Here is a 55630-nt window from a genome sequence, read left to right on the forward strand (position 1 = left end):
GCTGGCACCGTTCCCGCGTGAGGGTTCGCACTGACCCAGGGAGTTGCATCAGGTGTTGTTCCAGCGGCCCGTCGACCAGCCCGGATCGGGGCGGTACGGGGGCGGGTGGGGAGCGGCCGGGCGTCGCTTCCGCTTGAAGGCTTGCGGCGGCCCGGGGTGAAAACAAACGTATGCTCCGGCCGCTCTCCAACTGACCCGCCGATCATGTGCGAAACATCGCGGCTTCGTCGTAGGACTGGTCCGTGCGTAGGCAGTGGTGCAGGCCGCTCAGAAGCCGGTTGGAGACATGGCGCAGCGCGGCCGCGTACCCGTCGCCTCGCTCGCGGCGCGCGTCGTACAGGGCGCGGCAGCCAGGGGAGCGGGTCAGGGAGCCGAAAGCCCACTGGTGCGCGGCCCGCTTCAGCGCGCGGTTACACACCGACCGGTGCACGACAGCGTGGCTGCGGCCCGAGGACCAGGTGATGGGGGCGGTGCCGGCGTACGCGCGCAGCCCCTTCGCGGTGAGGAACCGCGCAGGGTCGTCGCCGATCTCGCCGAACAGACGGGCGGCGATGAGCGGCCCGCACGCGGGGAACGAGCGGTAGATCGCGTAGTGCGGGTGGCGGGAGAACGCGGCATCGGTCTGGGCGGCCATCTGCTCGGCACGGAGGCACGCGGCATCCAGTTCGGCGATGTAGTGCCGGGTGCGTTCGCCCATCGCCGCTTCGGTCTGCGGCTGCTGACGAAGCTGGGGTTCGGCGAACAAGGCGCGAAGCCGCGCGGCCTCCTGGTCCAGGAGCCGTGTGCGGCCAGCCGCGGCCAGGACGTCGTACAACTTGCGCTTGGTCAGGGCGGCGGCGTGGCGCGGCGTGGGGGCGAGCGCTATCACGGCCCGAGCCTCAGCGCGGCGCAGCCCGTGCTGCATCCCGCTCCAGGCGTGGGCGGCGGCCGGGAAGTACATGCCCAAGTGGGAGCGCAACCGGACCATCGCTCTGCGCACCGTGTCGGCGTGGAACTCCTGGGCGCGGGCCAGGACGGCTATGGCCTGGGCGCGGTCGGAAGTCTCGGGGAGGGGACGGCGACGGGCAGGGTTCTGCCGGATGATGTCGGCCAGCAACTCGGCGTCGGTCCGGTCGGACTTCGAGACAGCGGCCGTGTGCCGCCCCCGGTAGCGGGCGGTGACCGCGGGCGGAACGACGATGACTGGCTGCCGGTGGCGTCGCAGCTCGGCGACCAGGAGCCGGTTCCCGTCCTCGATCGCGACGGGAACCTGACGGCGGGAGAACCGGTGCGAGGTCGGGTTGAGCCCGCGAAGCGCATTCAGGATCTGGGTGACCCCTTCGTGGCTCTCCTCCACGCGCAAGTGCAGCACGGTCGCGCCGCCCCGGTCGATGACGACGAAGTCCTGGAGCCCCCAAGACCAGTCGATCCCCGCCCACCAGTGGCCGCTCACTGCCACGCCCCCTCCACGGTCGTTGTGATGCATATATACATCACCCTGGTGAGAGGCCCCGGCTCGGGGCGGGATGCGGGATCATACGGAGGACACAGTGACCGGACGGCTTGCAGGGGACGAGATGCGCGGCGACCGAGCGCCCCTGACCTACACCACGGGCGAATGGCCGCACGCGGCTGCGCCGGACACATCGGCACCCCCGGGCGTGCACTACAGCCTCGCCCTGGCCCGCGCTCTCGACGACGCGACGAAGACCCAGAACCTTTCCCACCGCGGAGCCTCCCTGCGGGCTGGACTCAACGCCACGGCAGTCGGTCGGATCGTGCGCGGCGAGGTCTACCCGGACCTGGCGACCCTGGCCCGCCTGGAAGTGGCACTGCGCACAGACCTCCTTGCGCGCGGTCTGTTCCGTGAAGTTCTCGCCGAGCCCGAGCGAGATGTCTGACCGTCGCTCGGCGAGCAGTCAGCGCGTCTTCACCAGAGACGGCGCCTTCACGGCCGGGGCCGGAGCCTTCACGAGGGGTGCCTTCGGCAGGGCCGGAGCCTTGGGCTTCACCGGAGTCCTGTTCGAGCGGTCGGCGCCCGCGGGGCCGGCAGGCCGACCCGCGGCGCCGCCCTCGGACTGCTGGTCAGGGCCGTAGACGATGCAAGGGCGCGCCGCGCCACGAGGGACAAGGTCCCCGGCCTTGGAGCGCACGGTGGGGCACGTGCGCGTGGAGCCGTCGGAGCCGGAGCAACCGGTCAGCAGCAGCGCGACGGCGATGACGGCGGCGGTGGCCGCCGCGCGAGGGCGCAGCGAACGGAGTCGGGTGGTGAAGCTGGGCACGAGCGTGGCCTTCCCAGTTGAGGGGCAGAGGTCACGTACCGTGCGGGCCCGCCGCGCCTTGCGTCGCATGCTCCCGCAGAAGTGCCGGTGGCGAACCCCGTGGTGCGGACGCGGGCGGTGCGCACTGCACCGCGAACGCAGCCGGATACCCGGCGCGTCACACCCCCGGGTGAGTCCTAGAGTCGAAGGCATGAGCAGTATTCCCGAGCCAGAACCGGCCCGCCCTTGGCGCCCGCAGGACGGGCCACAGCCCGAGGTCTGGACGTGGTCGAACAACGACTGTCCTGCGCTTGAGGTCTTCTCCGCCGGGCGGTGGCGGTACGCGCGGGTCCTGGCTCGGCAGGACTGGGCGGACGGGTCGGTGTACTACCAGGTGGAGGTCGACCTCCGCGGTCAGCGGTCGATGACCGTCTGCCTGTACCAGTGGCCGCAACCCGGCTTGCGGCAGGTGCACGGCAGCAGTGTCGCGCCATCCAGGGGCACCGACGAGTCGCGGCAGGGAGAGATGCCGACGCCCGGCCGCGCCGCACGGGGAGGGACCTGAGCGGCTTCCGCTGCTTCGCGAGTCGGCGGGCACTGCTACGGCAGCGTTACCGCGACGCCAAGGAAGAAGACGCCCAACGCGATCTCGAAGTTCAGCCCGGCCCGCCCGGTGAGCCACACCATCGGCTTCCGCCAACGGGCGCGGTCCTCCTCCCAGCGGGCGCGCTTCGCCCAAGTCAGGTAGCTCTGCGCGAAGAAGGAGATGCCGAGCACGGTGTAGATCACACTGAATGCGTCAAGCTCACTGGCGGACACCCGCTGTCACTCCTTGCAGTCGATCGGACCAGAGCGAGTGTTGCAGAGGCGGCGCGTCCGAGCGGGCGTATCCGGGAGAAGTCAGTCGAGCGATGGTCCATGCAGAGGCAGCTGGCGCCCTGTGCTGCTCATCAGAGGCCCCGACTCGACGAGTCGGTCGATCGGGTCCCGGCCCCGCACAGGGGCCGGGGCGCCGGCCAGACCGCCAAGTCGTACCCCTCGGGCCAGGATTCCTCGGCCCATAGATCGTCGTAGTGGTACAACCCCGTGAGGTAGTCGCGGACCCGTGGCTCCCAGTCGATGCCGTGGATCGCGGCGAAGACGTACGCGGCAACGGCGGGGCAGACGACGTCCCCAGCCTGTTGGAAGGCGGATGAGCGGGAGCCCTGCCACGGGTAGGTGGCGCGGAAGGAGACGAGGGTCCCGGCCTCGGCGGGGGTCAGGCGCAGCCCGTCGCGTTCACGGACCCAGGTGCGGGTCTTGCCGGTGAGACACCAGGACGGCTTGTCGGCGGAGAAGCAGTTCCCGCCTTTGGCACGGCCCGTGGCCGGGTCGACGGGGCGCTGCCCGCGGGTATTGATCCGCTCGCCCTTCTCCCAGCCGAGAGCTTCGGCCATCGTCGTGACCGGCAGGGCCTCCACCGGCGGGGCGAGGTCGACCCACTTGTGCCGCGTGGCGATCATGAAGGTGCGCTTGCGACGGGAGGCGACGCCGAAGTCCGCGGCCTCCAGGACCGCCCAGGAGGTGCGGAACCAGTCGGCGCATCCGAACTCGATCGAGAGGTCGCCCAAGACGCGCTCCGGCAGGTTGCTGGACTGCTCCATGGCCATCCACTCGATCGGTGCGCCTGCTGCCTGGAGGCCCAGCGGCCAGATGGCGACTTCGGCCATGAGGCCGATGCGCGGGTCGGTCAGGCCGTCGAGCATGGCGCGGACCTCGTCCCAGGTGGCGCCCGAGCGGGGAGCGTAGCCCTCGTGGTAGCCGAGATCGGCGCACAGCGGGCAGTCGCCTACGAGATCGGGGAACAGCTCGTCACAGCAGACCTCGTCGAGCCGGATGAACCCGGCGGCTTCGCCGACGTACGCGATCGTCTCGCACAGAATGTCCAGGTTGGCTTTCAGGAGACCGGCGCGCTTGCCCGCCGTGGAGAAGCTGGGGCACGGAGGGCTGATGATGACGCCGTGCGTGCAGCGCAGAGCCGGATGCTCGGGGTCGAGCTTGGTGATGTCGGCGCAGATGCGGGCGTGGCCGGCGGCGCGGCCGGTTGCGCAGGCGTCCTTGTCGATGTCGACGCCGACGACGTCGAAGCGGGTGACGCCCAGGACCGTCTTCAGCCCTTCACCCCAGCCGCCCGGTCCGGCGCACAACTCGACGACGCGCTCGGGCTCCCCTTCCTCCCACGGGAGGAGCCAGCGGCCGGGCCATGGCGCGGCTATCTCGTCGAGCTGAGCCATGACGTGCGCGGGTATGGGGGCGCCGGTGGACTTGTAGGAGAGAGCGGTGGTGACGACGCTCTGTTCGGCTGCTGACAGCTCGGGCATGTGTGGGCTCATTCGCTTCGGGTCTGATTGGCGGTTGCTCTCCACCAACACCTAAATAGTACAGCACACGTCATTCGGATTGTGTCTGCGCAGCCCAAAGCGTCACGCGTGACGCCAGCCTGGGTACCGGGGTCACGATGAGTGAGGTGCCTGGCAGGGCCGCGACCGACAGTCCTGCGGCGTAGCCCTCGGGCGAGGTGCGCCCTACAGGGCCGCTACCTCGTGCGGAGTCAGATCGTCACGGACGCGGAGGTAGCGCACAGGGTGCCGGTGCCTGCCCTGATCCACTGCCGAGTCAGTGCGAACCTCCACGACCAACTCGGGCCGGACGGTGAGGAAACGCAGATACTCCCGCGACCCCCACCCCGCGCTGATCCGTACGTCCGCCCACGGATGCTCGGGCCCACCCGGCACCAGGAGCGCCCCGAGTTCTCGACGCGCGGCGGCGGTCAGCGGCGTGGTGCGGGCGACGAACCGCAACCGCCCGGCCGAGTCGTAGCGGCCCAGGAGAAGAGAGTGCGGCGCGGATACGGGGCCGGTGACCCCGACGACCACCGCTTCGGCCGACTGGAACGAGCGAACCTTCCACCAACCGCGCTGCCCCGGCCGGTACAGGCCGGATGCGGGCTTGATCACCACGCCCTCCACACCCACACGGCCATAGGCCGGGTCGAGCCATTCCGCCGCGACCTCACGGTCCCGCGTGCAGGCCACCAGCGACCACGGGGGGCGCAGCACCCCATTGGCGAACGCCGCTTCCAAGCGGGCCCAGCGCTCGCCGTACGGGCGGGAGAGCCAGGCTTCACCGTCGGCCTCCAAGAGATCGAACGCCACGAAGTGAGCCGGGGCGCCGCGAGCCGCCTCAGCCGCACTGCGCCCGGTACGGCGGGCCCGCTGCTGGAGCGCCGCGAAATCCAAGCGACCACCGGCGAACACCACCAGTTCGCCATCTACGACCAGGTCCTCGCGCACGCCGCGGGCGGCAGCGACCAGGTCAGGGAAGGCCGTTGCGAGGTTCGCGCCGCCGCGGCTCTGAAGGTGAAGGGCGCCGGAGCGGATGAACGCGAGCGCCCGGTACCCGTCGACCTTCTGCTGCCACAAGGCATCCGGCATCTGGCCCGCGGGCGGCAGCGTGTCCCGCGGACGCGCCAGCATCGGCGTGATCGGCGGAGTCAGCACCCTCCCAGCCTCGCGGGCGGACGCGAGCGGCGCCTGACAGAGGAACCAGATGGCCGACGCGGCGCCTGGCCGCAAGGCTAAGGCGCCGTGCGGCCAGGCCGCCGTCAGAGGATGGCTTCCGGCTGGGCCAAGTCGACGACGAGCCGCGCACCCTCCTCGGGGCGCAGCAGCTCGGCGAACGCGCCCAGCGCCGTCGACAACACCGCGTCGTCCAGGTCCACCACCTCGGTCGGATCGTCCTGACCGTCGGCGTACAACTCCACGCCCTGCTCGCTGAAGTCCGCGTGCCCCATGCACAGCTTCGAGTCCCTGGCCTCGAACACGACGACCGCGTACCGGTGGCCTTCGCCCGGTATGAGGAGCTGCACCCGGCGGGCCAGAGCGCGGCGCAGCTCGGCTGCCTCGGCCGCAACGGCGGCTTCCCGCAGCTCGGCGAGCAGCGTCATGCCGACACCGTCGAGGAGGCGCTGGAGCGCCGCGGTGCGCTGTTCACGGCGCTCCGCGTCGACAGCCCTCTGGGCGCAGCACTCCGCGCGCCAGCACACGCACCGACCGCAGTCCTGGCAGTCGTCAACGCGAGCGCAGCCGCACTGGCAGGCGAAGGCCCGGCAGCGGGCCTTGTGCTCCGGCTTCGGGGCCTTCGGGGTCGCGGCCAGGGAACGGGACAGCTCCATCCAGGCTCCCTCGTCTTCTACGAGGTTGGCCGCCAGCGTCTGTCCGTCGCTGTGCAACATCGCGGCCAGTTCGTCGCAGGTCTGCCGCCGCACGACAAGGCCGTACGCCTCGACCTGGGCGCCAATGAGCAAGGGGAAGGTGGACGGGTCGGCGGGGGCGTTCTCGGACATGGGCATGTTCTCCAGTTCAGGCGGTGCGCCCGACGACGTACGGGCCGGGCGCACCACGGGGTGCGTGAGGGTCAGCGGGTGAGGGCGGCGGCGAGGTGGACCAGGTGGTCGACGCCGACGGCGTGCAGCTCGGCGACCACGGGCGTGGTGTCGCGGACGCGGGCGACGGGGTCGGCGGGCGGGGCGACGTACCCGAAGGGGCCGGTCGCGGCACCGAAGCTGAGTCCTCCGTCGTCGAGCTGGTCGACGTCGGTGTACTGCACCAGGTGCGCGGCCAGTCGGCGTCCCAGCCGGGTGGTGATGGAGCGCATCGGGAACCTGGGGGTGGCGGCTGGGGGCTCGGGCAGGAACAGCGGCAGCACGCGTTCCACGGACGCGACGGGACCTGTGACGGTCAGGTCGCACGCAGGGTTCGCGCCGACGAGCGTCACCGCGTACCGCACTCCGGCATTCCCCCACACCACGACGTGACTGTTCGGCTGGTCACCGGCGCGGTACAGCGTTGCCGGGCCCTGGGCGCGCACCGCGCTGCCGACGAGGTCCAGGTGCCGCAGCCGGGCGTTCTCGGCCTCCATGGGCCGGTCGGAGTACGCGAGGGCAGCGGCGTCGTCCAGGCGCGGCAGAACAAGCCGCAGGGTCTCGCGGACCACGGGCTCCGGGGCCATCCGGTCGAGGGTCAGGTCAGGCTCGTACGGCTCGCGGTCGTCGAGCTGCCACGCGATGTCGGTGCGCCAGGGGTGCACGGCGAGGATGAGCGCGCCGGGCCGCCCGGCCTGGGTGAGGCGCGCGGCGGGGCGGGTCGTCCACCACGCCGCGTACGGGACGACCTTCCAGGCGTTGCCGTCGCGGTGCGGCAGGCGCTTGGCAACGCTGTGGGCGAGTGCCGGCGAGGCGGTCGCGGGGACGGTGGCAGTGGCCATCAGGTGGTTCCTTCGGGTCTTCCGGCGTTGCTCTCGCCGGGGAGTGGACCGGCAGGGGGCGGCTTGCGTCGCCCCCTGCCTGAGATGAGGTGTCGGCTCCGGTTGTTCTCCGGGCCGCGCGCCCCGGTCCGGTGACCGGGGCGCACGGGTGGGGTCATCAGCCCCCGTACGGCGGCGTCACGTCGTGCGCCCGCTCGAACGCGAGGATCGCGCTCAAGGTGATCGTGACGGCGACCTGGTGCTCGGCCTTGCGGTCCTTGCGCGGTGCGGCCTGGGCCGACGCGACGGCTCGGGTGGCGCGGTCGAGGTGTTGGGCGGCCAGCTCCCAGACGGGGGAGGCGGTGCGCTTCGACGCGTACTCGTGCATCGCCTTGAGGAGGTTGGTCAACTCGTCGGCGTGGGACTGGCGGCGGAGGGTGGCGTACGCGCCGTAGGCGGCGCGGGCGGCGGGGGCGAGCGGGGGGATGGTGCTGCTCATCAGGTGGAGCCTTTCGGGTCTGGGCCGGTTGCTCTCCGGCCGGAGGGATGGGGCGCACCGCGTGGTGCGCCCCGTCTCGGGGTGGTCAGTTCGTGGTGTCGCGCGGGATGGCGGGGCAGTCGTATCCGAAGCAGTCGCAGGCCATGACGTCGCCCCAGGTCTGCGTCTTGCCGCACGCGCAGACTGCCGCCTCGCGGACGGTGAAGCGGATGGTGGAGCCGCCGCACGTGATGCACTTCAGGTGCCGCTCGGCGACGCGAGTCCGGTTGCAGGGGCGGGAGTTGTCGACGCGGACGGTGCCTTCGAGCCGTTTCCACTTCGCGAGGGTGTTGAGCACCGCGCGGAACCAGCGCTCTGGGTCGGCGTCGGCCGCTGCTGTGTCGGCGTGGAGGCGGGCGAGTTCGGCGCGGAGTGCGGTCTCCTCGGCGGCGTGCTGCTCGCTCACCGGGAGAAGCCGGGGGAGGGTCGGCAACGGGACGGTGGTGAGTGGGGCGGTGATGTATTCGACCACCGTGTCCGGGAAGCGGCAGGCGGGGTGTGCGGTGATCAGGTCCAGTGCGGCGGCGAGGGAGCGCCACATCTGAACGAAGGGCTCGTTGGTGGTGCCGTCGTAGGCATCGCAGGCGGTGGCGGCGGCGTCGAAGTGCGCGGCGATCGACTGGAGTGCGCGGATCGTTCCCGGGCCTGCGAAGCGGTCGCGGGCGACGTTGGCGGCGGTACGGGCGCGGGTGGCGGCGGCGATCTGGGCCGGGTGGGCGATGGTGGTCACTGGGGTTTCCGTTCGGGTCTGGGCCGGTTGCTCTCCGGCTGGGGTGGGCGCACCGAAGTGGTGCGCCCCGGGGGGTGGTTCAGGAGCGGCAGGCGGCCGATGAGGGTGCGGTGCAGTCGGGTGGGCAGGTGGAGCGGGGAACGTTGTTCAGGAGGGCGCGGACGGCGTTGGTGCCCTTGGCTTTGCGGGCTTCTCGGGCGTCGTTGCCGTGGACGACTTCGGCGCGCAGGACCTTGCCGCTGGTCCGGCCGATGGTGATGACGCCGAATGCGCCGTGCGGGCCGTCGGCGTTGAGGTAGAGGCGGCGGGCGTTGCCGCGCGGCGGGCCCCAGGTGGGGCGCAGCTCTTTCGCTTCGGCGAGTCGGATGATGCCGATCGTGTACGCAGTGAGTCCGGTGACGTCGATGCTGGTCTCGGCGGCGCCGGGGAGGGGTTCGGGGGCGGGGGTGACGGTGGTGTTCATGCTTGTGGGCTCCAAGTCGGGGGCGGGGCCGGGGCGCGGTGGAGAACCGCGCCCCGGAGTGGGGTTACTGGGGGTTGCGGACTCGGCCGTCGCGGTAGACGAACAGCAGGGGTGTGCCCTCGTCGGTCCGTACGGCGGCGGTGTGGGCCGGGTAGCGGGATGTGTCCATGGCCTCGTGGGACCGCTTCACGATCTCCTCGCGGGGCAGATCGTCGGGCAGTTCGGTGATGGTGGCCTGGCGGACGTTGGACCAGTTCGCGTAGAGGTCGATGCGCATGGTGGTGCTCCTGTTCGGGGTGGGGCCGGGGCGCGGAGTGTGCGCCCCGGCGGGGGTGTGTGTCCGTCAGGCGGCGGCGAGGGCGGCGCGGATGGCCTTGTACTCGGCCTTGCGCGGCTTGTAGTTCGCGACGATCTGGGCGACCTGTTCGGCGGTGTAGCGGTAGACGGTTACGACGCGGCGGGCGCGGCCCCGGAGTGTGCGGCGGATGCGGGCGGCGCGGCCCCGGATGCCCGCCTTGCGGGCCTGAGTGCGAAGCGCGTCGGCGGCTCCGGCCACGACGTCGAGCGGGGCACCGGTGGCGATGATGTGGGTGGCCAGTGAGCGGGGGCCGGTACGGACGCGGCGGGCGGCGGTGATGACGGCGCGGCGGACGCGCCCCTGTTCGCGGTTGGCGCGGGCGCGGATGCGGATGAGGGCGGCGGCGCGGCGGGAGTTGGCGGAAGCCATGGGAGGCACCTTTCGGTTCGGGTCTGTGTCGGCGGTTGCTCTCCGCCAACAAGAAAAATAGTACAGCATGCGTCGCGAGAGGTCCAATCCGGAATGCTGCGCAGACGGCCAGACTGTGACCCCACTTGGCCAAATGAGCGATGTGTGCTGGGCGCGCTGTAGCGCTCGCGCCTCGACATGACGCGCGCTGTACTTGATAGCGGCCTTAGAACAGGGCGTCGGCCTGAGGTGGTTCCGCCGGTACCCGGCGGCGGGGGGCGGCCTGCTGGGCGGGCAGCTCGTCACCGAACAGTGCGGCCGTGCCGTACCGGTCCGGTACGGCTGGCACCCGGGCCCCCGCCCGTACGGCGCGCTCGTCGACGAGGGAGCGCGAAGCCCGCCGGTCGAAGTCGGCGCGCTTCATCTGCCCCCAGTCCCTCACTGCCCCTGCTCCATCCGCTCCGGGGCGTTCAGGTCGATGACGGTCAGGTGCCCGTCCTCGTCGGTGATCTCCAGCACCGGCGGCCACGCATCGGTGGCGACGTAGCTCTTCAACTGCTCGTACGCCAGGCGCGCAGCCTCCTCTGGGCTCGACGCCTCGAAGTCGGCGGACCACATCACGCCGTAGGTGCGCACCGGCGGCTCGGCCTCCTTGGCGCGCGCCACGACGTCAGCCGGTATCACGGCCACGGGCCGGTTCCGCAGGACGAGTACGCACGCCTCGCCGTCCTCGGCGGGGGTCAGGCACACGAACCTCCAGTCGACGTCTGCGACGCGGCTGTGCTCCGCGAGCGTCCAGGCGTCCATGTCGTCGCACTCCTCGCATCCCTCACATGGGCAGGCGGAGGGGGTGTGCGGGTCGGCCGGGAACGGTTCGGGGACGTGCGCGGTCGGGCGGACGCCGGTCCCGTCGGAGAACTGGGCGACCACGAGGTCACCGGCCTTCACCTTGTGGGCGCGGACGGCCACGGCATCGTCAAGGGTCAGCCCGTACGGCAGGGGCGGGAAGTCGTCGCCGTTCGGCCGGTCGGTGAGGCAGAGGGATTCGGAGTCGAGAGTCAGTGTGTGCACGGCAGGGCCTTTCGGTCAGGGGGGCGGGGGTGACGACAAGGAGTTCGTCGGCGTTGTTGAGCTGGCACGCCGGGGCCAAGCCATCGCGCGGCCAGACGGTGAGCGCGATGGGTAGGTGAGCGGGTCGGCGCCGCGCTGGCTGCACAGCTCGCCCGGACATGCCACGTCGACGGGGCACGGCCGGGCGGCGTACGGGGACACGGCCGGGCGGCAGGTAGCTGATCCCGGCGGCGTGCGCCGGGCCGTAGCCGTGTACCTCCCCGAGCGCCACGTCCCCGGGCTCCACGCAGTCCGCACGGACGATGCGAACAGTGGCGGGATCGAAGTCGTGCGGGGGGGGGTTGCCGGCCGGGCGGGCGCTCGGGCGCACCGGGCGCACCGACGGGTCAAGGTCGAAGAATGCGGGCACAGGGGCAGCAGTGCGGCTGCGCCCCGGCGACTGGTGTTCAGTGGTGGGCGGTCCACTCGGCGTCAAGGGCGCGAAGCGCGGCCGTGAATTCCGGGGTGCCGGGCTTCTCGTCCAGGCCGCGGATCTGCGCATGCCCGTCGGGAATGCCGACGCGGGAGCCGTCCGGGTTCTCCCAGTCGTACGCAGGGCGGCGAGCTACCGTCACGCACAGCTCGACAGCGACCACGCCCGCGCCCTTGCACTCGCCAGGGACGATGCGGTTGCCGCACGCGCGGTTGCCCATGGGGCGGCAGTCCCAGCCGCTCCCGGACTCACCGATCCGCCCGTTGTCGCTCCCGCGCGGGCCGGTCCCGTCGTCGTGGGCGGTGACGCTCTTCGTGCTGCTCGCTGCCTGCTCGGCCCCGCTCTCGCCGGAAAGGGCGGCGGCGAGCCCGAGGGTGGCGGTGGCCAGTCCGGCGGCCAGGAACGCCGCGAGCCGAGTGGGCCGGGCGTGGGTGTGCAGCTTGCGCATGGCGAAGTCCCTTTCTGAGCGGGTCTGTTGCCCGGTTGCTCTCCGGGCCGGTGGTGCGGTCCGAACGTTACACACGCCCAAACGAAAAGTACAGCTCACGTCGTGCGGGCGATGCGTCACTCGTTCTTTTGTGGGCCTGGCCTGCCTTTTTTGCTCTTGAGTTGCGCCGCGGTGACGTGAGCCCTACTATTTAGGTGTCGGCGGGACACCGCCACGCAGCCCGGAGAGCAACCGGGCGCAGACCCAAACCGAAAGGGACACCCATGTCCGTCACCCTGGCCAAGGCCCCGCGCTCCTTCACCGTCCTCATGCAGGGCGGCACCGTGCACGCCGTGCTCATCACGCCCGCCACCCAGGAAGACCGCGATCTCCTCTACTTCGAGGCGTACTGGGGTGAATGCCTGGACGTCTGCGAGGTGACGGCCGTCGACCGCTACGCCGCCCACATCACGGCACTCGCCAGGCAGGCCCGAGACAACGCCTTCGTCGAGTACGCCGCGTACATCGGCTGCGGCGAGGACCTGATCCGCCACATCTACACCGGATACCTGGATTGGGCGGCCGCGCTCACCCCCGAAACCCGCGCGGCCTGGCACGCCGACCTGCGCCTCCACGCCACAGCCCTCCGGCGTCACGCACTCGTCGAAGTCATGTGCGCCAACCGCGAACTCTGACCCGCCGCACCGCCCGCTATCCGGCGGGCGGTGCGCCCCGCCCTCCGTACCGGAACGCCGGTACCCGCGCAGGACACCCCGCCCGCCCCACCACGAGGAGCACTGCCATGCCCGCACAGCCATTCCCCATCAGCGCCCGCTTCGACGTACACCGCCACCCCGACGGTGAAGGCGACGGCTGGAACGAGTTCATGCGCCTCATCGGTGGCCGCCTCTACTACTTCGAACACGGCTACACCGCACAGGGCTACCAGACCTTCCGCGCCTACGTGCGCACCCCCCGCACTGACATCCCCATCGAGCCGGGCCCCGTCGTGAACTGGCGACTCGTGCACGAGCTGCACACCGACTAACGGCACCGCTCACCCGCACCCCGTCACGCCAGCCACGACAAGCTCAACGGTCTGAAACACCGACGCCCTACGCGTGCGCGCGCGTAGAGGACTCTCAAAACTCGCGAAATCCCGCCCGTTCACCCCCGGAAGGACCCCGCACACATGCATGCCTCCACGACCGCGGCCCCGCTGTCCCCGGCGCAGATCACCATCACGCTCGACCAGTGGGACCGGCCCGTCGTCGTACTGCCCGACGACGTCGCGGCCCGGTTGTCCACCTCCAGTGCAGGCATGAAGAACTACGGCTACGGCCAGTTCGAGTCCCGCCGCTTCGGTGCCGAGACGTACGAGACGCGCGCGATCCGAACCATCTTCGATGCGGTTCTTGCCACCCACCCCGACGCGCTGGGCCTTGGCCAGTACGAGCGGTACGGCACCGGCTACTTCTGCGGCTCGACCGTCGGGGCGTCCGGCTGGGACATGGACGCGCGGACCTGGAAGAACTACGCGGCGACCAAGCACCTGCGCGTGTACGACCTCCACCTGAACCACGACGGCAGCAGCCACTTCGGTCTGTGATCACCCCGGGCGCCCGCTCCCCGGCGGGCGCCCCGCCCTCCTTGCCTCCTTCTGAAAGGACCTTCGCCATGCCCATATCCCCGGACAAGGCCGTCCGCCCCTTCACCGTCATCCACCAGCGCGGGGAGGTCTTCCACGTCGTCCCGGCCCACCCCACGTTCGAGCCGGGTTATGCGCCGGGCCAGATCCCCCGCTGACTCGCCGAAGGGCGGCCCGACTCCCTGCTGGAAGTCGCGGTGCCAGCCGTCTTCCCCATTGCCCCGCACGCGGCCAGGGCCCGCCCATAGGGTCTGTGCTCTGCGTGAGGGGCCCACCCGACCGGCCTGACCACGTTTCAGGCCCGCCCATGTTGAGGTCCCCTGTGAGTACACCTGCCAGCACTCTCGCCCACCGCTCCGTGTTCGCCATCCCAGAGGCGGAGACACTGCTCGACACCGTCCGATGGGTGTCCGGGGCGTGGCTGAAGAAGAAGTACCCCCGCACCACGGTGCAACTCGGCACCGGCCACCATGCGCTCGACGAGTCGTCCCAACTCCTGTCTCAGGCCGCCTATGACGACGGAGGCACCGAGTACGCCACCCGCCTCCAGCTCCGCGAGGACAGGGTCGAGGCGACGTGGCGCACCACTGTGACGGCCGCCCGCTCCATCACCGCCCGCAGCGGCACGGTGAGCGTCGACCTGGAATGCTTCCCGAACACTGCGCAGCCCCTCCGCACCGGTAAGCCCGCCATCGTCCGCGAACTCGTGGCGGAGCTGGAGCCGTGCGACGGCATGTCGAGACTCAGCGTCAACGCGTTGCGCGTCACCCGCGACCGTGTCCACTCCCTCGTCGACGTGCTGTGTGACCCAGAGCGGCAGATGCCCACCCTCGTTGCCGCGCGGCCCACCCAGCACGATCCGCTGTGGTCGAAGCGCGTGGCCGGCACGATGCAGGACGTTGCGGGGGACGCGTCCACTTACCTGCTGTGGGACCTGGACGCGGTCGACGCGTTCCGAGAGGTGATCGGCCACGAACACCGAGTCGGCCCCGGCTGCGTCCGCACCTTCCTCCCGCTCGTCGACCCGGCGTGGCCAGCGGACGCGGCCCGGCACCGGCTCCTGGGGTCCACACGATGGACCGATGCGGCCGACCAGGCGTGGCGCGGCATCGCCCGGCGCGTCCACACCCTTGCCCTGGAGCGTCCATTGCCCCGGCAGCTCGCGGCTGTCGCGTTCCCCGACCGGATTGCCGAGCAGCACCGGCAGGAACGCCGCGAGACCCTGGACAAGGCCCGGCTCCTCACCGCGGTCCCCGCGCAGGGGGCGGGGGAGCGCGACGAGGAGCTGCGCGCCGAGGTGGTCTTGCTGAACGGCTTGCTGGAGCAAGCCGACAAGGAGCTGTCGGAACTCGGCCGGACCGTGCACCTGGCCGAGCGGACGAACACGTCCATGCGGGAGCAGTTTCAGGCCGTCATCACCGACCGGGACGGCGAGGTCGAGGACCACCTGATGACGCTGGACGCGTTGCAGCAGGCGCGGGCCGAGGCCGACCGACTCCGCCTGCTGCTGCTGCGCCAAGGACGCTCACAGGACGTCGTGGAGGCGGCCGAGAACCTGCCAGGCGTCCCCTCGTCGTTCGAGGCGCTGTGGGAGCGCTTGGGCGAGCTGGAGTATCTGGAGGTGACCGCGGACCGGCGGACTGCCTTGGGGCTCGACGAACACGCCATGTCTCGTACGTGGGCAGCAAAGGGCTGGACGGCGCTCGTGTCGCTCGACTCGTATGCCGGTGCGGCGAAGGCCGGTTTCAACGGCAACTTCTTCCAGTTCTGCAAGACCCCGCCCGCGGGCGCGAAGCCGTACCCGGTCAAGCAGGTCGCGATGACGGAAAGCGCGCCGACGATGAGTCAGTACGGGCACGAGCGGCTGTTCCCGGTGCCTGGAGGGGGGCGAGTGGAGATGCAGGCCCACCTGAAGCTCGCCGGGCGCGGCCGGATCGCCCCGCGGATGTACTTCCTGGACGACGTGAAGGGGACGCGTGACGCGAGCGCAGGTCGTCTGATCGTCGGGTACATCGGTCCCCACCTGACCAACATGATGACTAACTAAACGCGAACCCTCACTTCGTCGCAGCGCGCGGTACGCAGCATGTGGAGAGGCTGTTGTCCCAGGGCGCACCATGCCCGTCTTGACGTGTGCTGTACTATTTCTGGTGTTGGTGGAGAGCAACCGCCACAGACCCGAACCGAAAGGGGACCATCATGTCCTTGACCCTGACCCTGCCCACCGTGGAAGACCTCACGGCCATGTGCGGGCCGCTGCGTACCGTCATTGCCGACTCCGGGCCCGTCGACACCCAGCCCGAGCACCACGAGGTGTACTCCTTCGAGATCCTGGGCGGCAAGGCGCTGCGGGAATCCGTCATCAACGGAGAGGCCGGACCCCTCCTCATCATCCGGCTCGTCGAGTACATCGACCCGGTCGCCCACTCCACGCGGTACGGCGTGGAGAAGTGGAGCGTCACCGGTTACCGCACTGTCGACCACACCGTGCGGCTGGTCTCCGACGCCGAGTACGAGAGGCAGGTCCGCACCGAGTTCGCCGCGCCCACGCTCACCCTGGGCCGGTCGATGAGCAGCCCGGCGACGTTCTTCGACGCCACTGACGTCCTCTAACCAACCGCCCGCACAGGGGCGCAGGTCGAGCAGCGTCCTGCGCCCCGCCCGCCCCATACCGAAGGACGACACCATGACCACCACCCGCAAAGCCCCGGCCACCCCGACTCCCGCTCACCGCCGCGCCCTGCTCGGTGCACTCGCCCACCCCAAGGGACGCGTACAGGAGACGAACACCCGCGTCCTGGACGCCCTCTACCTCGCCCGCTGGGTGACCGAGGTGACCAACACCAGCCGGGCCGCCGCAGGCGCACGCTGGGCCGGATACGACGGGCCGACGTTCATGGTCATCAACAGCCGCGGGCGCCACGCCCTGCTCACGGAAGCGGGCCGGGCCGCACTCCGCGGCGCCGGACAGGACGGGCGCCTGCCCGGGGGTACCCCGTGGCCGACAGCGAAGACCCTGCACCGCGACGGCCTGGTCGAGTACCGCGACAGCAGCGGCGCCGTGCACCCCAACGACGGCGACGACGGCGTACGCGGCCCGCTGCACTCCCCGTACGTGACGGAACTGGGCCGCCGACTGATCACGGGATTCCCGCAGGCGCGGCGCGCCGCCTGACAGCACCGTGGGCCGCGCCACCCTCACGCGGCGCGGCCCCCCTGAACGGAGAACACCACCATGAAGACCACCGACACGAACGCCACCCTCAGCCACCTTTGCGAGTGGGCCAGCCAGCGGGAGGGGAACACCGACCGGACACGCGAGGCCGGCACCACGGACGCGTGCACCGGTGTCATCAACTGCGCAGAGGGCCCCGGCGGATGCAGCCTTTCCGGCCGTCGCCACGTCCACCCCCGCACTCGCACCAGCCATTACGGGCCCTGCCCGGAACACTCCGACGCCCCCGGCGACCTGTAGCCCCATTTCCCGGCGGAGAGCAACCGCCGACAGACCCGAATCGAGAGACCCGCATGTTCAACACCACCGTGATCGAGGCACTTGCCGCGGCCGACGTCCCCGCCTTCTACGACGAGGACCAGAGCCTTCTCATCGCGCACGCCGCGGACGTACCGCAGGACCGAGCCCCCCTCGGTGAACACGTCGTCATCCAGCCCCGCGACAAGGACGGCAGCGGCTACCTCGCCGTGGCCTGGGAGCCCGACAACCTGGGGGACTACAGGGAGATCGCCGTCGTGTACGAAACGCCCGGCACCGACGTGAACCTGTGCGCGCGAGCCGTCGCCGAGTGGTTCACCACCCCGCGGCCGTCCGCCGGGGGCGTGCTGCTCGTCGCGCTCGCCGAGTGGGGCATCACCGCGCACACCGACGGCATCGGCGTGAGCTACGCCATCCCCGTCGACCCGGCCACACCCGAGGCAGACATCCGCAACCGTCCGCACCTGTCCGTCGGCGACCGCAACCCGTCCATCGAGCACGTCCCGGCCGCACACACGGGCTGGACGCTGTTCCTCCACGACGAGAACGGGGAGCCGGTCGGCGACCCGCTGTACATCATCGGCGACGGCGGCCCGGTGGACTGCGACAGGGACTCGGCGGCCGTCGCCGAGGCCATCGCCGACTTCCTGACCTCCCCGGCCCACTGATCCACCCTCGGGGCGCGGTCACACACCGCGCCCCGGCCCTCCCGCGGGCGGCAGAGCAACCCGCCCCAGACCCACACCGGTGTCGTACGGACTCGGCGCGGATTCGACGGCGATCCTGCTGAAGTTCCTCGCCGACCCGGTCGCGTACGGCCTGGAGCCGGAGCTGTCTGACCTGATTGTTGTGCATGCTGTCACGGGCGACGTTCTCTAGCCGGTCTAACCGTGTTGCTCTGGTTGTGGTTGCCGCGCCACCGTGCGGGGAGTAGGGGGCATCATCTCCGTTTGCGGAGACTGCCGTTCGCCTTACAGACACGCGATACGCCCCCTACCGTAGGCGTCGTGTCCGCAGTGCCCGCGCCCTCGCCTAGTGGGCCTCCGCCTCCGAGTCGATGGCAGCGACTGAGGGCGCGGTGGGCCGACCGGCATACCTTGCCCCGGTTCAGGTTCTGGCTGCTTAGCCGCGGTGCCGCCGTACTGTCGGCGTGCACGCTGCTGTACGTAGTCAACGGCTTCCTCGTCGGGTGGGTGTCTGCATATGAGGTGATGACCGGCATTGCCTCGCCAGCGGCTGTCCACCCTCAGTGGAGCGCCTGGTTGCTTTCCCTGACCGGTTGGGCGGCGATCCCTGCCATCGTCGGTGCGGCCGCTGGTTACGTCATCACAGAGCAGATCCAGGCACACCACGCGCGTGAGCTGGACGACGTCCTCGCCGAATTGCGGCGCCTGGCTGAACAGACCGACACTCCCGATATTTCCGGGGGCGGCTGGTGATCACCTTGCACAAGGTGTACGAGCAGGGCAGCGACGCCGTCAAGGCGGCGGTGATGGCCTTCGGTGCCCGCCACCCGGTCGAAGGTGCCGTCCCGGACGCGGAACCCGACTGGAAAGCCGCAGAGCTCCACTTCGTCTACCTGATCGAACTGATCATGGGAGCTGCGGTGCCTGACCAGCTTGGTGCTGTGGCCACCGTGCGGCGGGCTGAGGGTAAGGCCGTCGGACTCTTGCTCGCGGTCAACAACTTTCCCGACTACCGCTGTCCCATCTGCGTCAAGCGACAACGGGGCCGGCCGTGACCCTCTGGCCTACTTTGGAGACGTGGTGACGGACACCGAACGCGACGAACACGCAGCCCGCCTGCGCGGACTGCTCTATCTCGCCTGCCCGGACGCCGACCCCGAGGCCATCACCGACACTGCGGCGGCTATCGCCGATGTCGCAGAGGACATCCCCAGCGAAGCAGTGCCTCCGGCCGGACGGCTCGCCGGGCCCGGTCAAGGGCATAACGGATCATCCAGCTTGAACCTCGCCGGTGCTGACCTGAGCGGTGCAGCCATGCATCGCGCAAACCTGGTGGCGGCCAACTTGCGCAGCGCTGACCTGACGGACGCTGACCTGACCGACGCTGACCTCACCGACGCTGACCTCACCTACGCAGCCCTGATCGGCGCGGTCCTACTCGGAGCGGATCTGACCCGCGCGAGCTTGCCCCACGCGACGCTGACCGACGCTGACCTGACCGACGCGACCCTCATCGGCGCCACTCTGAACGGCGCGGACCTCTTCGGTGCGAACCTGATTGCCGCGAACCTGCGAGGCGCGGACCTGACTGGCGTGAATCTGATCGGCGCGAACCTGAACCGCGCCAACCTCAACGGTGCCAACCTTTTCCATGCCAACTTGATCGGCGCGGACCTGACCGATGCGAATCTGATCGGCGCGAACCTGAACCGCGCCAACCTCAGCTACGCGTACCTGACCCGCGCGAACCTGGACGATGCGAACCTGAACGATGCGAACCTGGTCGGTGCGAACTTGCTCAGCGCGAAACTGGATCACCTGTAGCAACAGAGCTAGAGCGTTTCGTTTAGATCATCAGATCATTGGCGACGGCTACCCGTCGGCGACCGCGTGCTTGGCCGCCCCTGCGAAGATCGAGGACAAGCAGCGGACGGCGAAGGAGCCGGGCGCCGGGTTCGAAGCGAAGTGCACGGTCGTCACGGGACGAAGTGGGCGCCAATCCAGCTGCTCGTCGTCCCGAAGCGGGAGCGGACCGCGGGGCCCGTCCCGCTGCGCTACCTGCGGCCACAGCAGCACCCGTCGCACGTGAAGCTGACCGCTTGAGCTGGTGGCCAGATGGACACCAGTGTGACGTCTGCTGTACTATTTGGCTTGTTGGTGGAGAGCAACCGCCGACACAGACCCGAACCGAAAGGCCCAGCGCCATGACCGCGCCGTTCCTGTCCACTTTCCTGCCTGACACCCCCCGTAACCGCGACCATCTCCCCGCTGTCTGGCTGCGGGCGCGGGAACTCGGTTACACCACCCGCTCCACCCCGGTCGTCGAGCCCGACGGCTGCACCCGCACCCGGTGCGCCGGAGTGCACGAGGGCTATCCCGGCAGCGAGCACCGGTGGGCGCTGCACTGCCTGCTGTGCGCCGTCGACATCGAGGTCTTCTACAGCCACATGCGTGAGCGCAAGGGCAAGAAGCCTGCCCCGCCCCGCCGTCACAAGGGCTGCCAGTTCTCCGGGCCGCACCGCGCCAAGAAGCGCGCCGCCCGCTACGTCGAACTTGGCCTGGCGATCCCCGACTGGGACAAGGACGCACTCGCCGCACTGGCGGCCTGACCGACCCGCCGCCGGGGCGCGACGCTGCCCGCCGCGCCCCGGCACTCTCCTCCTCCCCGACACCACGCCACCAGGGACAACGCCATGAACCCCACCCACCCGGCCACCCCGTACGGCCCCCACCTTCCCGAAGCGGCCGCCTACCTCCCCGCCGACGACGAGAAGGGCTACCGGGACGTCGTCCTGCCCACGGGCACCCCACACGCGGACGGCACCATAACCGCGCTCAGCGCCCGCCTCGGCAAGCACATCCGCGTCCCCGTCAAGGACCTGCACCCCCTCCCGGAACTCCCGCTGCTTGAGGGCGAACCCACCAACTGGTGGCGCGTCACCAACAAGGCGGGCCAGACGGTCACCCAAGTCCAAGCGGACGACTACGCGGAGGCCAAGCACGCCGCCGAACAGGTCCCTGCCGCGCGCAAGACCGCCCGACGAGAAGGGGGCCTGTCCTACAGGCGCTTGCGGTCCACGGAGCTGTCGGACAGCGACCTTTAACCCGCCCGCCGGGGCGCACCCTGCGCCCCGGCCTCCCAACCGCCGTCCCCTCACCTTCCCGACGAGGTCACCGTGTCCGCTCAACTGGCCCTGTTCCCTGACACTGCCCCCGCGCCCGCGCCCGCCCCGAAGCGCGTCCGCCGCATCCACCCGTCCGTTCCCGACGCGCCGACCACTACCGTCCCGGCCGCGCTGCTGCGCCTCGCGGACTGGATTCTCCTGAACAGCAGCGGAGGGAAGGACAGCCAGGCGATGGCCTCCCACGTCTGCGCCCTCGCGGTCAAGCTCGGCCTCCTGCACCGCGTCGTGATCGTCCACGCGGACCTCGGCGATGTCGAGTGGGAGGGCACCCGCAAGCTCGCCCAAGAGCAGGCCCGCCGCCTCGGCGTGCGCTTCGAAGTCGTCAAGGCCGAAGGCGGCGACCTCCTGGCGCGCACCGTTGCACGGTTCTTCAAGCTCAAGGCGAAGGCAGAGAAGGAAGCGCGCGAGCAGGGCCTTGACCCGGCCACGACCAAGATCGCTCCAGCCTGGCCTTCAGCCTCAGCGCGATGGTGCATGTCGGACCTGAAGCGGGGCCCGATCCGAAAGCTGATGACGAGGCTCGTCGCCGAACTCGGCGAGCTCGGCCGCCCTGTGCGCATCCTGAACTGCATCGGCCAACGGGCCGCTGAGTCGCCGCCGCGCGCGAAGCTCGCCCCGGTCGAGATCGACCGCCCCGCCAGCAACGGCAAACGCCACATCACGACATGGAGGCCGATCCACGGCTGGACGGACGCCGAGGTCTGGAAGGAGATAGCCCGCTCCGGTCTGCCCTACCACGAGGCGTACGACTGGGGTATGAGCCGCCTGTCGTGCTCGTTCTGCGTCCTCGGCTGTGAAGCAGACGTCGTCCTCGCCGCGCGGCTGCGTCCGAAGAAGGCCGTCGAGTACGTCGCCGTCGAGAAGCAGGTCGGCGCCGACTTCAAGAACGGCCTGTCCATGCAGACGATCGTCGAGCGCGCCAAGGCCCTGGACGCCGAGCACGGCGAGTTGCGGCGGCCCCCGCGCGGCACGGCCCTCGCCCGGTACGCCGGCAAGAAGGACACCCGCAAGTACCTCAACCGCGTCGACCGAGGCCGCCTCGACCTGGCGGCCTGACCCCCCCGCCCGACCACGCGCGCCGGAGAGCAACCGGCGCACAGACCCGAACTGGAGACTCGCATGCCACGCACCACCCGGCCCCACACCATCGCCGGACACCTCACGGCCGGTGGCCTCACCGATCTTCGTCTGACTGAGGACGAGCAGCACCAAGGGCGCCCCGGCCGGCACGAGCACGACGGGTTCGCGACGCGTAGCTATAGGGCCGAGGACGGCACGCTGCTCACTGTCGCGGGAGCGTACGGACCGGACTGGTACATGACCTTGGCGCAGATCCGGTTCCGTCTAGAGCGGCCGTATGTGAAGTGCACCGTCACCGACGACGCACCGAGCCTGGGAGACCATGAGGTCCTGGTGCGGTGGGCGACTTCCGCGGAGCTGCGAGCCCGTAGGCAGGCCCAGGCCATCCGCCAAGCTCCACTCGTCCGGATGCTGCGCCAGCAGGACGCTGCCGCGAAGGCGGCGGCCGAACGGCAGGCCCTCGAAGACGCGGGCCAGTCTGCTCTGTGGTGACGGAGCCCTGCCGAACGGTGTCAGCACCGTCCGGCACCATGAGCACCACCGAGGGACCGAAGGGACTGGCGCTGTGAGGGCCGACGAAATCCACCTGAGCTACACCGACCCGATGACCGGACAGGCCCCGCGCAGCACGAAGTACCGGGAGACGCAGTACGCCGACATCGACGGCGTGGTGCTCGTCGTCAAGCACGCCCACCGATCGCGGAACCCGCTGTGGTCGGCGGAACCGTACATGGGCCACCTGCACGGCAGCGTCCACGCGACCTGGGCGCAGTACCTGAGCACCGAGCCGGGCGGCGGAATCATCTTCGCGCACATCCGGCGCCGCGATCTTCTGGAGCAGATCGCGCAAGCGGTCGGCACCGAGGAGTGGGTCAGGGGGCGCGACACCTGGATGAGCCTCCCCCGTGATCGCTGGTGGCCCGGCAGGCACTTCCGGGTCGTACGCCGCGGGCCGCGCCAGTGGTGGGCCCTGCCGACCGACCCGAACCGGAACGCAGAACGCGGGCCCTGGCCCAGCGAGCGAGCCGCCCACGCCGCGCTCGGTGACCAAGCCCCCTGAGATGCGACGAGACGCCCGGCCGCCGCGGTGAATGTTGCGGCGGCCGGGCGTCTCGCGAGTCAGCGGCCGTGTGTACGGGTCTGCGTGGAGTGAACGGCCAGGGCTTCGACGAGCGCGGCGGTGTCATAGTCCGGCCACATGCCGTCGTCGAAGTGCAGGGTCGCGTCCGCTGACTGCCACAGCAGGAACCCGGACAGGCGGCGCTCACCGGAAGTGCGGACGACGAGGTCCAGGCCGGGAAGCCCGGATGTCGTCAGGTACTCATCGACCGGCAGCCGCACCCTCTCGTCCCTGTCAGGGGCGGTCGCGGCCTGGTAGAAGGCACGCCGTATGTCGTCGTGCCCGTCGTAGCCGATGCCGAGGCAGACGGTCATGCCGGTGCGGTGCGCCGTCTTCCGCTCGGCACGCGCGATCGTCTCCAGCAGGAACTGGGGAGCGCGCACCGGCATGGTAGGACCGCTGGACAGAATGCGGACGGGACCGGTGGAGGCGGCGGCCTCGGCGTCGACGATGTTGGCGATGACGTCGACCAGGACGGCGACCTCGTCCGGGTTCCGGGCGAAGTTGCGATCCGACATCAAGAACACGGAGACCGCCTCGATGCCGAGGGCTCGGCAGTGCGCCAGGGTTCGGTGGACGGCAGCCGCGCCTGCACGATACCCCTCTTCCACGGTGGCGCCGCGAGCCTTGGCCCAGCGGCGGTTGCCGTCCGCGATGAACGCGATGTGCCGGGGGAGGGTGTTCCCGAGGACCGCGGGGGTGGGCAGGAGTTCAGTGGTCGTCATGGGCGTGATCTCTACGGTTGGCCAGGTCTTTGCGTCACCCGCTGACCGCAGCGAAGACGACTCCGGCGACCACGGCACCGGTGACTGCTCCGGCGATCGTCTGCGCAAGGGTGTGCGCGCGCAGCTCGACGCGGGACCAGGCGATGAAGGCGACGACCGGTGCGGCGAGCCAGACGAGCGGCCCGTAGACAGCCGCGAGGATGGCGAGGGCTCCGGCTGCGACGGAGGTATGCACGCTGATCTTCCAGAACGCGGTGATCGGCAGCAGGACGGCGAGGGTAGCGAGCATGGCCAAGACCAGCGCGAGCATGGCCCGGGGCGCGCCGAGCCAGAGCATGCCGCCGATGCCGGCACCGACGGAGGCCATGATGACGGGGATGAGCAGCAGGCGGCGCTGGCGTTGGCCTATGTGCCGGTCGGCCCACTGGCCCTTCTTGATCCCGTACGTGATGTAGGCGACGGGTATCACCGCGGCGAACACGATGGCTTCTGCGGCCCAGCCAAGGCCGGTGAGCGGGTCGTCCTGGGCGAGGCCGGTCAGGAGGCTGACCGCGATGATGACGTTCTTGGGGTCGAGCCAGTCGGTGGTGCGGCGGGCAGTGGTGTGCTGGCTGGGATCGGTGGTCTCTGCCGGGGCACGCAGGGTGGTCATGCGGTTGCCTTCTCGGTGTTCAGAACCGCCTCAATTTCGTCGAGGTGGTCGGAGCTGTAGAAGAAGCTGACACGGCTGAGCCAGGCGGCATTGGCTTCCTGGTCGTCGCGCAGCTCCAAGAGGGGATCGACGGTGGGCGGGTGCGCCAGCGCTTCACCCTCGACGGCACGTCGGCGGGCGATGCGGAGGCACAGGGCGACTGCGGCGGCCTCGGCCCAGTCACCGCGGTGGCCGTGAGCGCGTGCGGCGGCCAGCGCGCGGGCGGGCAGGGTGTCCTCGATCCAGGGCAGCAGCTCGAAGGCGGCGTCAGAGATGTCCACGATCCGCTCGTCGAGCCGGTCGTACACGCTCCGCAGGCGCCACCGGTCGGCGCGCGGGGTCGTGCCCTCCAGGAGGTAGGAGCGGATCTTGTCGGGGCCCAGAACACACGCGAGGTCGCCCCACATCGGACGGAGCCGGATGAGGGCCCGGCGGTTGCGGCGGGCGCGGGCGACGAGGTCGATGCCGCGGATGCTGGAGCCGATGACGACGGGCAGAATCGTGGCGATCTGCAGGAGATTGCCGCCCATGTCGAACTGATCTTCGGTCAGGGGGAACTCGCCGTCAACGAGGCCGTAGCCGAGGTAGACCAGGCGGTACAAGGGGTATCCCGCACCGATGACGCAGCCGACTGCCATGAGCTGCATGCACCGCCGGTAGGCGCCAGGCGGATTGCGGGTGGCGGCTGCAAGGCACAGCGCGGCGGACAGAGCCAGCGCCACACCGATCGGGACGAGGTACATCAGCAGGTAGATGGTTCCGAAGCCATCGCCGTACTGCCCGTTGATGAAGTCGGTGTCACCGTTCGGCGCGATCCTGGCGGGCGCCGCGCCGCCGAAGGCGATGACCGCAGCGACCGCGGCCGCTGCGCCGAGTATGAGCCGCGGCCTGGTGCCGGCGAGCCTGCGCCACCACGGTTCGGGGTCGCGGGGTGGGACCGCGGAGTCGACCCAGCCCACCAGGAGCAGGCACGAGATCATCACGGACAAGTGCTTGGGCAGCACGGCACCGTCGTGGACACCGGTGAGGTGAGTGACCAGGTGTTCAAGTGGTGACAGACGCAGCGTGGCGCCGATGGCGAGGGTCAGGAAGGTCCACAGCAGAGCGTCTTGGCCGGGGTTCGGCTTGCCCTGCTTGTTGCGCTGGTGGCGCGAGTAAGCCCGGAAGGCGACGACTGTCCACAGGGGGATGATCGTCAACAGGGCTATGGAGTCATCGGAGGTCAACGGCGGAGCATTTCTCGGGCGAGGGCGGGGGAGGTCAGAGGACCTTGTAGAGGCGGTCGAGAAGCGCATCACCGTGGTGACGGTTCTCTCGGGCCTGGGCCGCGGCTTTACGGCGGAGGGCGAAAGCGAACTGCTCGGCCTGGTCCTCGATCCGTGCGTACTCCGGATCGTGTGGGCCGTCCTGTGATCGGGGGCGGCCGATGAGACACCCGTCCATGAACGCGGGGCTGAGGAACTGGAAGTCCTCGACGGCGGGCGCGGCAGGTTTCGGTGTGGCGCGCAGAACCACGGGCTCGTGCCCCAGACGGAAGTGGCCGAACTCGTGGGAGAGGCTGTGCACGGCGGGTGCGCCGGTGAGTTCCGGCGCGACCCACATGGCGTCGCTGTCGGCGTTGGGGCGAGTCAGCCAGAGGCCGTTTGCTCGAAGGCCCTCGATGGGTGGCTCCCCGCGCAGCAGCTCCAAGGGTCTGGGGTACAGCTCTTGGATGGCGGCGAAGAGGGAAGCGACGGTCAGCTCGTCTGGCAGGACGATGCCGTCGAGGGCCTGTCGGATCGCATTGTCGGCATGTTTGAGCACCGGTCGTAACACCTTGCAGTGGGGGGCGGCTTCAGGCGGGTCAGCCGTCAGCTTCGTGCTCCATCTGTTCGAGTTGTTCGAGCTTGGAGACGTATCGGGCGGCGCGGGCTTGGTTGGCAGGGGAGAGGCGTCGAGCGGCGCGAGCTAGCACTGCGACATCAGGAGCCTCTTGTTCCACTTGCTCCTGTTGACGTCTGGATTCAACAAAACGTTGCGCCTCTTCCATCACTTTTTGGGCAATCTGGCTCGGTTCGCCCGTGATCTTGAAGGCGTCGAGCGGCACCATGAAGAAGTCCGCGAGGGGGGACAGGTACTTCTCGGTCGGGCTCGGGCCGTTCGGCTTACGCAGTCGCCGGATGTACTCGCTGCTGATGGTGCCGTCGCCGTGGCGGCGGTTGATTTCGTCGGCCACCTGCTGGTTGGTGTACTCGACGTAGCGGCCTGGCTTGTCGGGGTCTTCCGGGGCGCATGCTGCGAACAGCAAGTTCAGTCGTTCGGCGAACGAACCCGTCCCCTGGGTATGAGGTGAGGTCACGGTGGATGGGTCTCCTTGGCGGGTTTCGAGGCTGCCACCATAACCCGCCGCGCAACGATCGTTGGATTCGTGCGACGATGACCCATCGAGGGTCCACGGATGGTTTGACGAATGGTGATCGAACCCGTTGGATGGGCCCCGGATCAGCACGTACAGGTACAAGGTGGTCACCGCCGGTTGTGCTGCCCGCGTGACGCCCACCCTGCCTCGACGAGGAGTGTCGCTCCACCCATGCAGCCGCCGACCTCGACCAGCTCGCTGTCCTTCCTGGAAGACTCGAACTCCCCCCTCCCGCCGCAGGCGCGGACGCACATACCCGCACGCATCGAACTAACATTCGACCACGAGTCATCCGACGGGACGGATCAACCGTGACGATCTCCGAAGCCATGCCCCAGCTCTGGGCCTCCAGCCTGCGGGCGCCCGCGCCGCGGCAGGCTGCCGCGGCGCAGCACCCCGCCCGAGAGAACTCCCTTGAGTTCCGCATTGGCCCCGAACACGGGCCCGTCGAAGCCATGCGCCGTTCACGGCGATTCGCAGCGATGGTGCTGCCGGCGCTACTGACCGCGCTTCCCGGAGCTGAGGCCGCCGCGGAATCAGTACTGGCAGTGCTCGCAGAACTGGTCGATGTCACTGCCCGGCATCGAGCGAGCGTCGACATAGCGGGCCGGATCTCGTGTGACGGGGCCCACGCGTTGCTCACGGTCGGGGAGATGAAGCAGCCGCTGCCGCAGCCCGAGGAGGAGCCAGGTCTCTATCTCGTGCATCGCCTTACCGATGACATCGGGCAGTACCAGGGTGACGAGGGCGGCCGCGTGACTTGGGCGTCAGTGCCGGTCGGGCTGTGACTGGTCGCTTTAAGGCGGCCGACTTCGGAGAAACCGAATTTGCCCTCTGGGATATGGAGTCGCTGAACTCGCGTAACCAGCTCGACGGTGCTCCAGGAGCCGCTGAGATGTGGTTCCAGGGGGCGCTGCTTCTCGTGCCGGAGACGTAAATGGCTGCACGCCGGTCGCCATCGGCTAGCGCCGTTCGATGCGCAGCGATAGCTAGAAGGCGCGGTGTGTCGCAGTGACTGACTGGGGCCCTAAAATATGGAGCCGCCTCACCCGGGAATTGCATGGGCGCGGCTCGATACTCTGGAGGTCGGGTGACGCATGTCACGGCCGTTGTCCACATGTTGGACGCCCCTGGCTCGCTCCCCGCGCCTCCGTAGTGGCATCTCGCCCCAGCCTCGTGGGAGGCTGGGGCGAGACCAGACACCGGCTGGCGCTGCGCCGGTCACGGCGGCGACACTTGCGTGGGCCGCACGGCGGGAAACGTAGGTAGCCACGTAGGTAGCCACGAAGGTGGCCATCCAGGGCGTTTATGCAGGTCATAGCGTCGTGGTTACTCTCCCCGGCGTACAGCCCGACTCGTCTGCCCCACCCGCCCCGGCTCCGGCCGGGGCGGACTCCCGACCCCGGCCCGCGCCTGTGGGGCCACCACCTGCCGGGCCTTCCTCGGTACGTTCCCGGCACCTCTGCGGAAGGCTCTCCATGACTCATCAGGACGCGACCCAACAGGACGCGACGGACCGGGTCCGGACCGGCTTCGCCGGGCTGGAGCTGCCCGGCGCGCTGCTGCGCACGCTCGACGAGCTCGGGGTGCGCGAGCCCTTCCCGATCCAGGCCGCCACCGTGCCCAGCGCCCTGGAGGGCCGCGACGTCCTGGGGCGCGGGCGCACCGGCTCCGGCAAGACGCTCGCCTTCGGGCTTCCGCTGCTCGCCAGGATCGCCGGACGGCGCGCCGAGCCCAAGCAGCCCCTCGCGCTGGTCCTCGTGCCCACCCGCGAGCTGGCCCAGCAGGTCACCGAGGCGCTCACGCCGTACGCCGACGCGCTGCGGCTGCGGATGGCCGCCGTCGTCGGCGGCATCTCGATCGGCCGCCAGATCGCCGCGTTGCGCGACGGCGTCGAGGTCGTCGTCGCCACCCCCGGCCGGCTGCACGACCTCATCGAACGCAAGGCCTGCCGCCTCGGCCGGGTCCGGATCACCGTCCTCGACGAGGCCGACCAGATGTGCGACATGGGCTTCCTGCCGCAGGTCACCGAGGCGCTCGACCAGGTGCACCCGGACGGCCAGCGGATGCTGTTCTCGGCCACCCTCGACCGCGACGTCGACCAGCTGGTCAGCGGCTACCTCCACGATCCCGTCGTCCACTCTGTCGACCCCTCCGCGGGGGCGGTCACGACGATGGACCACCACGTCCTTGTCGTCCACGGCCCCGACCGGTACGCCGTCACCACGGAGATCGCCGCCCGCGACGGCCGCGTACTGCTGTTCCTCGACACCAAGCACGCCGTCGACCAGCTCACCCGGCACCTGCGCGCCAGCGGCGTGCACGCCGCCGCCCTGCACAGCGGCAAGTCCCAGCCGCAACGCTCTCGCACCCTCGCCCAGTTCAAGGCGGGCCAGGTCACCGTCCTTGTGGCCACCAACGTCGCGGCCCGCGGCCTGCACGTCGACGACCTCGACCTCGTCGTCAACGTCGACCCGCCGACCGACCCCAAGGACTACCTGCACCGCGCGGGCCGCACCGCCCGCGCCGGCGAGTCGGGGCGCGTCATCACCCTGGTCCTCTCGGGGCAACGCCGCGAGACCAGCCGCGTGCTCAGCGAGGCCGGCATCGAGCCGACGGTCACCAAGGTGCGCTCGGGCGAGGCCGAGCTGAGCCGCATCACCGGGGCCCGGCGCCCCTCCGGCACACCGCTCGACGGCGGCCCCGCCGCGGCCCGGCCCAAGAACACGAACACGCCGTTCCGGGGTCTCGGTACGAGTAAGGACACCTCACGGGGCACGGGCGGTACGGGCGGGACTGGCGGGAAGTCCCGCAAGAGCGACGAGGCCCGCAAGCTCGCCGAGGCGCGCAGGGCGGCCCGGGTGCGCCGCGGCGGCTGACCCACGGGACGTGCCGGGCGTGCCCGGGGCGACCGCGTCGCCCGAACGGAACAGGGTGGGCAGCGGCCCACCGCGGTAGGCATTCCGCGTGCAGACTTTCCTCCCTTACCCCGACTTCACGCGGTCCGCCACGGTCCTCGACCGGGCCCGCCTCGGCAAGCAGCGCGTCGAGGCGCTCCAGGTGCTGCGCGGCCTGACGGTGCCCGGCTACGGATGGCGGAACCACCCGGCGGTGCGCATGTGGACCGGCTACGAGGAGGCCCTGGTCCGCTACGGCCTCGACGTGTGTGCGGTGTGGGTGGCACAGGGGCGCCCCGACACCTGTGCCACCACCCTCGTCACCGACTTCACGCGGCATCGTCCCGGCACCGCCGTACGCGCCCAGGAGGAACTCGCCGACGACGGCGAGCTGCCTCCCTGGCTGGGGGACCCGGCCTTCCACCGCAGCCATCGGTCGGCGCTCCTTCGCAAGGCGCCGGAACTCTACGCCCCGCTCTTCCCGGACACCCCCGACGACCTGCCCTACGTCTGGCCCGCCTCCGACCGGAGCCCGTCGTAGCGCCGGGGCAGCAAAGAGAGGCTCTCAGAGCTTGCGCAGCCTGGTCGTGTAGACGTGGTCGGCGATCTTCTCGCCGAGGGTGAGTCCGTCCTCTGCGTCCCAGGGGAAGTGGACGCCGAGCCAGACCCGGCTCTGGGCGTCCTCACGGGCGGCCTGGCTGAAGCTGGTGAACGAGCGGGACCTGACCGGGGACTGCGGTTCGTCGGTGGTCATGGTGAAGGCGATGTCGTCGCTGCCGAAGTAGCGCTTCATCACCCCGGCCCAGGAGGCGCCGAAGGTGGCGTGTCCGGAGGCCCAGGCCGGGAAGCACGGCGAGACGTTCACTCCGGCCCGGGTCTTGAGCAGCGGCTTCCACTCGCGGTGGAGGCCGCTGTCGCGGATGGCGGAGACGGGCCGCCACAGGTCGATCGGGGTCAGGTACTTCACGTCCCGCACCGCGATGCCCGCGTCCGCCATCGCGATCGAGACGAGGGCGAACAGACGGGCGTTCTCGTAGGTGTTGAGTCTGCGCTGGGTCGCGACCTCGCGCGTGGCCTGGAGCAGCTGGCCCGGCGGCTTGTACGTGCCGTCCTCGTCGTTCGCCCAGAACCAGGCGACCGCCTCCTGCTCCGGGGTCCGGTCGACCTCGGGGGTATTGGCGGTGGGCTTGTCGGCGCCGGCCTTGCGCACCGCCGCCACCTGCTGCTTGTACGCGTCGCTCGCGAGGAGCTTCTCGTACGTTCCGTACAGGCCCGGAGTCGGCGGCCGGAACTGCGAGCCCGACGTCAGCGCGAAGGGTTTGACCCGTCCCCAGAACGGGGTCACGGCCTGGCCGGCCTGCGTGCAGTTGGGGTCGACCATGTCGGGGTAGCTGGTGGGCCGCCAGGCGCCGGGCTTGTTGTCGGCGACGTACACCTCGTCGTTGTCGGAGCCGTCACCGTCGCGGGCGTCCCGCATCTGCTTGACCATCGGCCCGACGACCGTGGTGTCGAGGAGGTCGAACTCGGTCGGTTCGGTGCCGAAGCGCTGCCGGAACCGTGCGTCCAGGTAGTTGGTCTGGCCCGGGTAGAGGCCGAGCAGGATGTTGTAGGCCGTGCGTCCGACGACCCGCTCCTCCTCGTCGGGGCCCTCGATCCAGCCCGTGTACTTCGTGGCGCGGATGTACGGCTCGGAAGTGATCCTGCCCTTCCATTTCAGCTGGTACGAGGACTCCGCGTCGTAGATGGAGGCGTTCAGCATCGCGGCGGATCTGGCCATCGGGCCGGGACCGCCGCCCTCTCTTCGGACGACGTCCATGAGCACGTCGTTCCAGTAGTGCACCGGGTTCGCGATGGTCTGCGGCGGCAACGCCGTCTGGGCCGCCCCGGCCGGTTGCGGCACCGCGGTCAGCGCGGTGCCCGCGGCGGCCAGCACGACGGCGACCGCCAGGGTCCGGCTCCGGCGCGCCGTCTGTCGGACCTTGCTGGTTCGGGTGTGCGCGGTCATGCTCTACCCCCTGATCACAGGCCTGTTCCCGCAGGCGTGCCACCGGAGCGGTGGCGGCGAGATCCTCGCCGCCGCGCGCCGCCCGCAGAATCCGCTTCTGCCGGAATGACCGGCCCCGGCCGGATGCTTGGCCGAAACCCGTCACGGGAGGGCAGTGGGAACAGCCGGTCCGTGGCGCGCTGTTGCACCGAGAGGCCACCGGACCGTCGTGCCTCGACGGATCCGGGCCCCCGGGCTCGCGGTATCCACGCCGCGGACCCGTATCGAGCCGTTGTTCATTTTGCGCAGGAGGACTGTTTCATGGCTGAGCGACCCTTGACACTCATGGCGGTGCACGCCCACCCCGACGACGAGGCCACCGGAACCGGAGGGATCCTCGCGCGGTACGCGGCGGAGGGCGTGCGTACGGTTCTCGTGACGTGTACCGACGGCGGTTGCGGTGACGGGCCCGGAGGTGTCAAGCCGGGTGATCCCGGACACGATCCGGCGGCCGTCGCCCTGATGCGCCGGCGGGAACTCCAGGAGAGCTGTGAGGTACTGAAGATCAGCGATCTGGAGATGCTGGACTACGCCGACTCCGGAATGATGGGCTGGCCGAGCAATGACGCCCCCGGATCCTTCTGGCGGACCCCCGTGGAGGAGGGCGCCGCCCGGCTCGCGGACCTCATGCTGCACTACCGGCCGGACGTGGTCGTCACCTACGACGAGAACGGCTTCTACGGGCACCCCGACCACATCCAGGCCCACCGCATCACGATGGCGGCGGTGGAGAAGAGCGGGCTGACGCCGAAGGTCTACTGGACGACGATGCCCCACTCGGCGATGGCGCAGTTCGGGAAGATCATGCGCGAGTTCCACGAGGACATGCCGGAGCCGGACCCTGCCGAGGCCGCCGCCCTGGCCGAGATCGGCCTCCCCGACGACGAGATCAGCACCTGGGTGGACACCACCGCGTTCAGCGGCCAGAAGTTCGACGCGCTCGCCGCGCACGCCAGTCAGGGGGAGAACATCTTCTTCCTCAAGATGGGCAAGGAGAGGTTCGGCGAGCTGATGGGCATGGAGACCTTCGTACGTGTCCAGGACGCCACCGGCGCGCCTGTGCCCGAGACCGATCTCTTCGCCGGACTGCGCTGATCGAGCCGTCCGCGGCGGCCGGTCGCCCTCGCCACCCCTACTTGGTCGTGTGCGTGGGGTAGACCTGGACGTCGGTGTAGGCGCCCTTGATCCGGCCGGCGCCCGCGGGCCACTTCAGGCTCACGGTGTGGGTCTCGTTCGGGGGCGTCACCAGGATGTTGGTGGGGGACGTCATGCTGTCGCCGGTGGTGTCGATGTCGTAGGCGAGGTTGAAGACAGCGGCGTCACCGGGCTTCAGGGTGGTGACACGCGGCTGGGCGTGGCCGCGCTCGATGGGGCTCGACGTGTGGTCGGCGTCCTTGATGTCGACGCCCGGGAAGCCCGTCGCCGAGCAGGTGGTCGAACCCCGGTTGACCATGGTGATGTCGATCCGGCCCGTGTTCGCGTCGGGCGCGGCGTCCCGGGCGTCGATGGCCAGGTCCGCCGTCTTGCAGAACGTGGACTTGGCGCCCGTCTTCGTCGAGCCGTTCGGGGCCGCCTCCGCCTTGGTGTCCTCACCGGCGCCCGACTTCGCGTCGCCCGCCTCCGACTTCGAGCCGTTGGACGAAGAGGAGGAGGAAGACGCGGAGCCCTTGGAGGACGAGTCCGTCCCGGAGTCGTCGCCGCCACAGGCGGTGAGCGAGAGGCTGGCGGCGAGGCCGAGGGCGGCGAGAGCGGCGATGCGGGTGTTCTTCACGGTTTCCCCCAGAAGGAGCGCGGTGCGTTGCGGTCGGAAGTATTTGTATCTCGCACCGAGTTACAGGCGGTCTCCCGCGACGTCTCCGTTCTGTCACAGGCGTACCGGCCTCTGGGGGGGCAGGCGGGGGGTTCGAAGGCAGGCTCTACGGGTTCTGGCAGTCCTCGCTGTGGCTGAGGTGGATCAGATGGGCCACGGTGGGCGCCGCGCGCTTGGTGCGGATCCGGCGCAGGTACGTACTCACGGTGTGCACGCTGATGCCCAGGCGCCTGGCGACCTGCTTGTGCGAGAGGCCTGCCGCGATGTGGGCCAGCACCTGACGTTCCCTGTGGGACAACGCCGGCGCGTTCTGCGGGCGGCTGTTTCCTGGCATCTTCCCTCCGTGAGGGACTGTCAACACGTACGACGGCTGTAGCCGCAACGTGATCTAACCACGGTCGTGCCGAAACACAAAGGAATCCCCGCATACCCAGGGGAAAGGGCAACTACTGACCGCCATCCACCATGTCAAGTCCCCAATTCGGGGGACTGTGGGCATAGTTCGGGGCGGGCGAATGTGAAGGCCGTCTCGGCTGGGCGCAGCCGTGCACGACCCGAATGGCAGCAGCCCGGCGCGGACCAGGGGGGATCGGTTGCGGTACTTTCGCCTGCTCGTCGTCGGCAACGCCGTCTCGGCGTACGGCAGTTACCTGAACATGGTCGCCCTCAACGTCTTCGTCTACGAGGTGACCGACAGCGCGCTGGCCGCTGGACTCTTCATGGCCGTACGCCTGTTGACCAGCGTCGCGTCCGGCTTCGTGAGTGGACGGCTGGTCTCGGCGTACGACCGCAAGGCGCTGATGGTCGGCGCCGACCTGACGCAGTGCGCCGCCATGACGGCGCTGCTGATCGCGCCGGAGGCGGGGCGCGCGGGGCTGCTGTACGCGCTGGCCGTCGTGACCGGCTTCTGCTCGACCCTGTCCGGCGTCGCCCTGCGCAGTAGCATCCCGGAGATCGTCGGCGGCGAGCTGCGGATGCGCGCCAACTCGGCTCTCGCCACGGGCCGTTCACTCGCGATGATCGCCGGGTTCGCCTCCGCCGGTGTCGTCGTCGCGCGACTGGGATACGTCGCCGCCATCTCCCTGGACGCCGCCACCTTCGCGGTCTCGGCGGGCGTGCTGCTCTCGCTGCCCATCCGTACGAGGGCGCAGGGGGAGGCGAAGACGTGCCCGGGGGGTGCGAAGGCGTCGGGCGCTGCGGCGAAGGCTGCGGGCGGTCGTGCCGGGGACGGTCATCGGCGGGGAGGCTCGCTCCTGCTGCTGCGGGCCGCCCCCGTCCTCGCCCTCATGATCGCGCTCAGGGCCGCCGACGGCCTCGGCTCCTCGTCCCACAACGTCGCCCTGCCCGTCTACTCCAGCGACCTCGACCCGTCCCATCCGGCCACTTTCGTCAGCCAGTTCTGGGCCACGTGGGCCCTCGGCAACATCGTCATGCAGCAGGTGTGCGGGCGGTGGGGCGGGCGCGGCGGGCGGCAGGGGCCGGGGGAGCGGGCGTTCGCCGTGGGGGCCTGCGTGATGTCGGCCGCGTTCATCGTCGTCTTCGCGGGGCTGCCCACGGGGGTGGCGGTCGCGGCCGCGCTGGTGGCGGGCATGGCCGACGGGCTCACCGAGATCGCGTACGTCACCCGTCTCCAGGCCGCGCCCGACGAGCAGCGCGGCAGGCTCTTCGGGCTCTCCGCGTCGGCCGAGAACACCGGATTCGGCCTGGGAATGCTGGTCAGCGGCGCGCTCCTGGACCGCTTCTCACCGTTTCACGTCGTGGCCCTGCTCCACGGTCTCGCGATCACGCTCTGCGTCGGGCTGCTCGTCGTCCTGGTGCGGCAGCGCGCGGTGGTGCGAGGCGGCGAGGGGGCCGTGGAGCGGCGGGACCGGGATGCCGGGAGACACGGGGGCTCCGTGGAGCGGGAGAGCGAGGCGCGATGAGCGAGCGGGACGCCGTAGCCGTCGTCGGGATGTCCTTCCGGCTGCCCGGGGCCGACACCAGGGAGGAGTTCTGGCGCACGATCCGCGACGGCGCCGACCGCGTCCGCCGCTTCACCGACGCCGAGCTCGCCGCCGCCGGAATCCCCGAAGAGCGGTACCGGGCCGAGGAGTTCGTCGGGGCGAGCGGAATCCTCGACGGCATCGCCGGGTTCGACGCGGGCTTCTTCGGGATGAGCGCGCACGAGGCCCGGATCACCGACCCGCAGCACCGGCTGTTCCTGGAGTGCGTGCACCACGCGCTGGAGGACGCCGGGTACGCGGGCGGCGGGAAGGGCGGCGGGCAGGGTGGCGCGGAAGCGGGCGCCGACGTCGGGGTGTACGCCAGCACCGGCTACCATCTCTACTCCCTCCAGAGCTACCTCCAGAACAACGTCCTGCGGGGCGGCATCGCGGACTGGGTCGCCGGACTGCAGGTCACCATCGGCAACTTCGCCGACTTCACCGCCAACCGGGCCGCGTACCGCCTCGGCCTGACCGGGCCCGCCGTCAACGTCCAGACGGCGTGCTCCAGTTCGCTCACCGCGGTCCAGCTGGCGGCGCAGTCGGTCGTCGGCGGTGACTGTGACATCGCTGTCGCCGGAGCCACCGCCCTCCACGTGCCGCAGGTACTCGGCTACCAGTACGTCAAGGGCTCCATCCTCTCCAAGAGCGGCTACCTGCGGCCCTTCGACGCCGACGCGGACGGCACGGTCGGCGGCACCGGCGTCGTGGCGGTCGTACTCAAGCGCCTCGACCTGGCCGTCGCCGACGGCGACCACATCCACGGCGTCATCCGGGGCTGGGGCGTCAACAACGACGGCGCGGACAAGAAGGCGTTCAGCGCGCCCAGCGCGGCCGGGCAGCGGGACGCGATCCGCCGCGCCCTGCGGCGCGCGGGCGTCGACGCGGGCACGGTCGGCTATCTGGAGACGCACGGGACCGGCACGTTCAAGGGCGACCCGATCGAGTTCGAGGGCGCCACCACCGCGTTCCGCGCCGACACCGACCGCACGGGCTACTGCGCGCTCGGCTCGGTCAAGGCCAACATCGGTCACCTCGACGTCTGTTCGGGCCTCGCGAGCCTGGTCAAGGCCCTCCTCGTCCTGCGGCACGGCGTCATCCCGCCGATGGCCAACTTCCGCCGACCCAACCCCGCCCTCGACCTCGCGGCCAGCCCCTTCTACATACCGGAATCCGCGCGGCCGTGGCCGACGGGCGAGGTGCCGCGCCGGGCCTGCGTCAGCTCCTTCGGCGTCGGCGGCACGAACGTCCACGTCGTACTTGAAGAGGCCCCCGAGCCCGCGCCCCGCCCGGCCGACGCGCCGCCGCCCCCGGGCGTCCTCGTGCTCTCCGGCCACACCGAGGCGGCCCTCGCCGACAACGCCGGTGCCCTGCGCGACCACCTGCGCGCGCACCCCGGCACCCACCCCGCGGACCTCGTGACCACGCTGGCCCTCGGCCGCGCCCACCGCAGGCACCGGCTCGCGGTACGGGGCGACACCGTCGCCGCGCTCACCGGCGCCCTCGACGACTGGCTCGCACAGCAGCCGCCCAGCCGTGCGGGCGGTGCCGGCGCCGGGTTCCTCTTCACGGGGCAGGGGAGCCTCCACCGGGGCGCGGCCCGCGCCCTCCACGAGCGCTTTTCCGTCGTACGCGAGGTTCTGGACGCCTGCGAGCGGCAGTTCGCCGAGCTGTCCGGCGGCGGCAGCCTCCTCGGCCCGCTGCTCGGCCCGCCGCACGGCCCCGGGAGCGGGGAGCCGGTGTGGGACACCGAGGTCGCGCAGCCCGCGCTCTTCGCGTTGCAGTGCGCGCTCGTCCGCCTGTGGCGCGAGGCCGGGATCGAGCCGGGCGTGGTGGCAGGGCACAGCGTGGGGGAGCTCGGCGCGCTGTACGCGGCGGGGGCGCTGTCCGCCGAGGACGGGCTTCGCCTCGCCGCCGGGCGCGGCCGGCTCATGCGGCGCCGGTGCGCGCCGGGCGCGATGGTCGCGGTGCCGACACGGGTGCGGGAGGCACAGGAGCTGGCCGCCGAGGTGCCCGGCGTGGAGCTCGCCGTCACGAACGGCGAGCGGAGTCAGGTGCTCGCGGGGCCCGCCGCCGCCATGGAGCGGCTGGACGCGCTCCTCGCCGAACGCGGCGTGCACGCGCGGGAGTTGCCGGTGCGGCACGCCTTCCACACCGCCCTCATGGACCCGGTCCTCGACGGCCTGCGGGAGCTGGTGGCCGACATCGGCCCGCGTCCGGTGCGCGTGCCGTTCGTGAGCGGTCTCGACGGGCGCACCCGGCCCGCCGGATGGGCGCCGGACGCCGACTACTTCGTACGGCAGACACGCGACCCTGTCCGCTTCGCCGACGTCCTTCACGAGGTGGGGGCGTCGTCGTACGACGGCGTGGGCGCACTGGTCGAGATCGGCCCGCACACGACGCTCAGCGGACTGGCCCGGAGGGCGGTACCGGGCCGGGCGGCCCACCCGTCACTGCGGCGCGGCGCCGGGCTCGAACCGCTGTGGGACGCGGTCGCCGGACTGTACCGGGCGGGTGCGCCGGTGGACTGGCGGCCGTTCATGGGCGGGGCGGGACGCCGTATTCCGCTGCCCGGATACCGGTTCCAGCACAAGGACTACTGGACAGGGCCGGAGAACCACCTTCCCCGGTCGGAACAACCCGTACACGTACGAGCGGCAAGGGATGGGGCGGAAGTGGCACAGGACGAGGCAGCGGTCGAGCGCGTGCTCCAGCACATCATCAAGGTCACCGCGAAGCACCTCAGCTACGACACGAGCGAGATTGCCGAGGAGGCATCCTTCTTCGATCTCGGCGCGGACTCGCTGCAAATGATCGGCGTGCTCCGGGAGCTGGAGGAGGAGCACCAGGTCAAGGTGTCGATGCGGGAACTCTTCGAGGAGGCGGGCTCGGCGAAGGGGCTGGCGCTGGTCATCGTGGGGAAGATGGGGGGTGGGGTGGCGTCGGCGGCTCCGGAGCCGGAGCCGGAGCCGGGCGCTGTGCCGACTCCCGCTGCCCCGACTCGCTCCGCCCCGGCTCCCGCTGCCCCGGCTCCCCCTGCCCCGGCTCCCCCTGCCCTGGCTCCCACTGTCCCGGCTGCCGCCCCCGCACCGCCCGCACAACCCGCGCCCGCAGTGCCACCCGCCCGGGATCCCGCGCCCGTGTACGGCGCACCGGTACCGGTGTCCGCTCAGGCCCCGACCGCCCCCGTTCCCGCCCCCGCCCCCGTCGAGTACGCGACGCGCCGCGAAGTGGAGGACCTCGTACGCCAGGTCCACCAGCTCTCGCAGATGCAGCTGCAACTGATGGGCCAGCTGAGCCAGTTGCTGGCGGCGCAGACCTCGCAGGCCACACAAGCCATACAGATCGCGCAGACCACTCAGGCCGCGTCCGCCCACCTGGCCGCCGACGTCGAGGCGGGCCGGTGACCGGCACCGAATCCGTCGGCCGCTCCCTCTCCGGGGCCGTCGACGCCGACCTCGCCGCGATGGCTGAGCTTTCACGGCGCATCACCCGGCAGCTGGGCGGGGTGGAGCAGGAGACCGCCGCGCCCCGCCCGGCCCAGCACGGGCCGCGCCTCGAAGTCTCCAGGGGCTCCGGCATGCTCCGCGGCGACGCATCCGAGACGCAGCGGGCCCACCTCGACGACCTGGTGCGCCGCTACACCGCCAAGACGCCCACCTCGAAGAGCATCGCCCAGCGCTACCGCCGCGTGCTCGCCGACAGCAGGGCCGCGGTCGGGTTCCGCAGCAGTACGAAGGAGATGCTGTACCCCGTCGCGGGGCGGCGGGCGCGCGGCTCGTCGCTCGAGGACATCGACGGCAACCGCTACGTCGACATCACCATGGGCTTCGGCGTCCTGCTCTTCGGCCACGAGCCCGCCTTCGTCACCGAGGCGGTCCGCGAGCACCTCTCGCGCGGCATCCAGCTCGGCCCGCGCACCGTGGAGACCGGCGAGGCCGCCGAGCTGCTCGCCGAGCTGACCGGCATGGAGCGGGTGGCCTTCGCCAACTCCGGTACGGAGGCGAACTCCGCGGCGATCCGGCTCGCCCGCGCCGCCACGGGCCGCTCCCGCATCATCACGTTCGAGGGCGCCTACCACGGGCACAACGACAACGTCCTCGGCCGCTCACCGCGCACCGGCGGCGAAGGACCCACCACCGTCCCGATGTCCGCGGGCATCCCGGCCAACGCCGTCGCCGACCTGCTCGTCCTGCCGTACGGCGGCGAGGAGAGCCTCGCCGTCATCGAGCAGCAGGCCGCCGACATCGCCGCGGTCGTCGTGGAGCCGGTGCAGAGCCGCCACCCGTCGCTCCGGCCGGCCGACTTCGTACGGCGGCTGCGCGAGCTGACCCGGCGCCACGGCATCGTGCTGCTCTTCGACGAGATGCTGACCGGCTTCCGCCCCGCCCCGCGCGGCGCCCAGGAGCTGTACGGCGTGACGCCCGACCTCGCCACGTACGGCAAACTGCTCGGCGGCGGCTTCCCCATCGGAGCCGTCGCGGGCCGGGCCGACATCATGGACGGCATCGACGGCGGCCACTGGAACTACGGCGACGACAGCTATCCGGCGGCCGACACCACGTTCTTCGGCGGCACCTACATCCAGCACCCGGTGTCCATGGTCGCCACCCGCGCCGTACTGTCCCACCTCAAGGAGCACAGCCCGCACCTCCAGGAGCGCCTGAACGCCCGTACGGACGAACTGGCCGCCACCCTCAACGCCTTCTTCGAGGCCGAGGGATTCGCCCTGCGCATGAGCCACTTCGGCTCGATGTTCCGCTTCGAGCACCGGGCCGACATGGAGCTGCTCTACCACCACCTCATGCTGCGCGGCGTGCACGTGTGGGAGTGGCGCAACTTCTTCCTGTCCACCGAACACTCCGACAGCGACGTGGAGTTCATCGTGGACGCGGTGAAGGACTCGCTGCGGGAGCTGCGTGCGGCGGGATTCTCCCTCGGAGCACCGAAGGCGCCGGTGAGAAGGTCGGTGAGAAGGCCGGCGAGAGCGCCGGTGAAGGCGCCGGTGAAGGCCATGGCGTGGAACGGGGCAGCGGCGGTCGCCGCCCGGACGGACCCGAAGCGGGAGCCGCGGCCCGAGCCGAAGGCCGGACCGACGCGGGAGCCGAAGGCCGGACCGACGCGGGAGCCGCAACCAGCGCCGGAGAGCCGCCGACCCACCCGTCAGGGCCCCCGCACCCTCGACTTCGGCGTCTACTTCTTCGGCGACTACCCGCAGGACGACGCGGCGCCCCGCCACGGCAAGTACGACCACCTCCTGGAGACGGCCCGGTTCGCCGACCGCAACGGCTTCCACTCCCTGTGGATCCCCGAACGGCACTTCCACTCCTTCGGCGGCCTCTTCCCCAACCCCGTCGTGCTCGCCGCCGCGCTCGCCCGCGAGACCTCCCGCATCCGCATCAACGCGGGCTCCGTGGTGCTGCCGCTGCACGACCCGATCCGCGTCGCCGAAGAGTGGTCGATGGTCGACAACCTCTCCGGCGGCCGGATCGGCATCGGCTGCGCGAGCGGCTGGAACGCCGACGACTTCGTCTTCTTCCCCGGGCGCTTCGGCTGCCACAAGGAGAAGATGTACGAACAGGTCGCCGAGGTACGGCAGTTGTGGCGGGGCGAGCCCGTGCGCCGCGCCACGGGGGACGGCGAGAGCGACCTGCGGCTGTTCCCCCGGCCCGTCCAGGACGCCCCGCCGATGTACACGGCGGTCGTCGGCAATCCCGCGTCGTACGAGCTGGCCGCACGCCACGACCTGGGCATCGTCACCAACCTCATGACCCAGGGCGTCGAACAGCTCCACGAGAACGTCGCACTCTACCGCCGCACGCGCGCCGCCTGCGGCCTGGACCCGGACGCCGGGCACGTGGCCGTGCTGCTGCACACCTACCTCGCCGAGGACCACGCGGCGGCCCGCGCCGATGCGCGCGAGCCGCTGGCCCGGTACATGCGCTCGTCCCTGTCGCTCTTCGGCAACGTCGCCAACAGCCTCGGCCACCGGGTCGACCTGTCGGCGATGACCGAGGACGACCTGGACGTGGTCTTCCGCCGCGCCTACGACCGCTACTGCGACCAGCGGGCCCTGATCGGCAGCCCCGAGAGCGTGCGGCCCGTCGTGGACGCGGTGCACGCGGCGGGCGCCGACGAGATCGTCGGCCTCGTCGACTTCGGCGTCGCCCCGGCGGCGCTGCGCGAGGGTCTGACCCACTTCGACGGACTGCGCCGCGGATACGAGCCGGAGCCGGAGCCGGAGTCGGTTCCGGCGCCGCTGCCGGTGCCGGTGCGCAGTGGGGGAGCGGAGGTGAGCGGCGCACCTCTCTCGCCGGCCCAGCAGCGCGTCTGGTTCCTGGAGCGCATGCTGCCCGGCCGCACCGCGTACAACGAGACCAAGGCCATCGAGTTCGAAGGCCCGCTGGACGTCGCCGCGCTGCGCTCGGCCCTGGACGCGCTGGCCGCCCGGCACGAGCAGCTGCGCACCGTGTTCCGTGAAGTGGCGGGTGAACCACGCCAGTTCACCCGGGCGCCGGGCCCCGTCGACTTCGAGCTTGTCGACGGCACAGGCACAGGCACAGGCGTAGACGCAGGCGCGGACCCCGGCGCAGACGGCCCCGTCGCCGACGTCCTCAGGGCCGAGAGCGAGCGCCGCTTCGACCTGGCGGAAGGCCCGCTGTTCGTCACACGCCTCGTCCGCCTCGGCGCGACCCGGCACGTCCTCGTCCTGTCCCTGCACCACATCGTGATGGACGCGGCATCGGCCGCCGTACTCGCCCGCGACATCTCCGCCCTCTACCGCGCGCGGCTGCCGGGCGCACCGGCCGCGGACCTCCCCGCCCTCACCCGTACGTACGCCGATCACGCCCGCGCCCAGCTCGGCTCGCTCGACGGCCCGAAGGCGGCCGACGACCTCGCGTACTGGAAGAAGACCCTCGCCGGCGGCCTGCCCGTCCTGGCGCTGCCCACCGACCGCCCGAGGCCCGCCGTGCTCACGTCCCACGGCCGCGCCCTGTTTCGCACCCTGGACCCCGAACTGTCCGACCGGGTGAGGCGGTTCGGCCGGGAGCGGCGCAGCACCCTCTTCATGACCCTGCTCGCCGGATACGCGGCCGCGCTGCACCGCGTCACCGGTCAGGACGACCTCGTCATCGGCACCCCGATGTCCGACCGCACGCCGGAGTACGAGGACGTGGTCGGCTTCTTCGTCAACACCCTGGCCCTGCGCGTCGACCTCTCCGGCGACCCGGACTTCGGCACGCTCCTCGACCGGGTGCGCGGGGTCGCCCTGGACGCGTACGACCATGCCGGTGTGCCCTTCGAGGCGGTCGTGCGGGAGCTCGCGCCGCCCCGTACGCTCGACCGGACGCCCGTCTTCCAGACGCTCGCCGAGTTCGAGCCGGGCGACCCCTTCCGTTTCGATCTGCCCGGCGTGCGGTCGACGCCGCTCGACTCGGGGCCCGACAAGGCGCTGACGGACCTCAGCGTGTACTTCACCGACCAGCCCGACGGCATCCGCTGCCACCTGGAGTACCACACCGACCTCTTCGACGAGGCGACGGTCGACGCGCTCTTCGGGACGTTCCGTGACGTGCTCGCGGAGGCGGTGGGGTACGTCGACGCCGCCCCGGCAGCGGTGCCGTGGGAATGGCGGCGCGGCCCGGTCCGGCAGCGGACCCGCAGCACCGTCGACGCGCTGGCGTCGCGGTGGGCCGAGGCCGCCCCGGACCGTACCGCCGTCGTCAGCGGCGAAGTGGAGCTGTCGTACGGGGAGTTGGTCGCCCGTGCCGAGCGGCTCGCGCAGGTGCTGCGTGCCGTCGGCGGCGGCGAGGGCCCGGCCGCCCTGTGGCTGCCGCGCGGCGCCGACCTGGTCGTCGCCATGCTCGCGGCTCTCAAGTCCGGGCGCGGGTACGTGCCGTTGGACCCCGCCCACGGCAGGGCGCGGGCCGAGACCGTCCTCGCCGAGAGCGGCGCCCGGGTCCTGGTGGTGGGCGACGACGCAGCCACGGACGCGCGGCCGACGCCACCGCCCGGTACCGTCGTGATCGACGTCGACGCGGCACCCACCCCAAAGGCACCCACCCCAAAGGCACCCACCGCACCGGTGGACACCCCGGCCCCCGCACCGTCCCACGGCCCCGACTCCCTCTGCTTCGCCATCTACACCTCCGGCAGCACCGGCGTCCCCAAGGGCGTCGCCGTCCCGCACCGGGCCGTCGTGGACCTCTGCCAGTGGCACCACGAGCGCTTCGGTTTCACCGCGGACGACCGCAGCGCGGCCGTCTGCAGCCAGGGCTTCGACGCCGCCGCGCTGGAGATCTGGCCCGCGCTGACCGCGGGCGGCACGGTCGTCGTGGCCGACGACACGGTCCGCAAGGACCCGGCCGCGCTGGCCCGCTGGTACGCGGATCGGCGGATCGGCTTCTCCATTCTGCCGACCGCACTCGGCGAGGCCGTCCTCACCCTCCCGGAGCGCCAACAGCCGCTGCTGCGGCACTTGTTGCTGGGCGGCGACGTCCTGCGCACCCGCCCGCGCCCCGGCACCCCGTACGAGACGGTGAACGTCTACGGCCCCACCGAGGTGACGGTGCTCTGCACGGTCGCGACCGTGGAGCCGCGCGCCACCGCGGAACCGATCCCGATCGGGCGCCCCGTGGACAACGTCACGCTGCGCGTGCTCGACGCGCGCGGGCGTGAGGTGTCCGCCGGTCAGGTCGGGGAGCTGTACGTCGGCGGTCCCGGCGTGGCCACCGGCTACCTGGGCAGGCCCGACCTGACGGCGGAGCGCTTCGTCGACGATCCGCTGGGCGCCGAGGGGCGCATGTACCGCACCGGCGACCTGGTGAGCTGGACGGCGGACGGGGCGCTGGAGTTCCGTGGCCGGGCCGACGACCAGGTCAAGATCCGGGGCCACCGCGTCGAACCGGAGGAGGTGTCGCGCGCTCTCCGCTCCCTGGCGGAGGTCCGCGAGGCGCTCGTCCTGGGCCGCCGCGACCGGCGCGGGGAAGCCGGCCTCGCCGCCTACGTCGTGCCCGCGCGGGCCGCCACCGGGCAGGGGCAGGAACTCGCCGACCGGCTGACGGCGGAGCTGGCGGCGCGGCTGCCGGACCACCTGGTGCCGCACGCCTGGACCGTACTGCCCGAGCTTCCGCTGTCCGCCAACGGCAAGGTGGACAGGAGCGCGCTCCCCGCACCTTCCCTGACCACCGCGACGTCGGCCGCCGTTACGGGAACCACGGTGCCGGTGCGCCCGGCGCGCGACATCGAGGCGCGGCTGAAGCGGTTGTGGGCCCGCGAGTTCGGGGTGGACGAGGCCGCGATCGGCTCCGGCGCCTCGTTCTTCGAGCTGGGTGGGCACTCCCTCACGGCGATCCGCCTGGCGAACGGGGTACGCGAGGAGTTCGGCACGGAGTACCCCGTCGCGCGCTTCTACGAGGAGCCGGGCCTGCGGGCGATGGCGGCACACCTCGCGAAGGACCTCGGCGAGGGCATCGACAGGGACGGAGGCGAAGGCGTCGGCAGGGACACCGACGAGGGCCGGAGCGAGACGGACGACGGCGATGTCGTCGTCGGTCGCGCCCCCGTCACCGCTCAGCAGGCCGCCTTCATCACCCGCCACCGGACGCACCCCCGCCCGCAGATCTACAACGTGGCGATGCGGCTCACCCTGACGGGAGCCCTCGACGTACCGGCCCTGCGCACCGCGCTCGGTCAACTCCTCGCGCGGCACGAGGCGTTGCGCACCCGCTTCGTGGCGGACGGTGGGGAGTGGTGGCAGGAGGCGTTGCGCCCCCGGCCGGTGGAGCTGCCGGAGGAGGATCTCGTCGCACGCCGCGGCGCGTCCGCCACCGCGGAGACGGCCGAGGAGGCGGCGGAGCGCGTGGCCGCGGAGACGGCCGCGGTCCCCTTCGACATCGAGGCCGAGCTCGCCCCGGTCCTGCGCCTGCTGCGCACGGGCCCGGACCGGTGGGTGCTGCTCTTCGTCCTGCACCACGCGTCCTGCGACGGCTGGTCGGTCAGCGTCCTGCTGCGCGAGCTGGCCGCGCTGTACCGGGCGGCGGTCACCGGCACCCCGCACGGCCTCCCGGAACACGTGCCGCAGCCCGGCGAGTACGCGCGCTGGCAGCGCGAGCAGAGCCGTACGCAGGACAAGGGGCGCCTGGTCGACCACTGGGCGCGCGAGCTGGACGGCGCCCGCTTCGACATGCCGCTGCCCCTGGACAGGACCCGTCCGGCCGAGCTGAGCGGGGCGGGCGACGTGGTGCTGTTCACCGTGGACGGGGCCACCCGCGCCGATGTGGAGGCGCTGGCGCGACGGCACCGTACGACGCCCTTCGTGGTGACGGCGGCGGCGTTCGCGCGGCTCGTCGCGGAGGTGGGCGACGAGCCGGACGTCGTGCTCGGCATCTCCCACGCCAACCGCGAGCGGCGCGCGTTCGAGGCGCTCGCGGCCTGCACGGTGTCGTCCTTCACGCTGCGGATCCGGGGCGGCGCCGCCGCGTCGTTCGGGGCGCTGGTCGACCAGGTGGCGCGTGCCGCGGTCGGGGCCATCGACCACGCCGCGCCGCTTCGCGCGGTGGCGACCGGGGTGAGCGCGCGGCTCGGCACCGAGATCCCCGACCGGCTGCCGCTCGGCTTCCAGTACCAGAGCTCGCTGGAGACGGAGGTCGAGCTGCCGGGCGTGACCACGGCGGTCGAGGACCTCGCGGTGCCGGGGGCGCGCTCCGAGTTCAACTTCGGTCTGATCCCGACGGGCGACGTGCTCTCCGGATACCTGGAGTACTCGACCGACCTGTGGGACCGCGCCACGGTCGAGGCCTGGACGGCCACGTACGTCGAACTGCTGGCGAGGGAGGTGGGGGAGGCGCTGGGACGGTAGCGGGCGAGGCCAGGGGACCAGCGGTGCCCCCGTCGCCGTACGGGGGTACGGGGGCGGCACGGGGTACGGGGGCACCACCGACCGACGCCCGCGGACCGCGCACCGCACGTCGAAACTCGCTCGCGGCCCCGGCCCGGCAGCCGCTACGGTCGCGATCATGCTGCCTGAGGTGCACACGGACGAGGAGTGGGACCGCGTCGTCGACGACGAGGGGGTGATGCGGCCCGCCGCCGAGGCCCTGTGCGCCCGGCTCGGGCTGGCCGGCGCGCCCCTGACCCGCTTCCCCGAAGGCTCCCAGCCGGTCTACGCCGTGGGCGACGAGCACGTGCTGAAGCTCTTCCCCGGCACGGCCGCCCAGGACGGCGTCGCCGAGGCCCGCGTACTGAGCCATGTCGAGGGCCGCCTCCCCGTCCCCACCCCCCGGCTGCACGGTTCGGGAACGTACGACAGCGGCTGGCACTACATCCTGATGTCCCGGCTGCCCGGCGAGGACCTCGCCGTCGCCTGGCCGCGCATCCCGCGCGCCGACCGGGAGCGGATCGTCACCGACGCCGCCGAAGCGCTCGCCGCGCTGCACGCGCTCGACCCCGGACCGCTCACCGGCGTCCTCGGGCCCGGCGACTGGGGCGCGTTCGTCGAGGCCCGCCGCGCGGCCGCGGTCGGCCGGCAGCGGGAGCGCGGCCTCGCGGAGCACTGGCTGGCGCAGATACCCGGCTTCCTGGACGCCGCCGCGCCGCCCGACGACGAGACGTTGCGCCGGCCCGTGCTCCTGCACACCGAGTTCATGCGCCAGCACCTGCTCGTCGACCCGGCCGACGGCTGGCGGCTCACCGGGCTCTTCGACTTCGAGCCCGCCATGATCGGCGACAGGGCGTACGACTTCGTGGGCGTCGGCCTCTTCGTCACCCGCGCCGAGCCGGGACTGCTCGACCGCTTCATGAAGGCGTACGGCAGGACGTTCGACCCGCGCCGACTCCTCGCGTACACCCTGCTGCACGTGTACAGCAACCTGCCCTGGTACCTGCGGGAGCTGCCCGCCCCGCCCGAGCCGACCCTCGACGCGCTCGCCGAGACGTGGTTCGGCTCTCAGCCGACCGGCACCAACGTCAGATACGCGATGCCGAGCACCCCGCGATAACCGTGCAGCCAGGACGAACGCTGGGCGTCGACGCGGGCGCGGGTCTCGGCGGCCAGCGGGTGGCCGGCGTGCGAGGCCAGCCACTCCTCGACGTCGCAGCGGTAGCCCGACTCGAACTCCTCCCACTCCTGTTCGCTCGCCGTCTCCACCCACAGCGGCCGGAAACCGGCCTCGACCGCGGCGTCCACCAGGCCGCCGAGGGGCAGGAACTCGCCTGCGTCGGCGTCCGGCCACATCGCGGCCAGCTCCTTCGCGGTGGGCTCGCGCTGCCAGAAGCCCTCGCCGAGCAGGACCCGGCCGCCCGGGTTGACCAGGCGGCGCAGCTCCCGCAGCGCCTCGACGGTCGCCTGCGGCGGTGTCGCGGTGCTGAGGGCGTGGCTGGAGCTGAGGCACAGGACGAGATCGGCGGGTCCGCGTCCGGTGTCCGTCGCCGATTCCTCGGCGAAGACGGCCCGCTCGCCGATGCCGCGCTCCCTCGCGGCCGCGCGGCCACGGTCCAGGTCCTCGGCCTTGAGGTCGACGCCGACGCCGGTGGCCGCGGGGACGGCTGCCAGGACGCGGAGCATCAACTCGCCCCAGCCGCAGCCCAGATCGAGCACCGTGCGGGGGCCGGCCGCCGCCAGCCGTCCGACGATTTTGTGCGCCCGGGCCTCGGAGAGCGGGCCGTGGAAGGTGAGGCGGGTGAGCCGCGGCGGATGATCAGAGGTGGTGGTCATGTGCGGCGACGCTATGCGGTTCACACGGCGGGCGGCAAAGGGGTTTTGGGGCGCTCGTCGACGCGGCGCAGATGGGCCGCCAGCACGTCCGCCGCGTCCGGAGTGAGCGTGCGCAGGGCGACCATGGCCGTGACGATGACGTCGCAGAGCTCGGCCTGCACGTCGTCCCAGGTGTGGCTGGTGCCCTTGCGCGGGTTCTGGCCGGTGGCGCCGATGACCGCCTGCGCGACCTCGCCGACCTCCTCGGACAGCTTCAGCATCCGCAGGAGCAGCGCCTCTTGAGGTGCCCGCCGGTTCTGGGAGTCGAGCCATGCGCAGAGGCGGTCGACGGTGTCCCACGGGTCCTGACGGGTGTCCTGCGCGCCCTGCTGATCGTCGTCCATGGGCCGCAGCCTGCCACGGCGGTCGCGCGGCGGGCGAGACGGCCGCGCGTCACTGCCCGGACGCCTCGTTCCCCCCGTCCGCCGCGCGGACGTTCTTCCTTCTGGCCGCCAGCGTCGCGAGCACCCCGACCGCCGTACCCGCGAGCGCGGCGGGCACCATCCAGCCGCGGTCGAGCCGGTGGCCGAGCGCGTGGTCGACGGAGTGGCGGCCCGGGCCCGTCACGGCGAGGGCCCCGGCGACCATGCCGAGGAACGCCGGGTACTCGTAGCCGCCGCCCTGACTGAAGAACCCGTGCGGCGTGTGCACGGCCACGGCGCCCGCCATCGCGCCCGCCGCCGCCGCGCCCGCCGCGGGTGTCGCGAGGCCGAGGGCGAGCAGCGCGCCGCCGCCGGCCTCGGCGAGCCCGGCCATGACGGCGTTCCGCTTGCCGGGCGCGTACCCGATGGACTCCATGAAGGTGCCGGTGCCCTCGATGCCGCCGCCGCCGAACCAGCCGAAGAGCTTCTGGGCGCCGTGCGCGGCGAGCACCGATCCTGTCCCCGCCCGGAGCAGCAGCAGTCCGAGGTCACGTCGGTCCGGACACGAGCAGGTGGCCATGGGGGAACTCCCGGTTTCGACCCTCGGCGGGGTGGCGGTTGCGTCGCCTCCACCGTCCACCGGACTCGCCTCCGTCACCCGGCCCGCGGGTCCGTCCGGGTGACGGGCGGCATGATCACCTCGAACCGAGAGGGGTCAGTGGCAGTTCTGGGACCCGGAGCCGAGCCGCGACCACGAGCAGGAGTCCAGCTGCGAGCCGCTCGGCCTGAGCAGGCGCGCCTTGTCGCCGGTGTTGTTCCAGACGTAGTTGCCGCGGCCCCAGTAGCGCACGCCGGAGGCGTCACGGCCCTTGCCGGTGCGGACCTTGACGGTCTTGCCCGCGCCGATCTTGTAGCTGCCGAAGGTGTACGTGTAGCCGGTGTTGTCCTTCAGCTTGTAGCCCTTGAGCTGGAGCGCCGAGCGGCTGCTGTTGTGGATGTTCACCCACTCCGCGTTCAGCGACGAGTTCGAGCGGTCGTCCCGGCCCGGGCTGTCGTACTGGATGTAGGCGAGGTGCAGTCCGCCCTGGTGGCGCACGGTCGCCGCCGAAGCGGGGGACGCGGCGAGCAGCGACACCGACAGGGCGGTGGCGGCGAGGACGGCGGGGGCGGCGTTGCGTATGCGCAAGGAGTGCTCCAAGTGTGAAGTTCTCGTGGAGAGATGCTGAGCATACGGGGGCCACTGACCTGGTCTGCCGCGGTAGCCCCAATTCCACTTGTGCAGATCTCGGCCGCCCGCACTCACCGCTCGTGGCGCCGAGCGCGCGCCACCACGCGCCACCCCTCGCCCTTCGGAACGTCAGCCGCGCCCGACGTACGGCATATTGGTCGCGAGCACCGTCGCGAACTGCACGTTCGCCTCCAGCGGCAGCTCCGCCATGTGACGCACCGTGCGTGCCACATCGGCGACGTCCATCACCGGCTCGCTCGCCAGCTGCCCGTTGGCCTGGAGGATGCCGGACTGCATGCGCTCGGTCATGTCGGTCGCGGCGTTGCCGATGTCGATCTGCCCGACGGCGATCCGGTACGGCCTGCCGTCCAGGGAGAGCGACTTCGTGAGGCCGGTCAGGGCGTGCTTCGTCGCCGTGTACGCCACCGAGTTCGGGCGCGGGGCATGGGCCGAGACGGACCCGTTGTTGATGATCCGCCCGCCCTGCGGGTCCTGCTCCTTCATCTGCCGGAAGGCGGCCTGCGCGCACAGGAACGCGCCGTTCAGGTTGGTGTCGACGACGTGCCGCCAGGCGTCGTAGGGCAGCTCCTCGACGGGCACGCCGCCGGGGCCGAACGTGCCGGCGTTGTTGAAAAGGAGGTCAAGGCGCCCGAAGCGCTCGCGCACCCGGGAGAAGAGCGCCGCCACGTCCTCGGGCTGCGACACGTCCGTACGTACGCACAGGACGGCGCCGCCCCCGGCCCCCGTCCCGGCCGAAGCGAGGGCGGCCGTCTCCTCCAGCGTCCCGGTGCGGCGGCCCGCGAGCGCCACCGACCAGCCCGCGGCGAGCAGATCGAGGGCGACGGAGCGGCCGATTCCCGAGCCGGCCCCGGTCACCACGGCGGTCCTCGGCGGTGCAGTTCGCTCAGCGTTCATGGCCCCGCAGCGTACGGGAGGGGTGGCCACGCGGACATCACCCACCCGCCATATGGGTGTTGTGTACGCGACAGGCTGGCGTCTTCCCCCGCCACTTGCATGACGTTGACACCAATAGTCAGGGGAGGGCCAACATGACATCAGCAGGCCAGCAGCACACACCCGAGCTCCGCGCCGCCGCCCGTCACCTGGGGCGCCGTCGCTTCCTCACCGTCACCGGCGCCGCCGCCGCGCTCGCCTTCGCCACCAACCTGCCCACCGCGGGCGTCGCGGGCGCGGCCGAGCTCGACGCCCGCCGCATCACCGAGAACCCCTTCACCCTCGGCGTCGCGTCCGGCGACCCGCTGCCCTCCTCGGTCCTGCTCTGGACCCGCCTGGCACCCGCCCCCTACGAGCCCGGCGGGGGCCTGCCCCAGCAGCGCGTCACCGTCCAGTGGGAGCTCGCCCACGACGCCCGGTTCCGGCACGTCGCCAGACGCGGCACGGTCACCGCGCACCCCGAGTTCAGCCACACCGTGCACGTCGAGGCGGAGCACCTCGCCGCGGGCCGCACCTACTACTTCCGCTTCAGGACGGGCACCTGGGTGAGCGAGACGGGCCGCACCCGCACCGCGCCCGCCACCGGCAGCCGCCCCGGCGCCCTCACCCTCGCCGCCGTCTCCTGCCAGGCGTACCACGACGGCTACTTCACCGCGTACAAGCACCTGGCGCAGGACGACGTCGACGTCGTCTTCCACCTCGGCGACTACCTCTACGAGTACGCCGTGAACTCCGTCGGCGGCGCCCGCAACTACACCGACCGCACGCTGCCCGCCCACTTCAACAAGGAGACGCAGAACCTGGAGGACTACCGCCTGCGGTACGCCCTCTACAAGTCCGACCCCGATCTGCGCGCCGCGCACGCCGCGCACCCCTTCGTCGTCACCTGGGACGACCACGAGGCCGAGAACAACTACGCCGACGACATCTCGGAGAACGACGACCCGCCGGCCGAGTTCCTGCTCCGCCGCGCCGCCGCCTACCGCGCGTACTGGGAGAACCAGCCGCTGCGCCGCCCGCAGCTGCCGAGCGGACCCGACGCGCAGCTCTACCGGCGCCTGTTGTGGGGCCGCCTCGCCCAGTTCGACATCCTCGACACCCGGCAGTACCGCTCCGACCAGGCGTACGGCGACGGTGCGCACGTCCCGGGGCCCGAGTCGGACGACCCGGCCCGCACCATCACCGGCGCCACCCAGGAGCGCTGGCTCATCGACGGATGGCGGCGCTCGCGCGCCCTGTGGAACGTCGTCCCGCAGCAGGTCACCTTCTCCCAGCGCAAGCTCGACCTCAACGCGCAGGCGAAGCTCTCCATGGACGCCTGGGACGGCTACCGCGCCTCCCGCCGGCGGGTCCTCGCGGGCGCGAAGGCCGCGGACCTGGACAACCTCATGGTCCTCACCGGCGACGTGCACGTCGGCTACGCCTTCGACATCAAGGCCGACTTCGACGACCCCTCGTCCAAGACCCTCGGCACCGAGATCGTCGCCACGTCCATCGCGAGCGGCAAGGACGGCGCGGACAAGCCGGCCAACTGGGAGACGTACACCAGGGCCAACCCGCACCTGAAGTTCTACAACGGCCGCCGCGGCTACGTGACGGTCGCGCTCGGCCACGACTCCGCGAGGGCCGACTTCAAGACGGTCTCGGCGGTCACGACACCGGGAGCACCGATCAAGACGGCCGCGTCGTTCGTCACGGAGGCGGGCAACCCGGGCCTGAAGCCCGCATAGCCGCTCCGGGTAGTTCCAGCCCGTCCGGCGCTTGAGGACGAACCGGCGAAGCCGGTGATCGACCGAGCCACGCGAACACCGCGTACCGGGGCGGAGCCCACAGCTGCGACGATGGAGGGGCACACGCAGCAACTGGGAGGGGCGCGATGCCTGAGCTCGGGCAGGCCACACAGGCACATCCGGAAACCAAGGCGGCGGAGCCACCCGGCCCCGCCGCCCTCCGCCGTACCGGAGCCCTCGTCACGCTCGTCCTCGGCGGCCTCACCGCCGTCCCCGCGCTCTCCATGGACATGTACCTGCCGGCCCTGCCGCAGGTCACCGACGCCCTGCACTCCCCGGCCGCCACCGTCCAGCTGACCCTGACCGCCTGCCTCATGGGCATGGCGCTCGGCCAGCTCGTCGTCGGCCCCATGAGCGACAAGTGGGGCCGCCGCCGGCCCCTCCTCACCGGCCTGCTCGTCTACGTACTCGCCACCGCGATCTGCGCCTTCGCACCCACCGCGGAGCTGCTCATCGGCTTCCGGCTGCTCCAGGGCCTCGCCGGAGCCGCCGGGATAGTGATAGCCCGCGCCGTCGTCCGCGACCTGTACGACGGCGTGGCGATGGCCCGCTTCTTCTCCACCCTGATGCTGATCTCCGGAGTCGCGCCCGTCGCCGCCCCGCTCATCGGCGGCCAGGTGCTGCGCTTCACCGACTGGCGGGGCATCTTCCTCGTCCTCACCGTCGTCGGCACCGCGCTGACCCTCCTGGTGTGGCGGCGGCTGCCCGAGACCCTCGCCCCCGGGAAGCGGCACAGCGGCGGCACCGTCGAGGCGCTGCGCACCATGAGGTCGCTCCTCGCCGACCGCGTCTTCGCCGGCTACATGATCGCGGGCGGCTTCGCGTTCGCCGCGCTCTTCGCCTACATCTCCGCCTCGCCCTTCGTGATCCAGGAGATCTACGGCGCGTCCCCGCAGACCTTCAGCCTCCTCTTCGGCGTCAACTCCGTCGGGCTGATCGCCGCGGGCCAGATCAACGGCAAGATCCTCGTCGGCCGCGTAGGCCTCGACAAGGTCCTCGCCGTCGGCCTCGCGATGATCACGGTCGCCGCGACGGCGCTCCTGCTCATGACGGCGGGCGTCTTCGGCGACGTCGGCCTCCTCCCCGTCGCCGCCGGACTCTTCGTCCTCATGTCGTCGATGGGCGTCACCATGCCCAACACGCAGTCCCTCGCGCTGATGCGCACCCCGCACGCCGCCGGTTCCGCCTCCGCGCTGCTCGGCACCTCCTCCTTCCTCGTCGGCGCGGTCGCCTCGCCGCTCGTCGGCATCGCGGGCGAGCACACGGCCGTTCCGATGGCCGTCGTCCAGCTCGTCTGCGCGGTGGCGGCCATCGTCTGCTTCCTCGGCCTGTGCCGCCCCTGGCAGCACAGGCCCGCGCAGGAGGCGGACCACTGAGCTCACCCAGACTCCTGCGCCCCGGCTCCCCGGACCGGGCGGGCCTCGACCCCGACGAGATCGGCCACCTCGTCGCCGAGGTGCGCGACCTGACCCGCGGGCCGCGCCCCTGGTGTGCGGGCGCGGTGGTCACCGTGGGCCGGGGCCCCGTCATCGCGGCGCAGGAGGCGACGGGCTGGGCGGTGCGCTACGCCTCGTACGACCCGGAGACCGGCACCGGCGTCGAGCTGCCCCACGGATGGCGCGTGCCGATGCGCCCCGCCACCCCCTTCGATCTGGCCTCGCTCACCAAGCTCTTCACCACGGTGGCCGCCGTCCAGCAGCTGGAGCGCGGCACGCTCGGCATCGACGCGCTCGTCGGGGCGTACGTCCCCGAGTTCACGGCCGTCGCCGAGCACGGCGTCACGGTCCGCCAGCTGCTCACCCACACCTCGGGGCTGCGGCCCGAGCTGCCGCTGTACGACCTCCCCGACGACGCCGCGCGCCTCGCCGCCCTGCGCGAGGAGGCCCCGGTCACCGCGCCCGGCGCGTACGTCTACTCCGACCTGAACATGCTGCTGCTCCAGCGCGTCCTTGAGCGCCTCACCCGCCGCCCCCTCGACGCCCTCGTCCGGGACGGCATCACCAGGCCGCTCGGGATGACCGCCACCGGCTTCGGGCCGCGCCCCGAGGCCGCCGCGACGGAGGACCAGCGAAGGCCCTGGGCCAAGGCCGACCGCGGGATGCTGCGGGGCACGGTCCACGACGAGAACGCCTGGGCGCTCGGCGGCGTCGCCGGGCACGCGGGCCTCTTCTCCACCGCCCGCGACCTGGCGGTGTTCTGCCGCACGCTGCTGTGCGGCGGCAGCTACGGCAGGGCCCGCATCCTCGGCCCCGACTTCGTCGAGCTGATGCTGACGGCGCCGGGCCTCGGCTTCCGCGTCGACCAGCCCTGGTTCATGGGCGATCTTGCGGGCCGCGGCGCGGCCGGACACACCGGCTTCACCGGCACCTCCCTGGTCATCGACCCGGCGACGGACACGTTCCTGGTACTGCTCGCGAACACGGTGCACCCCCGGCGCGGGGCCGCCGACAGCGGGCCCCGCGCGGCGGCGGGCACGCGGCTGGCCCGTGCGGCGCGGGGGCGGTAGGCGGGGCGGGGTGCCCCTGGCCGGTGCGTCCGGCCGGTGCGGTCCCGTGTGGTCCCGTGGGGTTGCGGGCGCCAGCCGGTGCGTCCGCCGGTGTGTCCGCCGCTGTGCGGCCTCGCGGCGGCTGCCGGCCGGCTCCGGTCGCTCGCGCGGTTCCCCGCGCCCCTTCGGGGCGCCGGGGCCGGGGCCCCACCCCCGTAGAATCGCCGGGTGAACGCCCAGATCCTTCCCGTCTCCCCGGCCGAGACCCTGCGCACCGCCCTCGCCGGGCTCCTGGACGGCCTTCCGCCCAAGCAGGCGGGGCAGGCCGTCGACCGGCTGATCGCCAACTACCGGGGGCGCACCCCGAC

General features: G+C 71.5%; 60 protein-coding genes (1 of these 60 only partly in view). 32 read left to right on the forward strand and 28 right to left on the reverse strand.

The window, feature by feature from the left end:
- Positions 1 to 202: 202 nt before the first annotated feature.
- Positions 203 to 1438: an IS110 family transposase gene (locus AC07DI_RS22890; RefSeq protein ID WP_478905882.1), complete on the reverse strand. Its 1236-nt coding sequence runs from the start codon at positions 1436 to 1438 to the stop codon at positions 203 to 205.
- A 91-nt stretch (positions 1439 to 1529) separates the two neighbouring features.
- Here AC07DI_RS22890 and AC07DI_RS22895 point away from each other — a divergent pair, with 91 nt between their 5' ends.
- On the forward strand, positions 1530 to 1880 hold the full coding sequence (locus AC07DI_RS22895) for a hypothetical protein (protein WP_478905883.1): 351 nt from the start codon (positions 1530 to 1532) through the stop codon (positions 1878 to 1880).
- A gap of 18 nt (positions 1881 to 1898) precedes the next feature.
- Here AC07DI_RS22895 and AC07DI_RS22900 read toward each other — a convergent pair whose 3' ends face one another.
- Positions 1899 to 2261, reverse strand: a complete 363-nt coding sequence (locus AC07DI_RS22900; RefSeq protein ID WP_478905884.1) for a hypothetical protein — start codon at positions 2259 to 2261, stop codon at positions 1899 to 1901.
- Positions 2262 to 2451: 190 nt separating this feature from the next.
- On the opposite strand from AC07DI_RS22900, the gene AC07DI_RS22905 reads away from it, so the two are divergent.
- The gene (locus AC07DI_RS22905; RefSeq protein WP_478905885.1) at positions 2452 to 2805 is read left to right on the forward strand and encodes a hypothetical protein; all 354 of its coding nucleotides are present in this window, start codon (positions 2452 to 2454) and stop codon (positions 2803 to 2805) included.
- Positions 2806 to 2840: 35 nt separating this feature from the next.
- Here AC07DI_RS22905 and AC07DI_RS22910 read toward each other — a convergent pair whose 3' ends face one another.
- The 13 genes from AC07DI_RS22910 to AC07DI_RS22970 all read right to left on the reverse strand — a co-directional run bounded on the left by AC07DI_RS22910 (position 2841) and on the right by AC07DI_RS22970 (position 11951).
- Positions 2841 to 3059: a hypothetical protein gene (locus AC07DI_RS22910; protein WP_478905886.1), complete on the reverse strand. Its 219-nt coding sequence runs from the start codon at positions 3057 to 3059 to the stop codon at positions 2841 to 2843.
- Positions 3060 to 3190: 131 nt separating this feature from the next.
- Positions 3191 to 4600: a DNA cytosine methyltransferase gene (locus AC07DI_RS22915; protein WP_478905887.1), complete on the reverse strand. Its 1410-nt coding sequence runs from the start codon at positions 4598 to 4600 to the stop codon at positions 3191 to 3193.
- 204 nt (positions 4601 to 4804) lie between these two features.
- Positions 4805 to 5779, reverse strand: a complete 975-nt coding sequence (locus tag AC07DI_RS22920) for an ATP-dependent DNA ligase (protein ID WP_478905888.1) — start codon at positions 5777 to 5779, stop codon at positions 4805 to 4807.
- A 104-nt stretch (positions 5780 to 5883) separates the two neighbouring features.
- On the reverse strand, positions 5884 to 6624 hold the full coding sequence (locus AC07DI_RS22925; protein ID WP_478905889.1) for a hypothetical protein: 741 nt from the start codon (positions 6622 to 6624) through the stop codon (positions 5884 to 5886).
- A gap of 71 nt (positions 6625 to 6695) precedes the next feature.
- Positions 6696 to 7544 carry a hypothetical protein gene (locus AC07DI_RS22930; protein WP_478905890.1) on the reverse strand — a complete coding sequence of 283 codons (849 nt, stop codon included), beginning with the start codon at positions 7542 to 7544 and terminating at the stop codon, positions 6696 to 6698.
- 157 nt (positions 7545 to 7701) lie between these two features.
- On the reverse strand, positions 7702 to 8022 hold the full coding sequence (locus AC07DI_RS22935) for a hypothetical protein (RefSeq protein WP_478905891.1): 321 nt from the start codon (positions 8020 to 8022) through the stop codon (positions 7702 to 7704).
- A gap of 85 nt (positions 8023 to 8107) precedes the next feature.
- Complete coding sequence (locus AC07DI_RS22940) at positions 8108 to 8791, reverse strand: hypothetical protein (protein ID WP_478905892.1); 684 nt, start codon at positions 8789 to 8791, stop codon at positions 8108 to 8110.
- A 79-nt stretch (positions 8792 to 8870) separates the two neighbouring features.
- The gene (locus AC07DI_RS22945; RefSeq protein WP_478905893.1) at positions 8871 to 9254 is read right to left on the reverse strand and encodes a hypothetical protein; all 384 of its coding nucleotides are present in this window, start codon (positions 9252 to 9254) and stop codon (positions 8871 to 8873) included.
- Between the two features lie 64 nt (positions 9255 to 9318).
- A complete protein-coding gene (locus tag AC07DI_RS22950; RefSeq protein WP_478905894.1) occupies positions 9319 to 9531 on the reverse strand; it encodes a hypothetical protein in 213 nt (70 codons plus the stop codon).
- 66 nt (positions 9532 to 9597) lie between these two features.
- On the reverse strand, positions 9598 to 9981 hold the full coding sequence (locus AC07DI_RS22955) for a hypothetical protein (RefSeq protein WP_478905895.1): 384 nt from the start codon (positions 9979 to 9981) through the stop codon (positions 9598 to 9600).
- 205 nt (positions 9982 to 10186) lie between these two features.
- On the reverse strand, positions 10187 to 10384 hold the full coding sequence (locus AC07DI_RS22960; RefSeq protein WP_478905896.1) for a hypothetical protein: 198 nt from the start codon (positions 10382 to 10384) through the stop codon (positions 10187 to 10189).
- Positions 10385 to 10398: 14 nt separating this feature from the next.
- Complete coding sequence (locus tag AC07DI_RS22965; RefSeq protein WP_478905897.1) at positions 10399 to 11031, reverse strand: hypothetical protein; 633 nt, start codon at positions 11029 to 11031, stop codon at positions 10399 to 10401.
- A gap of 446 nt (positions 11032 to 11477) precedes the next feature.
- Positions 11478 to 11951 carry a hypothetical protein gene (locus tag AC07DI_RS22970; protein ID WP_478905898.1) on the reverse strand — a complete coding sequence of 158 codons (474 nt, stop codon included), beginning with the start codon at positions 11949 to 11951 and terminating at the stop codon, positions 11478 to 11480.
- Positions 11952 to 12214: 263 nt separating this feature from the next.
- On the opposite strand from AC07DI_RS22970, the gene AC07DI_RS22975 reads away from it, so the two are divergent.
- From AC07DI_RS22975 to AC07DI_RS23060, 18 genes are all read left to right on the forward strand, one after another.
- On the forward strand, positions 12215 to 12625 hold the full coding sequence (locus AC07DI_RS22975; RefSeq protein ID WP_478905899.1) for a hypothetical protein: 411 nt from the start codon (positions 12215 to 12217) through the stop codon (positions 12623 to 12625).
- 107 nt (positions 12626 to 12732) lie between these two features.
- Positions 12733 to 12978: a hypothetical protein gene (locus tag AC07DI_RS22980; protein WP_478905900.1), complete on the forward strand. Its 246-nt coding sequence runs from the start codon at positions 12733 to 12735 to the stop codon at positions 12976 to 12978.
- A 144-nt stretch (positions 12979 to 13122) separates the two neighbouring features.
- Entirely contained in the window at positions 13123 to 13539 is a 417-nt protein-coding gene (locus tag AC07DI_RS22985; protein WP_478905901.1) for a hypothetical protein, read from the forward strand.
- Between the two features lie 68 nt (positions 13540 to 13607).
- Positions 13608 to 13736 (forward strand): hypothetical protein, encoded by a 129-nt coding sequence (locus AC07DI_RS22990; RefSeq protein WP_478905902.1) that lies wholly within the window; start codon positions 13608 to 13610, stop codon positions 13734 to 13736.
- Positions 13737 to 13900: 164 nt separating this feature from the next.
- On the forward strand, positions 13901 to 15625 hold the full coding sequence (locus AC07DI_RS22995) for a hypothetical protein (protein ID WP_478905903.1): 1725 nt from the start codon (positions 13901 to 13903) through the stop codon (positions 15623 to 15625).
- 152 nt (positions 15626 to 15777) lie between these two features.
- Positions 15778 to 16191: a hypothetical protein gene (locus AC07DI_RS23000; protein WP_478905904.1), complete on the forward strand. Its 414-nt coding sequence runs from the start codon at positions 15778 to 15780 to the stop codon at positions 16189 to 16191.
- Positions 16192 to 16264: 73 nt separating this feature from the next.
- Entirely contained in the window at positions 16265 to 16753 is a 489-nt protein-coding gene (locus AC07DI_RS23005) for a hypothetical protein (protein WP_478905905.1), read from the forward strand.
- Between the two features lie 60 nt (positions 16754 to 16813).
- On the forward strand, positions 16814 to 17053 hold the full coding sequence (locus AC07DI_RS23010; RefSeq protein WP_478905906.1) for a hypothetical protein: 240 nt from the start codon (positions 16814 to 16816) through the stop codon (positions 17051 to 17053).
- A gap of 53 nt (positions 17054 to 17106) precedes the next feature.
- Positions 17107 to 17739, forward strand: coding sequence for a hypothetical protein (locus AC07DI_RS23015; protein ID WP_478905907.1), 633 nt, complete (start codon positions 17107 to 17109; stop codon positions 17737 to 17739).
- Positions 17740 to 17818: 79 nt separating this feature from the next.
- Positions 17819 to 17950, forward strand: coding sequence for a hypothetical protein (locus tag AC07DI_RS23020; protein ID WP_478905908.1), 132 nt, complete (start codon positions 17819 to 17821; stop codon positions 17948 to 17950).
- A gap of 137 nt (positions 17951 to 18087) precedes the next feature.
- The gene (locus AC07DI_RS23025; protein ID WP_478906017.1) at positions 18088 to 18510 is read left to right on the forward strand and encodes a DUF6313 family protein; all 423 of its coding nucleotides are present in this window, start codon (positions 18088 to 18090) and stop codon (positions 18508 to 18510) included.
- Positions 18507 to 18812 carry a hypothetical protein gene (locus AC07DI_RS23030; RefSeq protein ID WP_478905909.1) on the forward strand — a complete coding sequence of 102 codons (306 nt, stop codon included), beginning with the start codon at positions 18507 to 18509 and terminating at the stop codon, positions 18810 to 18812. Before AC07DI_RS23025 ends, AC07DI_RS23030 begins: the two co-directional genes overlap by 4 nt.
- A gap of 22 nt (positions 18813 to 18834) precedes the next feature.
- On the forward strand, positions 18835 to 19581 hold the full coding sequence (locus AC07DI_RS23035) for a pentapeptide repeat-containing protein (protein WP_478905910.1): 747 nt from the start codon (positions 18835 to 18837) through the stop codon (positions 19579 to 19581).
- Between the two features lie 380 nt (positions 19582 to 19961).
- Complete coding sequence (locus tag AC07DI_RS23040) at positions 19962 to 20366, forward strand: hypothetical protein (protein ID WP_478905911.1); 405 nt, start codon at positions 19962 to 19964, stop codon at positions 20364 to 20366.
- Between the two features lie 84 nt (positions 20367 to 20450).
- The gene (locus AC07DI_RS23045) at positions 20451 to 20861 is read left to right on the forward strand and encodes a hypothetical protein (RefSeq protein ID WP_478905912.1); all 411 of its coding nucleotides are present in this window, start codon (positions 20451 to 20453) and stop codon (positions 20859 to 20861) included.
- Between the two features lie 72 nt (positions 20862 to 20933).
- Positions 20934 to 21998 carry a phosphoadenosine phosphosulfate reductase domain-containing protein gene (locus tag AC07DI_RS23050; protein WP_478905913.1) on the forward strand — a complete coding sequence of 355 codons (1065 nt, stop codon included), beginning with the start codon at positions 20934 to 20936 and terminating at the stop codon, positions 21996 to 21998.
- A 63-nt stretch (positions 21999 to 22061) separates the two neighbouring features.
- Positions 22062 to 22514, forward strand: a complete 453-nt coding sequence (locus AC07DI_RS23055; RefSeq protein ID WP_478905914.1) for a hypothetical protein — start codon at positions 22062 to 22064, stop codon at positions 22512 to 22514.
- Between the two features lie 73 nt (positions 22515 to 22587).
- Entirely contained in the window at positions 22588 to 23082 is a 495-nt protein-coding gene (locus tag AC07DI_RS23060; RefSeq protein ID WP_478905915.1) for a hypothetical protein, read from the forward strand.
- Between the two features lie 59 nt (positions 23083 to 23141).
- On the opposite strand, the gene uppS is transcribed toward AC07DI_RS23060, so the two are convergent.
- From uppS to AC07DI_RS23085, 5 genes are read right to left on the reverse strand one after another with little or no spacing between them, the layout of a single operon-like run.
- Positions 23142 to 23867 carry a polyprenyl diphosphate synthase gene (gene uppS, locus AC07DI_RS23065; protein WP_478905916.1) on the reverse strand — a complete coding sequence of 242 codons (726 nt, stop codon included), beginning with the start codon at positions 23865 to 23867 and terminating at the stop codon, positions 23142 to 23144.
- Between the two features lie 34 nt (positions 23868 to 23901).
- Positions 23902 to 24519, reverse strand: coding sequence for a hypothetical protein (locus tag AC07DI_RS23070; protein WP_478905917.1), 618 nt, complete (start codon positions 24517 to 24519; stop codon positions 23902 to 23904).
- Complete coding sequence (locus tag AC07DI_RS23075) at positions 24516 to 25784, reverse strand: MAB_1171c family putative transporter (RefSeq protein WP_478905918.1); 1269 nt, start codon at positions 25782 to 25784, stop codon at positions 24516 to 24518. The genes AC07DI_RS23070 and AC07DI_RS23075 overlap by 4 nt, the downstream gene beginning before the upstream one ends.
- Before the next feature lie 34 nt (positions 25785 to 25818).
- Entirely contained in the window at positions 25819 to 26361 is a 543-nt protein-coding gene (locus tag AC07DI_RS23080; protein ID WP_478905919.1) for a hypothetical protein, read from the reverse strand.
- A gap of 40 nt (positions 26362 to 26401) precedes the next feature.
- Positions 26402 to 26896, reverse strand: a complete 495-nt coding sequence (locus AC07DI_RS23085; protein ID WP_478905920.1) for a hypothetical protein — start codon at positions 26894 to 26896, stop codon at positions 26402 to 26404.
- A gap of 371 nt (positions 26897 to 27267) precedes the next feature.
- Here AC07DI_RS23085 and AC07DI_RS23090 point away from each other — a divergent pair, with 371 nt between their 5' ends.
- The 3 genes from AC07DI_RS23090 (at position 27268) to AC07DI_RS23100 (ending at position 30394) form a co-directional block, all read left to right on the forward strand.
- Positions 27268 to 27744, forward strand: coding sequence for a hypothetical protein (locus tag AC07DI_RS23090; protein WP_478905921.1), 477 nt, complete (start codon positions 27268 to 27270; stop codon positions 27742 to 27744).
- A 690-nt stretch (positions 27745 to 28434) separates the two neighbouring features.
- Complete coding sequence (locus AC07DI_RS23095; RefSeq protein WP_478905922.1) at positions 28435 to 29835, forward strand: DEAD/DEAH box helicase; 1401 nt, start codon at positions 28435 to 28437, stop codon at positions 29833 to 29835.
- An 88-nt stretch (positions 29836 to 29923) separates the two neighbouring features.
- Positions 29924 to 30394, forward strand: coding sequence for an MSMEG_6728 family protein (locus AC07DI_RS23100; RefSeq protein ID WP_384256690.1), 471 nt, complete (start codon positions 29924 to 29926; stop codon positions 30392 to 30394).
- Positions 30395 to 30418: 24 nt separating this feature from the next.
- On the opposite strand, the gene AC07DI_RS23105 is transcribed toward AC07DI_RS23100, so the two are convergent.
- The gene (locus tag AC07DI_RS23105; protein ID WP_478905923.1) at positions 30419 to 31858 is read right to left on the reverse strand and encodes a vanadium-dependent haloperoxidase; all 1440 of its coding nucleotides are present in this window, start codon (positions 31856 to 31858) and stop codon (positions 30419 to 30421) included.
- A 300-nt stretch (positions 31859 to 32158) separates the two neighbouring features.
- Here AC07DI_RS23105 and AC07DI_RS23110 point away from each other — a divergent pair, with 300 nt between their 5' ends.
- Positions 32159 to 32992, forward strand: a complete 834-nt coding sequence (locus AC07DI_RS23110) for a PIG-L family deacetylase (RefSeq protein WP_478905924.1) — start codon at positions 32159 to 32161, stop codon at positions 32990 to 32992.
- A gap of 37 nt (positions 32993 to 33029) precedes the next feature.
- Here the strand turns inward: AC07DI_RS23110 and AC07DI_RS23115 are convergent, their stop codons facing one another.
- A complete protein-coding gene (locus AC07DI_RS23115; RefSeq protein ID WP_384256683.1) occupies positions 33030 to 33668 on the reverse strand; it encodes a DUF4232 domain-containing protein in 639 nt (212 codons plus the stop codon).
- A gap of 145 nt (positions 33669 to 33813) precedes the next feature.
- Complete coding sequence (locus tag AC07DI_RS23120; RefSeq protein ID WP_478905925.1) at positions 33814 to 34041, reverse strand: response regulator transcription factor; 228 nt, start codon at positions 34039 to 34041, stop codon at positions 33814 to 33816.
- A gap of 259 nt (positions 34042 to 34300) precedes the next feature.
- On the opposite strand from AC07DI_RS23120, the gene AC07DI_RS23125 reads away from it, so the two are divergent.
- The 4 genes from AC07DI_RS23125 to AC07DI_RS23140 all read left to right on the forward strand — a co-directional run bounded on the left by AC07DI_RS23125 (position 34301) and on the right by AC07DI_RS23140 (position 47688).
- Positions 34301 to 35629 carry an MFS transporter gene (locus AC07DI_RS23125; RefSeq protein ID WP_478905926.1) on the forward strand — a complete coding sequence of 443 codons (1329 nt, stop codon included), beginning with the start codon at positions 34301 to 34303 and terminating at the stop codon, positions 35627 to 35629.
- A complete protein-coding gene (locus tag AC07DI_RS23130; protein ID WP_478905927.1) occupies positions 35626 to 39096 on the forward strand; it encodes a type I polyketide synthase in 3471 nt (1156 codons plus the stop codon). Before AC07DI_RS23125 ends, AC07DI_RS23130 begins: the two co-directional genes overlap by 4 nt.
- Positions 39093 to 46550, forward strand: a complete 7458-nt coding sequence (locus AC07DI_RS23135) for a MupA/Atu3671 family FMN-dependent luciferase-like monooxygenase (protein ID WP_478905928.1) — start codon at positions 39093 to 39095, stop codon at positions 46548 to 46550. The genes AC07DI_RS23130 and AC07DI_RS23135 overlap by 4 nt, the downstream gene beginning before the upstream one ends.
- 157 nt (positions 46551 to 46707) lie before the next feature.
- Positions 46708 to 47688 (forward strand): aminoglycoside phosphotransferase family protein, encoded by a 981-nt coding sequence (locus tag AC07DI_RS23140; RefSeq protein WP_478905929.1) that lies wholly within the window; start codon positions 46708 to 46710, stop codon positions 47686 to 47688.
- Here the strand turns inward: AC07DI_RS23140 and AC07DI_RS23145 are convergent.
- The 5 genes from AC07DI_RS23145 to AC07DI_RS23165 form a co-directional block, all read right to left on the reverse strand.
- Positions 47637 to 48404, reverse strand: a complete 768-nt coding sequence (locus AC07DI_RS23145; RefSeq protein ID WP_478905930.1) for an SAM-dependent methyltransferase — start codon at positions 48402 to 48404, stop codon at positions 47637 to 47639. The genes AC07DI_RS23140 and AC07DI_RS23145 overlap by 52 nt on opposite strands.
- Before the next feature lie 20 nt (positions 48405 to 48424).
- Positions 48425 to 48787 carry a MazG-like family protein gene (locus tag AC07DI_RS23150; RefSeq protein WP_384256669.1) on the reverse strand — a complete coding sequence of 121 codons (363 nt, stop codon included), beginning with the start codon at positions 48785 to 48787 and terminating at the stop codon, positions 48425 to 48427.
- Positions 48788 to 48836: 49 nt separating this feature from the next.
- Entirely contained in the window at positions 48837 to 49385 is a 549-nt protein-coding gene (locus AC07DI_RS23155; protein WP_478905931.1) for a DoxX family membrane protein, read from the reverse strand.
- Between the two features lie 135 nt (positions 49386 to 49520).
- Complete coding sequence (locus AC07DI_RS23160) at positions 49521 to 49991, reverse strand: lamin tail domain-containing protein (protein WP_478905932.1); 471 nt, start codon at positions 49989 to 49991, stop codon at positions 49521 to 49523.
- 171 nt (positions 49992 to 50162) lie between these two features.
- Positions 50163 to 50948 carry an SDR family oxidoreductase gene (locus AC07DI_RS23165; protein ID WP_478905933.1) on the reverse strand — a complete coding sequence of 262 codons (786 nt, stop codon included), beginning with the start codon at positions 50946 to 50948 and terminating at the stop codon, positions 50163 to 50165.
- 134 nt (positions 50949 to 51082) lie between these two features.
- Here AC07DI_RS23165 and AC07DI_RS23170 point away from each other — a divergent pair, with 134 nt between their 5' ends.
- From AC07DI_RS23170 to AC07DI_RS23185, 4 genes are all read left to right on the forward strand, one after another.
- A complete protein-coding gene (locus tag AC07DI_RS23170; RefSeq protein ID WP_478905934.1) occupies positions 51083 to 52717 on the forward strand; it encodes an alkaline phosphatase D family protein in 1635 nt (544 codons plus the stop codon).
- A 146-nt stretch (positions 52718 to 52863) separates the two neighbouring features.
- On the forward strand, positions 52864 to 54153 hold the full coding sequence (locus AC07DI_RS23175) for a multidrug effflux MFS transporter (protein ID WP_478905935.1): 1290 nt from the start codon (positions 52864 to 52866) through the stop codon (positions 54151 to 54153).
- Positions 54108 to 55283 (forward strand): serine hydrolase domain-containing protein, encoded by a 1176-nt coding sequence (locus AC07DI_RS23180; RefSeq protein WP_478905936.1) that lies wholly within the window; start codon positions 54108 to 54110, stop codon positions 55281 to 55283. Before AC07DI_RS23175 ends, AC07DI_RS23180 begins: the two co-directional genes overlap by 46 nt.
- 207 nt (positions 55284 to 55490) lie before the next feature.
- Positions 55491 to 55630: the start of a small ribosomal subunit Rsm22 family protein gene (locus AC07DI_RS23185; protein WP_478905937.1), read on the forward strand. 874 nt of this gene lie beyond the right edge of the window; 140 of the gene's 1014 nt are visible here — the first part of the coding sequence; it begins with the start codon at positions 55491 to 55493; its stop codon lies beyond the right edge, outside the window.

This window comes from Streptomyces sp. NPDC044106 (assembly GCF_056433985.1).

What these genes read in the sequence shown, in the direction of transcription:
- AC07DI_RS22905 (WP_478905885.1), top strand. Translation starts at nt 2,452, where the DNA reads ATGAGCAGTATTCCCGAGCCAGAACCGGCCCGCCCTTGGCGCCCGCAG.
- AC07DI_RS22915 (WP_478905887.1), bottom strand. Translation starts at nt 4,600, where the DNA reads ATGCCCGAGCTGTCAGCAGCCGAACAGAGCGTCGTCACCACCGCTCTC.
- AC07DI_RS22925 (WP_478905889.1), bottom strand. Translation starts at nt 6,624, where the DNA reads ATGTCCGAGAACGCCCCCGCCGACCCGTCCACCTTCCCCTTGCTCATT.
- AC07DI_RS22930 (WP_478905890.1), bottom strand. Translation starts at nt 7,544, where the DNA reads ATGGCCACTGCCACCGTCCCCGCGACCGCCTCGCCGGCACTCGCCCAC.
- AC07DI_RS22935 (WP_478905891.1), bottom strand. Translation starts at nt 8,022, where the DNA reads ATGAGCAGCACCATCCCCCCGCTCGCCCCCGCCGCCCGCGCCGCCTAC.
- AC07DI_RS22945 (WP_478905893.1), bottom strand. Translation starts at nt 9,254, where the DNA reads ATGAACACCACCGTCACCCCCGCCCCCGAACCCCTCCCCGGCGCCGCC.
- AC07DI_RS22950 (WP_478905894.1), bottom strand. Translation starts at nt 9,531, where the DNA reads ATGCGCATCGACCTCTACGCGAACTGGTCCAACGTCCGCCAGGCCACC.
- AC07DI_RS22955 (WP_478905895.1), bottom strand. Translation starts at nt 9,981, where the DNA reads ATGGCTTCCGCCAACTCCCGCCGCGCCGCCGCCCTCATCCGCATCCGC.
- AC07DI_RS22960 (WP_478905896.1), bottom strand. Translation starts at nt 10,384, where the DNA reads ATGAAGCGCGCCGACTTCGACCGGCGGGCTTCGCGCTCCCTCGTCGAC.
- AC07DI_RS22970 (WP_478905898.1), bottom strand. Translation starts at nt 11,951, where the DNA reads ATGCGCAAGCTGCACACCCACGCCCGGCCCACTCGGCTCGCGGCGTTC.
- AC07DI_RS22975 (WP_478905899.1), top strand. Translation starts at nt 12,215, where the DNA reads ATGTCCGTCACCCTGGCCAAGGCCCCGCGCTCCTTCACCGTCCTCATG.
- AC07DI_RS22980 (WP_478905900.1), top strand. Translation starts at nt 12,733, where the DNA reads ATGCCCGCACAGCCATTCCCCATCAGCGCCCGCTTCGACGTACACCGC.
- AC07DI_RS22985 (WP_478905901.1), top strand. Translation starts at nt 13,123, where the DNA reads ATGCATGCCTCCACGACCGCGGCCCCGCTGTCCCCGGCGCAGATCACC.
- AC07DI_RS22990 (WP_478905902.1), top strand. Translation starts at nt 13,608, where the DNA reads ATGCCCATATCCCCGGACAAGGCCGTCCGCCCCTTCACCGTCATCCAC.
- AC07DI_RS23000 (WP_478905904.1), top strand. Translation starts at nt 15,778, where the DNA reads ATGTCCTTGACCCTGACCCTGCCCACCGTGGAAGACCTCACGGCCATG.
- AC07DI_RS23005 (WP_478905905.1), top strand. Translation starts at nt 16,265, where the DNA reads ATGACCACCACCCGCAAAGCCCCGGCCACCCCGACTCCCGCTCACCGC.
- AC07DI_RS23010 (WP_478905906.1), top strand. Translation starts at nt 16,814, where the DNA reads ATGAAGACCACCGACACGAACGCCACCCTCAGCCACCTTTGCGAGTGG.
- AC07DI_RS23015 (WP_478905907.1), top strand. Translation starts at nt 17,107, where the DNA reads ATGTTCAACACCACCGTGATCGAGGCACTTGCCGCGGCCGACGTCCCC.
- AC07DI_RS23040 (WP_478905911.1), top strand. Translation starts at nt 19,962, where the DNA reads ATGACCGCGCCGTTCCTGTCCACTTTCCTGCCTGACACCCCCCGTAAC.
- AC07DI_RS23045 (WP_478905912.1), top strand. Translation starts at nt 20,451, where the DNA reads ATGAACCCCACCCACCCGGCCACCCCGTACGGCCCCCACCTTCCCGAA.
- AC07DI_RS23055 (WP_478905914.1), top strand. Translation starts at nt 22,062, where the DNA reads ATGCCACGCACCACCCGGCCCCACACCATCGCCGGACACCTCACGGCC.
- uppS (WP_478905916.1), bottom strand. Translation starts at nt 23,867, where the DNA reads ATGACGACCACTGAACTCCTGCCCACCCCCGCGGTCCTCGGGAACACC.
- AC07DI_RS23070 (WP_478905917.1), bottom strand. Translation starts at nt 24,519, where the DNA reads ATGACCACCCTGCGTGCCCCGGCAGAGACCACCGATCCCAGCCAGCAC.
- AC07DI_RS23095 (WP_478905922.1), top strand. Translation starts at nt 28,435, where the DNA reads ATGACTCATCAGGACGCGACCCAACAGGACGCGACGGACCGGGTCCGG.
- AC07DI_RS23105 (WP_478905923.1), bottom strand. Translation starts at nt 31,858, where the DNA reads ATGACCGCGCACACCCGAACCAGCAAGGTCCGACAGACGGCGCGCCGG.
- AC07DI_RS23110 (WP_478905924.1), top strand. Translation starts at nt 32,159, where the DNA reads ATGGCTGAGCGACCCTTGACACTCATGGCGGTGCACGCCCACCCCGAC.
- AC07DI_RS23120 (WP_478905925.1), bottom strand. Translation starts at nt 34,041, where the DNA reads ATGCCAGGAAACAGCCGCCCGCAGAACGCGCCGGCGTTGTCCCACAGG.
- AC07DI_RS23130 (WP_478905927.1), top strand. Translation starts at nt 35,626, where the DNA reads ATGAGCGAGCGGGACGCCGTAGCCGTCGTCGGGATGTCCTTCCGGCTG.
- AC07DI_RS23140 (WP_478905929.1), top strand. Translation starts at nt 46,708, where the DNA reads ATGCTGCCTGAGGTGCACACGGACGAGGAGTGGGACCGCGTCGTCGAC.
- AC07DI_RS23145 (WP_478905930.1), bottom strand. Translation starts at nt 48,404, where the DNA reads ATGACCACCACCTCTGATCATCCGCCGCGGCTCACCCGCCTCACCTTC.
- AC07DI_RS23150 (WP_384256669.1), bottom strand. Translation starts at nt 48,787, where the DNA reads ATGGACGACGATCAGCAGGGCGCGCAGGACACCCGTCAGGACCCGTGG.
- AC07DI_RS23155 (WP_478905931.1), bottom strand. Translation starts at nt 49,385, where the DNA reads ATGGCCACCTGCTCGTGTCCGGACCGACGTGACCTCGGACTGCTGCTG.
- AC07DI_RS23165 (WP_478905933.1), bottom strand. Translation starts at nt 50,948, where the DNA reads ATGAACGCTGAGCGAACTGCACCGCCGAGGACCGCCGTGGTGACCGGG.
- AC07DI_RS23170 (WP_478905934.1), top strand. Translation starts at nt 51,083, where the DNA reads ATGACATCAGCAGGCCAGCAGCACACACCCGAGCTCCGCGCCGCCGCC.
- AC07DI_RS23175 (WP_478905935.1), top strand. Translation starts at nt 52,864, where the DNA reads ATGCCTGAGCTCGGGCAGGCCACACAGGCACATCCGGAAACCAAGGCG.